Annotated in this window: 54 protein-coding genes and 1 tRNA gene (1 of these 55 cut by a window edge); 29 read left to right on the top strand and 26 right to left on the bottom strand. The window is 59.2% G+C overall.

Annotated elements, in window-relative coordinates; all coding sequences use genetic code 11:
• The 6 genes from LZG00_00005 to LZG00_00030 form a co-directional block, all read left to right on the top strand.
• A partial coding sequence (locus LZG00_00005; protein ID MCF3592381.1) for a UTP--glucose-1-phosphate uridylyltransferase occupies positions 1-112 on the top strand: 112 nt, incomplete at its 5' end.
• A gap of 60 nt (positions 113-172) precedes the next feature.
• Positions 173-1,153 carry a UDP-glucose 4-epimerase GalE gene (gene galE / locus LZG00_00010; GenBank protein ID MCF3592382.1) on the top strand — a complete coding sequence of 327 codons (981 nt, stop codon included), beginning with the start codon at positions 173-175 and terminating at the stop codon, positions 1,151-1,153.
• Positions 1,146-2,393 (top strand): glycosyltransferase family 4 protein, encoded by a 1,248-nt coding sequence (locus tag LZG00_00015; protein MCF3592383.1) that lies wholly within the window; start codon positions 1,146-1,148, stop codon positions 2,391-2,393. The genes galE and LZG00_00015 overlap by 8 nt, the downstream gene beginning before the upstream one ends.
• Positions 2,394-2,454: 61 nt before the next feature.
• Positions 2,455-3,441, top strand: a complete 987-nt coding sequence (locus tag LZG00_00020) for a glycosyltransferase family 2 protein (GenBank protein MCF3592384.1) — start codon at positions 2,455-2,457, stop codon at positions 3,439-3,441.
• The gene (locus tag LZG00_00025) at positions 3,438-5,174 is read left to right on the top strand and encodes a beta-1,6-N-acetylglucosaminyltransferase (protein ID MCF3592385.1); all 1,737 of its coding nucleotides are present in this window, start codon (positions 3,438-3,440) and stop codon (positions 5,172-5,174) included. The genes LZG00_00020 and LZG00_00025 overlap by 4 nt, the downstream gene beginning before the upstream one ends.
• Before the next feature lie 54 nt (positions 5,175-5,228).
• Entirely contained in the window at positions 5,229-6,650 is a 1,422-nt protein-coding gene (locus LZG00_00030) for a sulfotransferase domain-containing protein (GenBank protein ID MCF3592386.1), read from the top strand.
• Positions 6,651-6,669: 19 nt separating this feature from the next.
• On the opposite strand, the gene LZG00_00035 is transcribed toward LZG00_00030, so the two are convergent.
• The 6 genes from LZG00_00035 to LZG00_00060 all read right to left on the bottom strand — a co-directional run bounded on the left by LZG00_00035 (position 6,670) and on the right by LZG00_00060 (position 10,564).
• Positions 6,670-7,134, bottom strand: a complete 465-nt coding sequence (locus tag LZG00_00035) for a PTS sugar transporter subunit IIA (GenBank protein ID MCF3592387.1) — start codon at positions 7,132-7,134, stop codon at positions 6,670-6,672.
• Between the two features lie 47 nt (positions 7,135-7,181).
• Positions 7,182-7,751: a ribosome-associated translation inhibitor RaiA gene (gene raiA / locus LZG00_00040; GenBank protein MCF3592388.1), complete on the bottom strand. Its 570-nt coding sequence runs from the start codon at positions 7,749-7,751 to the stop codon at positions 7,182-7,184.
• 275 nt (positions 7,752-8,026) lie between these two features.
• On the bottom strand, positions 8,027-8,800 hold the full coding sequence (lptB, locus tag LZG00_00045) for an LPS export ABC transporter ATP-binding protein (GenBank protein MCF3592389.1): 774 nt from the start codon (positions 8,798-8,800) through the stop codon (positions 8,027-8,029).
• A complete protein-coding gene (gene lptA, locus LZG00_00050; protein ID MCF3592390.1) occupies positions 8,793-9,275 on the bottom strand; it encodes a lipopolysaccharide transport periplasmic protein LptA in 483 nt (160 codons plus the stop codon). Before lptA ends, lptB begins: the two co-directional genes overlap by 8 nt.
• A 10-nt stretch (positions 9,276-9,285) precedes the next feature.
• Positions 9,286-9,894 carry a hypothetical protein gene (locus LZG00_00055; GenBank protein ID MCF3592391.1) on the bottom strand — a complete coding sequence of 203 codons (609 nt, stop codon included), beginning with the start codon at positions 9,892-9,894 and terminating at the stop codon, positions 9,286-9,288.
• 55 nt (positions 9,895-9,949) lie between these two features.
• Positions 9,950-10,564, bottom strand: a complete 615-nt coding sequence (locus LZG00_00060; protein MCF3592392.1) for a ribonuclease D — start codon at positions 10,562-10,564, stop codon at positions 9,950-9,952.
• A gap of 171 nt (positions 10,565-10,735) precedes the next feature.
• Between LZG00_00060 and LZG00_00065 the strand changes: the two genes are divergently transcribed.
• The 3 genes from LZG00_00065 (at position 10,736) to LZG00_00075 (ending at position 15,106) form a co-directional block, all read left to right on the top strand.
• Entirely contained in the window at positions 10,736-12,424 is a 1,689-nt protein-coding gene (locus LZG00_00065) for a CHAT domain-containing protein (GenBank protein ID MCF3592393.1), read from the top strand.
• A complete protein-coding gene (locus LZG00_00070) occupies positions 12,421-13,929 on the top strand; it encodes a hypothetical protein (GenBank protein MCF3592394.1) in 1,509 nt (502 codons plus the stop codon). The genes LZG00_00065 and LZG00_00070 overlap by 4 nt, the downstream gene beginning before the upstream one ends.
• 283 nt (positions 13,930-14,212) lie before the next feature.
• Positions 14,213-15,106 carry a LysR family transcriptional regulator gene (locus tag LZG00_00075; GenBank protein MCF3592395.1) on the top strand — a complete coding sequence of 298 codons (894 nt, stop codon included), beginning with the start codon at positions 14,213-14,215 and terminating at the stop codon, positions 15,104-15,106.
• 129 nt (positions 15,107-15,235) lie between these two features.
• On the opposite strand, the gene LZG00_00080 is transcribed toward LZG00_00075, so the two are convergent.
• The 3 genes from LZG00_00080 to LZG00_00090 all read right to left on the bottom strand — a co-directional run bounded on the left by LZG00_00080 (position 15,236) and on the right by LZG00_00090 (position 18,006).
• Positions 15,236-15,889 (bottom strand): TetR/AcrR family transcriptional regulator, encoded by a 654-nt coding sequence (locus tag LZG00_00080; protein MCF3592396.1) that lies wholly within the window; start codon positions 15,887-15,889, stop codon positions 15,236-15,238.
• Positions 15,890-16,001: 112 nt separating this feature from the next.
• Positions 16,002-16,790, bottom strand: coding sequence for a hypothetical protein (locus LZG00_00085; GenBank protein MCF3592397.1), 789 nt, complete (start codon positions 16,788-16,790; stop codon positions 16,002-16,004).
• 136 nt (positions 16,791-16,926) lie between these two features.
• Positions 16,927-18,006, bottom strand: coding sequence for a C4-dicarboxylate TRAP transporter substrate-binding protein (locus tag LZG00_00090; protein MCF3592398.1), 1,080 nt, complete (start codon positions 18,004-18,006; stop codon positions 16,927-16,929).
• Between the two features lie 183 nt (positions 18,007-18,189).
• On the opposite strand from LZG00_00090, the gene LZG00_00095 reads away from it, so the two are divergent.
• Together LZG00_00095 and LZG00_00100 are read left to right on the top strand one after the other, a co-directional pair.
• Entirely contained in the window at positions 18,190-18,699 is a 510-nt protein-coding gene (locus tag LZG00_00095) for a TRAP transporter small permease (protein ID MCF3592399.1), read from the top strand.
• Between the two features lie 32 nt (positions 18,700-18,731).
• Complete coding sequence (locus tag LZG00_00100; GenBank protein MCF3592400.1) at positions 18,732-20,012, top strand: TRAP transporter large permease; 1,281 nt, start codon at positions 18,732-18,734, stop codon at positions 20,010-20,012.
• A 382-nt stretch (positions 20,013-20,394) separates the two neighbouring features.
• Here LZG00_00100 and LZG00_00105 read toward each other — a convergent pair whose 3' ends face one another.
• Both LZG00_00105 and LZG00_00110 read right to left on the bottom strand, forming a co-directional pair.
• On the bottom strand, positions 20,395-21,216 hold the full coding sequence (locus LZG00_00105; GenBank protein ID MCF3592401.1) for a hypothetical protein: 822 nt from the start codon (positions 21,214-21,216) through the stop codon (positions 20,395-20,397).
• Between the two features lie 85 nt (positions 21,217-21,301).
• Positions 21,302-22,645, bottom strand: a complete 1,344-nt coding sequence (locus LZG00_00110; GenBank protein MCF3592402.1) for a Xaa-Pro peptidase family protein — start codon at positions 22,643-22,645, stop codon at positions 21,302-21,304.
• Between the two features lie 410 nt (positions 22,646-23,055).
• On the opposite strand from LZG00_00110, the gene LZG00_00115 reads away from it, so the two are divergent.
• Positions 23,056-23,907 (top strand): fumarylacetoacetate hydrolase family protein, encoded by an 852-nt coding sequence (locus LZG00_00115; protein ID MCF3592403.1) that lies wholly within the window; start codon positions 23,056-23,058, stop codon positions 23,905-23,907.
• 125 nt (positions 23,908-24,032) lie between these two features.
• Here LZG00_00115 and LZG00_00120 read toward each other — a convergent pair whose 3' ends face one another.
• The 7 genes from LZG00_00120 to LZG00_00150 form a co-directional block, all read right to left on the bottom strand.
• Complete coding sequence (locus tag LZG00_00120; protein MCF3592404.1) at positions 24,033-25,013, bottom strand: LysR family transcriptional regulator; 981 nt, start codon at positions 25,011-25,013, stop codon at positions 24,033-24,035.
• A gap of 202 nt (positions 25,014-25,215) precedes the next feature.
• Positions 25,216-26,229 (bottom strand): Gfo/Idh/MocA family oxidoreductase, encoded by a 1,014-nt coding sequence (locus tag LZG00_00125; GenBank protein ID MCF3592405.1) that lies wholly within the window; start codon positions 26,227-26,229, stop codon positions 25,216-25,218.
• A 382-nt stretch (positions 26,230-26,611) separates the two neighbouring features.
• Positions 26,612-27,583 carry a C-terminal binding protein gene (locus LZG00_00130; protein ID MCF3592406.1) on the bottom strand — a complete coding sequence of 324 codons (972 nt, stop codon included), beginning with the start codon at positions 27,581-27,583 and terminating at the stop codon, positions 26,612-26,614.
• 259 nt (positions 27,584-27,842) lie between these two features.
• Positions 27,843-27,918, bottom strand: a tRNA-Thr gene (locus LZG00_00135).
• Between the two features lie 58 nt (positions 27,919-27,976).
• Complete coding sequence (locus LZG00_00140) at positions 27,977-29,485, bottom strand: tetratricopeptide repeat protein (protein MCF3592407.1); 1,509 nt, start codon at positions 29,483-29,485, stop codon at positions 27,977-27,979.
• A 16-nt stretch (positions 29,486-29,501) separates the two neighbouring features.
• Positions 29,502-30,767, bottom strand: coding sequence for a hypothetical protein (locus LZG00_00145; protein ID MCF3592408.1), 1,266 nt, complete (start codon positions 30,765-30,767; stop codon positions 29,502-29,504).
• A gap of 54 nt (positions 30,768-30,821) precedes the next feature.
• Positions 30,822-31,583, bottom strand: coding sequence for a uroporphyrinogen-III synthase (locus tag LZG00_00150; protein MCF3592409.1), 762 nt, complete (start codon positions 31,581-31,583; stop codon positions 30,822-30,824).
• A 58-nt stretch (positions 31,584-31,641) separates the two neighbouring features.
• Between LZG00_00150 and tsaD the strand changes: the two genes are divergently transcribed.
• From tsaD to LZG00_00170, 4 genes are read left to right on the top strand one after another with little or no spacing between them, the layout of a single operon-like run.
• A complete protein-coding gene (gene tsaD / locus LZG00_00155) occupies positions 31,642-32,736 on the top strand; it encodes a tRNA (adenosine(37)-N6)-threonylcarbamoyltransferase complex transferase subunit TsaD (GenBank protein ID MCF3592410.1) in 1,095 nt (364 codons plus the stop codon).
• Positions 32,733-33,695, top strand: coding sequence for an NAD(P)-dependent glycerol-3-phosphate dehydrogenase (locus LZG00_00160; protein MCF3592411.1), 963 nt, complete (start codon positions 32,733-32,735; stop codon positions 33,693-33,695). Before tsaD ends, LZG00_00160 begins: the two co-directional genes overlap by 4 nt.
• Positions 33,696-33,971, top strand: a complete 276-nt coding sequence (locus tag LZG00_00165; protein ID MCF3592412.1) for a YciI family protein — start codon at positions 33,696-33,698, stop codon at positions 33,969-33,971.
• Entirely contained in the window at positions 33,971-34,390 is a 420-nt protein-coding gene (locus LZG00_00170) for an EVE domain-containing protein (GenBank protein ID MCF3592413.1), read from the top strand. The genes LZG00_00165 and LZG00_00170 overlap by 1 nt, the downstream gene beginning before the upstream one ends.
• Positions 34,391-34,644: 254 nt before the next feature.
• Here the strand turns inward: LZG00_00170 and LZG00_00175 are convergent, their stop codons facing one another.
• The 3 genes from LZG00_00175 to LZG00_00185 all read right to left on the bottom strand — a co-directional run bounded on the left by LZG00_00175 (position 34,645) and on the right by LZG00_00185 (position 37,134).
• Positions 34,645-34,986, bottom strand: a complete 342-nt coding sequence (locus tag LZG00_00175) for a DUF2853 family protein (protein MCF3592414.1) — start codon at positions 34,984-34,986, stop codon at positions 34,645-34,647.
• A gap of 238 nt (positions 34,987-35,224) precedes the next feature.
• Complete coding sequence (ahcY, locus tag LZG00_00180; GenBank protein MCF3592415.1) at positions 35,225-36,619, bottom strand: adenosylhomocysteinase; 1,395 nt, start codon at positions 36,617-36,619, stop codon at positions 35,225-35,227.
• A gap of 197 nt (positions 36,620-36,816) precedes the next feature.
• The gene (locus tag LZG00_00185; protein MCF3592416.1) at positions 36,817-37,134 is read right to left on the bottom strand and encodes a hypothetical protein; all 318 of its coding nucleotides are present in this window, start codon (positions 37,132-37,134) and stop codon (positions 36,817-36,819) included.
• A gap of 357 nt (positions 37,135-37,491) precedes the next feature.
• On the opposite strand from LZG00_00185, the gene LZG00_00190 reads away from it, so the two are divergent.
• Both LZG00_00190 and LZG00_00195 read left to right on the top strand, forming a co-directional pair.
• Positions 37,492-38,088 (top strand): HD family hydrolase, encoded by a 597-nt coding sequence (locus LZG00_00190; GenBank protein ID MCF3592417.1) that lies wholly within the window; start codon positions 37,492-37,494, stop codon positions 38,086-38,088.
• Between the two features lies 1 nt (position 38,089).
• On the top strand, positions 38,090-38,578 hold the full coding sequence (locus LZG00_00195) for a GNAT family N-acetyltransferase (GenBank protein MCF3592418.1): 489 nt from the start codon (positions 38,090-38,092) through the stop codon (positions 38,576-38,578).
• A 119-nt stretch (positions 38,579-38,697) separates the two neighbouring features.
• Here the strand turns inward: LZG00_00195 and LZG00_00200 are convergent, their stop codons facing one another.
• Together LZG00_00200 and LZG00_00205 are read right to left on the bottom strand one after the other, a co-directional pair.
• Positions 38,698-39,249: an ActR/PrrA/RegA family redox response regulator transcription factor gene (locus tag LZG00_00200; GenBank protein ID MCF3592419.1), complete on the bottom strand. Its 552-nt coding sequence runs from the start codon at positions 39,247-39,249 to the stop codon at positions 38,698-38,700.
• Between the two features lie 92 nt (positions 39,250-39,341).
• Positions 39,342-39,971 (bottom strand): SCO family protein, encoded by a 630-nt coding sequence (locus tag LZG00_00205; GenBank protein ID MCF3592420.1) that lies wholly within the window; start codon positions 39,969-39,971, stop codon positions 39,342-39,344.
• Between the two features lie 97 nt (positions 39,972-40,068).
• On the opposite strand from LZG00_00205, the gene LZG00_00210 reads away from it, so the two are divergent.
• From LZG00_00210 to trxA, 8 genes are all read left to right on the top strand, one after another.
• Positions 40,069-41,466, top strand: a complete 1,398-nt coding sequence (locus LZG00_00210) for an ActS/PrrB/RegB family redox-sensitive histidine kinase (protein ID MCF3592421.1) — start codon at positions 40,069-40,071, stop codon at positions 41,464-41,466.
• Between the two features lie 105 nt (positions 41,467-41,571).
• Positions 41,572-43,116, top strand: coding sequence for a PAS-domain containing protein (locus tag LZG00_00215; protein MCF3592422.1), 1,545 nt, complete (start codon positions 41,572-41,574; stop codon positions 43,114-43,116).
• Positions 43,117-43,166: 50 nt separating this feature from the next.
• Positions 43,167-43,643: a tRNA (adenosine(37)-N6)-threonylcarbamoyltransferase complex ATPase subunit type 1 TsaE gene (gene tsaE / locus LZG00_00220; GenBank protein ID MCF3592423.1), complete on the top strand. Its 477-nt coding sequence runs from the start codon at positions 43,167-43,169 to the stop codon at positions 43,641-43,643.
• Positions 43,636-44,658, top strand: a complete 1,023-nt coding sequence (locus LZG00_00225; GenBank protein ID MCF3592424.1) for a phosphotransferase — start codon at positions 43,636-43,638, stop codon at positions 44,656-44,658. The genes tsaE and LZG00_00225 overlap by 8 nt, the downstream gene beginning before the upstream one ends.
• Positions 44,634-45,326 carry a nucleotidyltransferase family protein gene (locus LZG00_00230; protein MCF3592425.1) on the top strand — a complete coding sequence of 231 codons (693 nt, stop codon included), beginning with the start codon at positions 44,634-44,636 and terminating at the stop codon, positions 45,324-45,326. Before LZG00_00225 ends, LZG00_00230 begins: the two co-directional genes overlap by 25 nt.
• Positions 45,319-48,252, top strand: a complete 2,934-nt coding sequence (gene addB / locus LZG00_00235; GenBank protein MCF3592426.1) for a double-strand break repair protein AddB — start codon at positions 45,319-45,321, stop codon at positions 48,250-48,252. Before LZG00_00230 ends, addB begins: the two co-directional genes overlap by 8 nt.
• Positions 48,249-51,626, top strand: coding sequence for a double-strand break repair helicase AddA (addA, locus tag LZG00_00240; GenBank protein MCF3592427.1), 3,378 nt, complete (start codon positions 48,249-48,251; stop codon positions 51,624-51,626). Before addB ends, addA begins: the two co-directional genes overlap by 4 nt.
• Positions 51,627-51,690: 64 nt before the next feature.
• Positions 51,691-52,011, top strand: a complete 321-nt coding sequence (trxA, locus tag LZG00_00245) for a thioredoxin (protein MCF3592428.1) — start codon at positions 51,691-51,693, stop codon at positions 52,009-52,011.
• Between the two features lie 66 nt (positions 52,012-52,077).
• Here trxA and LZG00_00250 read toward each other — a convergent pair whose 3' ends face one another.
• Positions 52,078-52,989, bottom strand: coding sequence for a hypothetical protein (locus LZG00_00250; protein ID MCF3592429.1), 912 nt, complete (start codon positions 52,987-52,989; stop codon positions 52,078-52,080).
• A gap of 97 nt (positions 52,990-53,086) precedes the next feature.
• Between LZG00_00250 and hslV the strand changes: the two genes are divergently transcribed.
• The 3 genes from hslV to LZG00_00265 all read left to right on the top strand — a co-directional run bounded on the left by hslV (position 53,087) and on the right by LZG00_00265 (position 56,247).
• On the top strand, positions 53,087-53,644 hold the full coding sequence (gene hslV, locus LZG00_00255) for an ATP-dependent protease subunit HslV (GenBank protein ID MCF3592430.1): 558 nt from the start codon (positions 53,087-53,089) through the stop codon (positions 53,642-53,644).
• Positions 53,641-54,954 (top strand): ATP-dependent protease ATPase subunit HslU, encoded by a 1,314-nt coding sequence (gene hslU, locus LZG00_00260; GenBank protein ID MCF3592431.1) that lies wholly within the window; start codon positions 53,641-53,643, stop codon positions 54,952-54,954. The genes hslV and hslU overlap by 4 nt, the downstream gene beginning before the upstream one ends.
• A gap of 69 nt (positions 54,955-55,023) precedes the next feature.
• Positions 55,024-56,247: an MFS transporter gene (locus LZG00_00265; protein MCF3592432.1), complete on the top strand. Its 1,224-nt coding sequence runs from the start codon at positions 55,024-55,026 to the stop codon at positions 56,245-56,247.
• Here the strand turns inward: LZG00_00265 and LZG00_00270 are convergent.
• Together LZG00_00270 and LZG00_00275 are read right to left on the bottom strand one after the other, a co-directional pair.
• The gene (locus LZG00_00270; protein MCF3592433.1) at positions 56,230-56,820 is read right to left on the bottom strand and encodes a Smr/MutS family protein; all 591 of its coding nucleotides are present in this window, start codon (positions 56,818-56,820) and stop codon (positions 56,230-56,232) included. The genes LZG00_00265 and LZG00_00270 overlap by 18 nt on opposite strands.
• Positions 56,817-57,136: the end of a murein transglycosylase A gene (locus LZG00_00275; protein ID MCF3592434.1), read on the bottom strand. 718 nt of this gene lie beyond the right edge of the window; only the last 320 of its 1,038 coding nucleotides appear in the window; its start codon lies beyond the right edge, outside the window — the gene reads right to left on this strand; its stop codon occupies positions 56,817-56,819. The genes LZG00_00270 and LZG00_00275 overlap by 4 nt, the downstream gene beginning before the upstream one ends.

Raw genomic sequence — 57,136 nt, forward strand, 5'->3', positions numbered from 1 at the left:
AGTGGGGTTTTTGCAGGCCACCGTCTCGTTCGGGCTGGCGCGCGACGAGCTGCGCGACGGGCTGATGCAATACCTTCAGGATGTGGTGCATGCCGACAAGGCCGCGCAATAAGGCAGGGCTGAAACACCTCGCGCAGAGCGGCTGTGCGAGGCAAAGGCCGGGAGATTTCTTTTGGATAACGTGTTGGTAACAGGTGGCGCGGGCTATATCGGCTCGCATGCCTGCAAGGCCTTGAAGGCGGCCGGGTTTAACCCGGTTACCTATGACAATCTGAGCACCGGCTGGCGCGGTGCGGTGAAATTCGGGCCTCTTGAAGAAGGTGACCTTCTGGATCGTGCCCGGCTTGACGCTGTGTTCGAGACGTATCGCCCGGTTGCGGTGATGCATTTTGCTGCGTTGAGCCAGGTGGGCGAGAGCATTGAGAAGCCTGGCAAATACTGGCGCAACAACCTATCCGGCTCGCTCAATCTGGTCGAGGCAATGACGGCGGCGGGCTGTAAGCGGATTGTTTTCTCCTCGACCTGTGCCACCTATGGCGATCAGGATAATGTGGTGCTGGATGAAGCCAGCGCGCAGCATCCGATCAATTCCTATGGCCGCTCGAAACGCGCAATCGAAGACATGTTGGCGGACTTTGGCCTTTCCGACGGGCTGGAATCGGTGATCTTTCGATATTTCAACGTGGCGGGTGCCGACGAGGATGGTGAGGTGGGCGAATTCCATCAACCCGAGACACATCTCATTCCGCTGATCCTTGAGGCGATCGAGGGCAAGCGTGGCAAGCTGAAGGTGTTTGGCAGCGATTACGACACGCCCGATGGCACCTGCATTCGCGATTATGTGCATGTGATGGATCTGGTGGATGCGCATGTTCTGGGGCTGCGCTGGCTGGTGGATGGCCGGGGCAGCCGGGTGTTCAACCTGGGCACCGGCAGCGGGTTTTCGGTGCGCGAGGTGATGCAGGTCGCCGCCGAGGTCACCGGGCGGGCGGTGCCGCATGAAGATGCGCCGCGCCGGGCGGGCGATTGCACGCGGCTGGTCTCGGGGTCGGAACGTGCCGCGCAGGAATTGGGCTGGCGGCCTGACCGGTCAATCTTGCAAACCATGATTGCAGACGCGTGGCGATGGCACAAAGTGGGCGGCTATGAGTGACAGCGTGGTCAGCGCAAGACTGCTTGATCTCACGCGATTGTTCAGCCGCGCCGGACGGGTTTTGACCGGAGTGGACCGGGTTGAAATGGCTTATCTCAAGGCGTTGGTGGGACGCAGGACGCCGGCGTTCGGGCTGGTACGTACACCGCTGGGCTACCTGTTGCTGGATGAGACCGGGATGCGCGAGATCACCGCGCGGATCGAAGGGCGCACCGAATGGGGCAAGGCCTCGCGGCTGAGCCGTGTATTTGGCAAGCTTGACGAGGCGCAGCAACGCATGCTGAGCGATTTGCGCAGGCTTGCCATTGGGCGGAGCCATCGGCGCGGTCTTTCCCGGCTTTTGGCGCGTCATCTGCCGCCGGATTTTGCCTATTTGAACGTGGGACATTCCAACTTCAATGACCGGGTGATCAATGCCGTAAAGCACGGTGCGAAGGGGCGCGTTGTGGTGCTTGTGCATGACACCATTCCGCTGGATCATCCGCTGCTTCAGACGCCAAAATCGGTCGAACGGTTTCGCGATATGCTGCAAAAGGTGCGCACGCACGCCGATCTGGTGATCTATAATTCGCGCACGACGCGGCGTGACGCCGAACGCCACATGAGCGCATGGGGGGGCGTACCGCAGGGGGCTGTGGCGCCTCTTGGGGTGGAGTTGGCCCAGCCAGCGCCCGAGGAATTGCCGCCGGGGCTGCCGCCTGAGGGAACCTATTTCGTGACCGTAGGCACCATCGAGCCGCGCAAGAACCACGCGCTTTTGCTGGAAATCTGGGAGCGATTGGTGAAACAGACGCCGCCACAGCAGATGCCCCATCTGGTGATTTGTGGCGGCCGTGGCTGGATGAATGAGGAAGTGTTCTTTCGCATGGACCGTTCGGCTTTGATGGGCGAACACCTGCACGAAGCGTCCGATCTGAGCGATGGTGCCATTGCCGCGCTTCTGGAAGGGGCGGCGGGGGCGCTTTATCCGAGTGTGGCCGAAGGTTTTGGCCTTCCGGTGGTGGAAGCGGCGGCGATGGGCGTGCCTGTGATCTGTGCGGACCTGCCGGTTTATCGTGAAATTCTCAAGGACTTACCCGTTTACGCAAGCGTTAAGGACAGCTATCTTTGGCAGAGAAGAATAACAAGTTTGGCAAATAGCAGGCAGACACAGCAGGCCAAACCCGCGACACAAGGCGAAGCCGGTTTCGAGGTGCCAACATGGAAAGCGCATTTCAACCGAGTCTTAAAGTTGACATGATAGCCGCGTAGCAAAGCAGGCAGCAGAAGGAACGAGTTTGGGCGCGTTTCAATCATATCGGATGAGAATTCAGCGTAAGCGCTGGCGTATTCGCGCGTTTCGCAAGCGCCGCGAGTTGCGTGCCATGTCGGATCGCACCGACAAGATTCAGCGCGACGATATCCTGCTGTTTTCAACCCAGCGCAACGAGAAGATCCGCCTGCCCTATTTCTTGCAGTATTACCGCGAGCAAGGGGTGAACCACTTTCTGATCGTCGACAATGACAGTGATGATGGCAGCCTTGAATACCTGATGAAACAGCCCGATGTTTCGGTCTGGTATACGCGCAAAAGCTATAAGCGTAGCCGCTTTGGCGTGGATTGGCTGAACTGGTTGCAGATGAAATATGCCCACGGGCATTGGTCGCTTGTGGTCGATCCCGATGAGTTCCTGATCTATCCGTTTTGCGACACGCGCCCGCTGCGCGCGCTGACCGATTGGCTGGATGCGTCCTCGATCAAGAGCTTCAGCGCGATGCTTCTGGATATGTATCCCAAGGGGCGGATTGATGCGCAGCCCTATCGCGAGGGGCAAGACCCGCTTGAAATCACAAGCTGGTTTGATTCCGGCAACTACATGATCAACAAGAACGGCAAGTTCGGAAATCTGTGGATTCAAGGCGGTCCAAGGGCGCGCAAGTTCTTTGCCAAGAAGCCCGAGGCAGCACCTGCGCTCAACAAGATTCCGTTGGTCAAATGGGATCGCAAATACGCCTATGTCAGCTCGACCCATATGCTTTTGCCGCGCGGGCTTAACCTGGTTTATGACGAATGGGGCGGCGAGAAGGCCAGCGGGATTCTGCTGCACACCAAGTTTCTCGACACCTTCACCAGCAAGGCGCAAGAAGAGCTGGAGCGTAAACAGCATTATGCCGCCAGCATCGAATACAAAGCCTATGCCGAAACATTGGCGAAAGACCCCGATTTGTGGTGCAAGTGGAGCGAGAAATACATCAACTGGCGCCAGCTTGAGATTCTCGGGCTTATGTCCAAGGGGAACTGGGCATGACCGGGGCACCGATCATGTATGCCGATAGCGGGCGTGGGCCTGTGGGGATTGTGATGCTGGTGCATACCGCGCTGGACCGGGCCGAGCAGGTTGCGCGGCATTGGTATGGCGCCGGCTGTCCGGTGGTGATTCACTGCGACAAAAGCACACCGCGCGCCACCTATCAGGCCTTTCGCGATGCGCTTTCGGATCTGCCCGACATCCTGTTTGCCACGCGGCACCGTTGTGAATGGGGCAGCTGGGGGATTGTCGCCGCGACGCAGGAGGCCAGCGAGCTGATGCTGGCGCAGTTTCCGCAGGTGCGGCATGTCTATCTTGCCTCGGGGTCGTGTCTGCCGCTGCGCCCGGTGCAGGAGTTGATCAGCTATCTTGTCGATCGGCCGCGTACCGATTTTATCGAAAGCGCCACGACATCGGATGTGCCCTGGACGGTGGGCGGGCTGGACGAGGAGCGTTTTACCCTGCGCTTTCCGTTCTCGTGGAAACGCCAGCGGCATTTGTTTGACCGTTATGTTGCCATTCAGCGCGCGTTGCGCTTCAAGCGACGCATCCCCAATGGCATCATCCCGCATATGGGCAGCCAATGGTGGTGTCTGACCCGCCAGACGCTAAGTGCTATTCTGCAAGATCCTGAGCGGGCGACCTATGATCGCTATTTCCGGCGCGTCTGGATCCCCGACGAGAGCTATTTTCAGACGTTGGCGCGGCAATATTCGACCAATATCGAAAGCCGGTCGCTGACCCTTTCAAAGTTCGACTTTCAGGGCAAGCCGCATATTTTCTATGACGATCATCTGCAATTGCTGCGCCGCTCGGACTGTTTCGTGGCGCGCAAGATCTGGCCACACGCCAACCGGCTGTTTGAGACCTTTTTGGAAGGCAAACACGGCGCGCGCGATCAGACCGAACCGAACCCCGGCAAGATCGACCGTATTTTCGCCAAGGCAGTCGAGCGGCGCACCCGCGGGCGGCCCGGGCTCTATATGCAGTCGCGCTTTCCCAACGAAGGTTGGGAGAACGGCACGACCAGCGGAAAATATTCGATCTTTCAGGGGTTTTCCGACCTTTTCGAGGATTTCGAGCCCTGGCTGACCAAAGCCACGGGCGCGCAGGTGCATGGCCATCTGTTTGCCACGGATCGGGTGGAATATTCGGGCGGTCAGCAAGTGGTGGGAGGCGCGCTTTGTGACAGTGCGGAACTGCGCGACTATAATCCCCGGGCGTTTCTGACCTCGTTGATCTGGAACACGCGGGGGGCGTGGCAGTGTTTTCAATTTGGCCCGAATGACAATCAGGATCTGAACTGGGTGATTGCGCGCGACCCGAACGCGCAGATCAGCGTGATTTCAGGGGCGTGGGCAATTCCGCTATTCAAGTCGAACCGGAATTTCGCGGAAATCCGCGCCGAGGCGGCAGAGTTGCAAAAGATCGAGAACGAGCATCTGAACGTGCTGCGCTCGCCTTATTCCAAGGCGCGCATCCGGATATGGACGATGGCGGATTTCATCGAGAGCCCGATGGAACCATTGCAGACCATTATCGACGAAATCGGCCACAAGACCCTGCGCCGGTTGACCGAAGCGCCGAAGATGACCGATCTGACGGGGTTTGGCCAATTCTTGCAGAACCTCAAGAACCAGGGGATGCACCCGCATCTGATGGGCGATTTTCCGGTTGTGCATGATCCGATCGGGATTCAGGCCAAACCGCGCAAGCCGTATCTGGTGCAGTAGATGGCGTCTTGTTCTCAACGAAGAGCGGCGTTTGATTTTTGAGGCAGGCAATAGATGAGCAAACCGTTTGATTACTTTGTGGTGTTCGCGGAAATGCGCACCGGTTCAAACTTTCTTGAGGCGAACCTCAATGCTTTCCCGGGCATTTCTTGTGTGGGCGAGGCATTCAACCCGCATTTCATCGGATACCCCAACCGCGAAGACTGCCTTGGCGTCAGCGAGGAGGAGCGCAATCGCGACCCGAACACGTTGCTTCATGCGATCAAACATGCTTCCAACATCACCGGCTTTCGCTATTTCCATGACCATGATGCGCGGGTGCTCGACACGGTTCTGAATGATCCGCGCTGTGGCAAGATCATCCTGACGCGCAACCCCGCCGACAGCTATGTCAGTTGGAAGATCGCGCAGGCGACAGGGCAATGGAAGCTGACCAATGTGGCCAAACGCAAGGACGCCAAGGCGCCGTTTGATGCCGCAGAATTCAAGGCGCATTTGGCGGCGTTGCAGGAATTTCAAGTAAGGTTGATGCGGGCGTTGCAGACCACGGGGCAGACAGCGTTTTACGTCGCCTATGAAGATTTGCAGGATGTCGAGGTGATGAACGGGATCGCTGCCTGGCTGGGACAGCCCGACCGGCTGGACGGGCTCGACAAGAACCTCAAGCGGCAAAACCCCGCGCCGCTGTCCGAGAAGGTTGAAAACTTTGAGGAAATGGAAAAGGCGCTGGCCGGGCTGGACCGGTTCAACCTCAACCGCACGCCGAATTTCGAGCCGCGGCGCGGCGCGGTTGTGCCGTCTTACGTGGCATGCGGGCGCACGCCGCTGATGTATCTGCCGGTGCGTTCGGGGCCGGAGGCCGAGGTGATGGCCTGGATGGAGGCGCTGGACGGGGAGCCGCTGCAAGGGGATTTCAGCCAGAAGTCGCTGCGCCAATGGATGCGCAAGAACACCGGGCATCGCAGCTTTACGGTGCTGCGTCATCCGGTGGCGCGGGCACATCATGCGTTCGTGACGCGGATTCTGAGCACCGGCAAGGGCAGCTTTGCCGGGATACGGCGCACCCTGCGTCGGGTGCACAAGCTTCCAGTGCCCGAGGGCGAGATTGATGCAAGCTGGACCGTGGAGCAGCATCGCGCGGCGTTTCTAAGTTTCCTCGATTTCGTCAAAGCCAACCTTGCCGGGCAATCAAGCATTCGGCAGGACGCGCATTGGGCCAGTCAGGCCTCAATCCTGCACGGCATGGGCAGTTTCGCGCTGCCCGATATCGTCTTGCGCGAGGATGAGTTGACCGAGGCGTTGCCCGCGTTGGCGCGGAAAATGGGGCAGGACACGGCGCCGGAGGTGGGTCACGCCGTGGTGGAAGCGCCGTTTGCTCTGAGCGATATTTATGATGATGCTGTCGAAGCGGCGGCGCAGGACGCCTATCAACGCGATTATCTGGTGTTCGGCTTTGATCGCTGGAAGGCGGGGTAAACTCCGCCTCTCTCCAAGTTCAGGCCGGCTGCACCGAATTCTCATCGGTGAGGATGGTGTAAAGCGTGCTCGCATCGCCATTGGCGCGCAGCTTCTGGCATACCTCTTCGTTGCGCAGCATCCGCGAGACCCGCGCCAGTGCCTTGAGGTGTTCGACGCCGTCTTCCTTGGGGGCAAACAGCGCAAAGGCCAGATCAACCGGTTGATGATCGACGGATTCGAATTCGATAGGTCTTTCCAACATCACGAACACGCCGATCACATGATCGATCTCGGCCACCCGGGCATGCGGCAGGGCAACACCACGCCCAACGCCGGTCGGTCCGAGGTTTTCCCGCTCGATCAGAGCATCGACCGCCACCGAAGCATCCAGCCCATAGACCGAACTGGCAATGTCAGCCAATTCATTGAGCAGGCGTTTCTTGCTCGAGGCGGTCGAAAGCACTTTGACCGCCTCGGGTTTGAGGATACTTGAAAGTTCCATGTATTGCCTACCGCTCCATCAGGTGGGACGTTTGGCGTCCCTGACCTTCAGCTCTGCGGGTCGATCCAGCCGATATTGCCATCTTCGCGGCGATAAACGACGTTTAGACCGCCCTTTCCCTCATTGCGGAAAACAAGCACTGGGGCACCGGCAATTTCCATCTGCATGACTGCTTCACCGACCGAGAGAGATTGGATCTTGGCTTCCATCTCGGCGACAATCATGGGCTGAAGGTTTTCCGGCTCCGAATCCTCGTCTTCGTGATCTGAAGCGAGGATATACGAGGAGCCTCCATAAAGTTCAACCGGTTCGGAACGTTCATTATGATGGTCCTTGAGCCGCCGTTTGTAGCGTCGCAGCTGTTTCTCCATTTTCTCACAGCAGGAATCAAAGGCGGCATAGATTTCGTGTGCGCGGCCCCGCGCCGAGGCCGTGAGGCCGGTGGAAAGATGCACGGTTGCTTCGCAAATAAATTCGGCGGCGCTTTTGGAGAAAATCACCGTCGCATCTGTCGGACGTTCGGCATATTTGCCGATCGCCAGGCTCAGCTCCTGTTTGACGTGGCTTTGCAGGGCGTTGCCTATGTCGATTTGTTTGCCACTGATCTGATAGCGCATCTTGTCTCCTTTGCGTGACAATCCGGGCGGTGCGGGCGCGATGGCGCCAACTCGATTTGTTATCCCCGAATGCTGATGAATGACCTGCTGTGGGTTGGCCAAAACCCGCTGCCAGAAAGGCAGATCGCGAGGAAAAGCAAGGCAAAATCCACAACGGTCATGACCCCATTTGAGGCGAAGGGAGATGGGAAGTCAATGAGATGAATCAAATACCGTCGATCAACAAACAGGCATCAGCGGTCAAACTCTGAGCGCCTTTGGTACGACGCCTTCGGTCAGGAAATGCGAAAATTGTCGCCAAGATAGACGCGGCGCACGTTCTCGTTGCTCACCACATCGTCGGGCGAGCCAGACATCAGAACCTTGCCATCGTGCAGGATATAGGCGCGGTCGACGATCTCGAGCGTTTCGCGCACGTTATGATCGGTGATCAACACGCCGATACCACGTTTCTTGAGAGCCGCTACAAGATGGCGGATATCGCCCACCGAAATCGGATCAACCCCGGCAAAGGGTTCATCGAGCAGCAGATATTTCGGATCGGCGGCAAGGCAACGGGCGATCTCGACCCGGCGACGTTCGCCACCTGAAAGCGCCATGGCGGGGGCGCGGCGCAGGTGTTCGACCGAGAAATCCGACAGCAGTTCTTCGAGACGCTCGCGCCGTTTGTGTCTGTCGGGCACCGCGATTTCAAGAACCGCGAGGATATTGTCCTCGACGCTCATGCCCCGGAAGATCGACATTTCCTGTGGCAGATAACCGATGCCAAGCTTGGCACGGCGATACATCGGCAGGCCCGTCACCTCGCGACCGTCGACGACCACATGCCCCCCCTCGGGATAGATCAGACCGCAGATCATGTAAAACGTCGTGGTCTTGCCACAGCCGTTCGGGCCAAGAAGCGCGACGACCTCGCCGCGATCAAGCTGCATCGAGAAGTCGCGGATCACGACACGCTTCTTGTAGCTCTTGCGCAGGTTTTCGACGCGCAGGCCCAGCGAGCCTTCGGTAACCGTCAGATCAGGCGCGGCAGCCGACGCATCAGTCATTCGACTGTAAGACGGTCTTCACCCGCCCTTCCATCTGCGCCGTGCCGGATTTGGTATCAACGGTCATCCGATCGGCTGTGATGGCCGATTTCTTCTGCACCAACAAGACATCGCCCTGCATGTGGATCATGCCCGTGTCGATCGAGTAATCGGCATTCTGCGCTTCGGCGGCATCATCGCCACTGACCAGAGTGACACCGCCAGAGGCGACCATACGCTCGATCCGGTTGCCTTCCTGATCATAGTGAACCTGAACCCGAGGCGCCGAGAGACGCATCGCGCCTTGACCAATCAACACGTTGCCGGTGAAAACCGCCGTGCCGTCGTTCTGATCGACTGCCAGATTATCGGCAGTTACCTCGACGGGTTGCGACGTGTCCTGTGTCATATCTCCAAAGGCAATTTGAGCGCCCTGAGCCATCAGCACAGCGGGGCTGAGGGTCAGAACCAGACAAGCGGCAAAAGCACGGATCATTCGCAAGGGGCTATTCCTTTGGGTCTGGGGGGACATATAACAGCTTCACGCCACCCGTGAAAAGCATTTGCACACTATCATCGACTTCGCCCGAGGTGATCAGCATGCGGCCCGCGCTGAATTTGCCCGGCGGGCCGACGCCTTCAATGGCACCCGGAGTTTCCGCATGGATCGCGTGCATGCCGGAAATCAGCTTGTCGGTGGTCACCAGATAGCCCATCGAGCTTTCGATAATGACATCACCAGCAAGCTCGGCACGGTCCGCGGCTTCGTCAACCACGCCGCCCGCGGCGCGGAACACAATTACCGAGCCAGAGGCCAACTCGATACGCGCATCAAGCGTTTCGGCATAGAGCCGCGAGCCATGGTCCGGGTCGGGGCGGGCCGAGACGGCGCGAAAGGCGATCAGGTCGCCGTCCTCGGTGGCGCCCGCGAATTCGGGCGCTGTGATTTGTTGGCTGGCGGCGCGTTCGCGCAGATCAATCGTGGTGAACGGAATTGTCGTGGTTGGATCGATGTTCTTGGAGAGCAGGAACAGCGTCGACAATATACCCAGCGCAGCCAGCGGCAGAAGGATCTTCAGCCATGCCACCATCCGGGAATAAAAATTGTCGCTCACAGGGATGGTTCGCCGATTTGTTGTGCCACGTTAGGGGGACGTTATGCAAAACGTCTCAGGTATGGGCGAAGATATCGCTTTCTGGCCAGCCCGCCAGATCAAGCTGGGCGCGGGCCGGAAGAAAGCGGAAACACGCCTGCGCCAATTCGCTGCGTCCCTCGCGCGCAAGGCGGGTTTCAAGCTTGTCGTGCAGCGCGTGGAGGTAGAGCACATCAGAGGCGGCATATTCAATCTGAGCCGTGGTCAGCTCGCCCGCGCCCCAGTCTGAGCTTTGCTGTTGCTTGGAGATATCGACGCCCAGCATTTCCTGAAGCAGGAATTTCAGCCCGTGCCGGTCGGTATAGGTGCGCCCCAGTTTCGAGGCGATCTTGGTGCAATAGACCGGCGCGGTCAGCACGCCAAAGCGATGCAGCAAAACGGCAATATCGAAACGTCCGAAATGAAACAGCTTGAGCACATTCGGATCGGCCAACATGGCACAGAGATTGGGCGCCTCGGTCTGGTCCTGTTCGACCTGCACCAGATGGGAGTTGCCGTCGCCGCCCGACATCTGCACGAGGCAAAGCCGGTCGCGATGCGGGATCAGACCCATGGTTTCACAATCAATCGCCACGATCGAGCCGAGATCAAGCCCATCGGGGAGGTCGCGTTTGTAGAGATGGTTTGCCATGGGAAAGCCCTGTGCCAGAGGAATATGGCGCCCCTGTTACATCCCGCCGGGACAGATGGCAATCAAAGGGCGCAAGTGCTGCGCGCGCATAAAACACTTGAGCCGAACACCGAGAGCGGCGACGATCAAACGCGGGGCATGTTTATCTGGTCACGGGAGGGTTTGAGACCGATGCGCATATGGTGTGGAATCCTGGCGGTTTTCGCCGTGTTGGCCGCGCCAACGACCCTTTCGGCGCAGGAGAGCATCGCCGAGACGGCCCCGTCCCAAGCCGGTGGCGATATCGCCCCGCGCCTGATTGATGAGGCCTTTGCCGCCGCACAATGGGCGATGCTGTCATCGGCGGGCAATGCCATCGCGCAAACCAGCCAGCGCAAGGCGGCGGGCACCGGGCCTTTGGCCGATCTGATGCGTGAACGGCAGGTTCTGGCCGACAAGATCACGGCAACCGAGGCCGCCCTGGCCGTTACCGGAAGCGATGTGGCAGGCGGTGCGCGCGATGAAAAGCTGCGCCTCTCGGGCGAGATAGATGCGCTTGGTGCCGCGCTGGTCGCGCTCGACCGCAGGATTGCCGACGCGTTTCCCGATTTTCACCGGCTGACCCAGCCGACACCGATGAGCATCAGTGAAGTGCAGCAAACGCTGGCGGAGGATGAGGGGCTGCTGCTTGTCTTTACCGGCACACGCGACAGCTTTGTCTGGGCGATTACCCCACAGAAGGTAAGCTGGCAACGCGTCGGCCTGCCGTCAGTGAGCATCGCCGACAATGTTACCGCCATTCGCGCCTCGCTAATTCAGGCCAACCTGAGCCGCAGCGCGGCGGCGCTGAACGACGAGCCGCCCAGCGCGCGGATTGCACCGTTTGAACGGCTATGGGCCTATCTGCTTTATCGCGAATTGCTGTTGCCGCACGAGGCGACATTGCAGGGCGTGCGGCATCTCTATTCGGTGGTCGATGGGCCGCTGACCGGGCTTCCGCTATCGCTTTTGGTGACGGATGAGCAGTTGCGCGGCGATGACGCCGACCCCGAGGCGCTGCGCAAGACGGGGTGGCTGTTTCAGCGTCATGCGCTGACCACCTTGCCGACGGTTGAAAGCCTGCGGCTGGTGGCGGCGGCGCGTGCTGCGCAAAACGACACTGCTGAACTTGCCTTTCTGGGCTTTGGTGATCCCGATTTCGCCGGGGTGATGGCGCCGGGCGAGGCCAGCCTTTATCGCGCCGGGGGTGCCAATCTCGACAACATTCGCGCGCTGGCGCGGCTGCCGGGAACCCGGCGTGAGGTGCGCGCCTTGGCAGAGATCCTGGGGCCGGAGCAAAGCCGACTGTTTCTCGGAGCACAGGCGTCGGAACATAATCTGCGCCAGAACCTGCAACACCGCGCGCGGGTGATCGCCTTTGCCACGCATGGCCTGTTGTCGGGCGAATTGCGCGGGCTGGCAGAACCCGCTCTGGTTCTTAGCCCGCCGGAGGTGGCGGAACCGGACAATGACGGCTTACTCACGGCGTCGGAAATCGCCGAATTGCCAATGGAGGCCGATTGGATCCTGCTGTCGGCCTGCAACACGGCAGGAAGCGACGGAACACCTGACGGCGAGGGGCTTTCGGGGTTGGCGCGGGCGTTTCTCTTTGCCGGAGCACGCACGATCCTGGTGTCGCATTGGCCAGTGCGCGACGATGCGGCCGCGCGCCTGACCACCGAAACGTTCCGCTATCTTGCCGAGGGCGGCGGCACGCGGCGCAAGGCCGAAGCGCTTCAGAGCGCAATGCAGGATATGTTGAATGACACCGACGACGATAGCCTGTCGCACCCGGCGGCCTGGGCGCCGTTCGTAATCGTGGGCGACGGGGGGGCAGGATGAAACGGTTTCTGGCGGTATTGGCTGCGCTTGGCTGTCTGGCCGGGCCCGTGGCGGGCGAAACGGATGCAAATGATTTCGACGCGGCGATGGCCGGGTTGACCAAGGTCATGGAGGCAGGCGGCGATGGCGAGGCGATCTATATCTATCTCAACGAGACGCTTCAGAAGGCGCGTGCCACCGGGCGGATCAACCCGGATTTCGCGATTTTCTATGCCATGTTCACCGACCATGTGCGCAATTACAAACTGAACCCCGGCCTGGCGCTTTTGCTGGCCGAGGAGGGGATTGCCATGCTGGCCGGGGTACAGGGGCAGGACGATTTTCGCGCCATCCTGCAGGTAACGCTGAGCTATGCGCTGGCCGATCTTGGGCGGCTTGACGAGGCGTTCGAACTGGCACAGCTCAACATGATGACGCTCACTGCGACGCTCGGCGAGGACTATGCGAAAGATTACGCTGCCGATGCCGCACTCTGGGGCGAGGGGCAGCTTTCGGCGGCCAACACCAGCGCGAATGTTCTGGCGCGCGACGTGTTGGAGCGGGCTTTTGCACGGTTTGAATCTGGCGAATATGCCGGGGCGTTGAGCCTTGCCAGCGCTGCCTTGTTGCCGATGGACAGCGGCCTGCCCGAAGGTGACGTGCGCGGCATCAACGTTGATTTCGAATGGCTGAACGCGCGCGCGCTGGGCAAGCTTGGGCGACCCGCCGACAGCGCCAACGCCTATCTGCGCGCGCTGGGCTACATGACGCGCACGCCCTGGCAGCCCGGAGAGCCGCCCGATTGGTGGGGGCCGGTGCCGTTGCCCGAGCGGACCGCCGAAATTGCCTTTGAGCTGTTCCTGGGGCTGGCCGATGCCGCCTCGGCGGTTGGGCGCAACGACATTCAACAAGCCGCGATCCGGGCCGCGACCCCGCTTGCCGTCGGTGGTGACAAGACCGACCTCTTGATGCGACAGGCGGTTCTGGCAACGAGTGGCGGCGATGTCGAGGCGGCCATTGCCCTGCTGAAAGAAGCCAGTGCGCATGCCGATGCGACCGGGGATATCGCCAACGCCCATGCGTCAGAGTTCTATATTGCGTTGATCACCGCGCGCGCCGCGCGCGATGCGGGCAAGCCGATCGATCCCGCGCCAATCATTCATACACTCGACCCGCTGGTGGCGCTTTATCGCGAAAACCTAACGTCGGGCGAGGGCTTCTTCCTGCACACCGCGGCGCAGGTGATGCTGGGAAGCGACGCCTTTGATGTCACGCTTGACTATGCCCGTCAGGCGCTTTGGCTGAAACAGGCCGAGCTGAGCGCGCGCGGCGATACAACCTTCGGCGCCGAGGCCGCAAGGCGCAATGCGCGCAGCACGGTCGAAGTATTCCTGAGCGCCGCCCACAATGGCGCGGCTGCCGGGCTGGACCCGACGGCGCGGGTTGATGATTGCGATGATGTTCATCGCTATGTTGGCTGTCTCGTGACCTATGGGCGTGCCGCGGAAAATGCGCCCGATGAATAGGGCGATTTGCCTTTGATAGCGCCGAAGTGGCAGATGCAAGACGCCTGCACAAAGGGGGTGGAACGGGAGCATGAGCTAGGCCGAAAACACTGAAACCATCCAAGCCAATACATGACCACAGATGTGATGATTCCAGGTGATTTTTATGAGAGATGTCTCGGAAATCGACATATGGTATGCGATACTAGAATAGGTTAACTGTTGATGCGGTGCTAAGTGGCTCCTGACCTGGATAGTCCCGGTCTGGATGAGAGCGATCTGCGCAGGCCGAATCGGGTGGAAAATGAAATTAAGACAACTCGAAGCACTTCGGGCTGTTGTGGTCAGCGGCACCACGAAACAGGCGGCCGATCTGATGGGGCTTACGCAGTCGGCTGTCAGCCGTCTGATCAGTCAATTGGAAGACGAGTTGAGCCTCAACATATTCGATCGCCGGGGCGGTCGGCTGCGGATAACGCCCGAAGGCCAACAATTCTACGAACTGGTCGGAAAGCTTCTGACCAGTGTCGATCAGATCACCGCCACGGCCCGTGACATCCGAACCTTGCAGTCCGGGGCGCTCAGGATCATTGCAATGCCGGCGCTGGCTTATGGGCTGCTACCGGATACGATTTCGGAAATCAGCAAACGATACCGGAATATCAAGATCTCGATCGAGATGGGAACCCGGCTTGATATCGAAGAGGGCGTGGAAAGCGGCCAATTCGATTTCGGGGTGGCAACGCTTCCGATCAATCACCAGTCGATCGATGTCGAACCGCTCTTTGCGGCCGACGGCGTCTGTGTGCTGCCCTGCGATCATCCTCTGGCTGAACAGGATAAGATCCTAGCCGAGGATCTTGAGGGCGTTTCATTCGTTTCGGTGAACACCGAGTCTATCCTCAGGTATCGAACTGACGAATTGTTTGGGCGCCTGGGACACCGGCGGGCATTGCGTCTTGAGGCGCCATCCACCCTTCTTGCCGCGAATATGGTCGCCAATGGGTTGGGGGTGTCGATCATTCACCCCTTTATCGCCAATGACTATGGCAACAAACTGGTCTCCCGGCCATTCGAGCCTTCGATCCGCTTTGAATACGGCCTGCTGTTTCCTTCCGGTCAAACCCGATCGAGAATCTCGAATATATTCGTCGCAGCGCTGCGCGAATACGTGGCCAAACATTTCCCCGCCCAATAGCGGGCTCTGCCCAAATCTGATGAGCCTTGCCAGCAGATCGCTGACGGTATCTGAGAGGGCGGCGTCAGCGTGGAGCTATGGCTGTAATCTGAGCAAGATACGCGGGACCGGGCAGGCCGAATGCAGGCTTCAGTCGGGCGGGGTCATCGCGGATTGCTGCATGTAGAGGTCGAGAGCCTTGCGAATGATGGCCGCGCGATCATCGCTTGAGCTTTGGCTCGAAGACTGCCGCAATCCGTAATTCAGCAGCCCGCCATGCAACAGCCATGGCACGTCCAGCTCTTCGACCGTCACCGAGAATATGTCCCCGTGTCCCAGCTCGGCCCGGCGCTCGCGGACCAGCGGTTTCAGGATCTGCTCCTGAACAACTTCCCTGTACCACGCATGCACCTCTGCATCGCGCAAAAGCACATAATACCACAGCCTCAGCCAGACCGGCTGAAAGACGATATCGGTGTAGGCCTCGTAGAACGACTGAAACCGTTCGACAACCGGACGGCTCCGGTCTTGTAGCATCGGGTCCCAATCAGGATTCCATGTTTCGAGGAAAACGCGACGATATACCGCCTCTATCAGGCTCTTCTTGTCGGGGAAGTAGCGATAGAGCAGCGGTTGCTTGATCCCTGCCCGACGCGCTACGTCGCGCGTACTTCCATCAAAGCCCGTCTCGGAAAACAGTTCAACGGCGGCGCGAATGATCTCAGACCGCCGGGCCTCCGGCGACAACCGTCTTCGAACCGGTTCTGCGCTGTTCTCACGCGCTGTTTGCTGTCCTTTGGCCACATCACCTCCGGCGGTTTTCGTTTGGGAAAAACCTACCAGACTGCCAACCAACTAATCAATGCAATTGATTATCGTGTGATCAACAAAGAGAGCGGAGATACGCCGACCCCGGTCACTGCCAGCCCGACACCATTTGGCGGTCGGGATATGAAAAACAGGTCTCGACCACGTCGTGTAGCAATCTCATCGACCGGATGGCGCGCTCGGCATCCGCCCATGCGTGATCCGCGAGTGCCAGGGTGCCGAAGGCCGCAGTGGCGCGCGTCATCTTCAGCAGTTTCTCCGCCACCGCATCCTGATTTCCATACAAGACACAGGCGTCGATCTTCTCGTCGATGGATGCTTCGCTGGCATCCGCGCCCATAACGCTGCGAAAGTAGGCTCTGCACGGACTGTCGGCGGACATCACCATGTCTTTGGCAACCACGCCATCATCGGTGATCAGAACCGACCGCGCAACGCGCCAATTCCTGGGGTGGGCGCTGCGCCCGGCCCGCGTGCAGCCTATAACATGGGCGCTCCACTGCCGGGACAGTGTTTCTGTATCCGCCCAACTGACGGAAAACGGTGCGCGTCCGGCGCGAATGTCGACGTCGGCCTGCATGTCGGAAATCTGGGGTGACACGAGAACGCTCTCGTCGGGTTTGGCAATACAATGATCCACACCGCCGGTGCAGGCGAGGCGGGCAACCGAAGCCCAAGCGGTCGTGCTGCGCACCTGAAGCATTGCTTTGCCTTCCGGTCCACGCAGATTGCTGCCGCAACTCCTGCTCGTTTCTGCCGGGAGGTAGAACTCTGAAAACCCCAACGCACGGGACATATTTCCGCGTCCACGATCAAGATCTCCGAAACGCCCGGAGCGTTGGTTTTCAGGTGGAATGAAAAAGTATCCCAATTTCATGGCGGCATCCTCCCAAAGGCGAAGGCCGCGGCGCGGCCTATAGCCGCGATGCTAAAGCCAGAACGACGCAATTTTGAAATGAGATCTGCAGGCGGCGGGCATCAAGAATCTTGATACCCGCCGGGTCTCGCCTTGCTTAATTCAGATCGTAGTCGATCGGCCATTCGTGCCCGACCTCAACCGCCGCGTCGATAAAGTCTTGCAGCACCTTGGTTCCGGGCATGCCACGCGAGTCGGCTTCCGCGGCACTCTTGCGCGGGAAATCCGCAAGGCTTTCGGCCCATTCCACACGTACTTCGTGTGGGAGAGTGTTGATGATCGCGCCGTTTTCCGCGAGCGCGGCCAAGCCGGAGGCCTGGCTGTCATCCATTGCCTTGCCGTTTTGTGCTTCCCATGCGCGGCCAACCTCTTCAACGATCTTGCGCAGATCCTCGGGAAGGGATGCCAGCTTGCTCTCGTTCACGGTCATCACGACCACCGGCATCGCTCCGAACCCGATCAGCGTATAATACGGCGCGGGCTCATAGTATTTGAAACCGTTGTAACCTGCCGGTGTCATCAGCCAGCCGTCATAGACACCCGTCTTCATTGCCATATAGCCTTCTGGCAGGGTGGATTGCACCGGCACGGCGCCGGCATACTCAAGCCAAGGCAGGTTGGGGCCGGCACCACCGATTTTCACACCCTTCAGATCCGCGACCGTCTTCCATTCGTTGACAGTCCCAAGGTGGTAGTTGTCCCAGGCGCCAAGCCCCAGCATGACTTGGCCGAACTCCTTTTCGAAGACCTCAGCCAGCCACGGGTTCTTGTCATAGACAATGCGCACGGCCGCGATCGCGTCCGAGGACGCCTGTGGGCCGAAGGCTTCGAAATAGGGAAAGTTGTGGAGATAGAGGTTCGACGGTTCGAAGCAGACGCAGTAACCGCCGAAGTCGAGCAGACCCGCCTGCACCGCTTCCAGTGTTTCGGCCACACCCGCGATGCCGCCCCCGTAAGATTCAATGAAGTTGACCTTGTGCTCGGTCTCCTCGGCCGCGCGGCGTTTCACCTCGGTGACAAAATAGTCTGACATTGTAGTTACGTAGGGTGCCGGCCCTTTGGGATGCCCCGCGCCGATTCGAAATGTGAAGCTGTCTGCCAGCACCGGCGTCGCCGCGCTTGAAATCGCCAAGGTCGCGCCGGCGACAATCGTCGAAAGTCCGTGTTTGAAGTGCATGAATCGAGTCCTCCTCTAAGATCATTGGCGCCTGCCGCCGACTCACCCGACAGGTTCTCAACCTGTTGCCGACTACTGGCCCAGGGAAAGTGTTACACTAATTTATCGTGCGATAAACAAAAATCTTGTCGCAGCGCGTCATTGCCCTTACTCTCGGCCCGACATGGGATGTGAGGAGGAAAAATGCGATTCCAGATAGCCTTGGCGCGCCAGGCACATATTCTCTCAGCGGGCTGGGTCTTTTTCCTGGCGTTGCTGATCATCGCGGATGTGCTTGGACGAACGCTTTTTTTACATCCGATCGCCGGGACCAAGGAGATCTTGCAGAACTCAGTTATCGCTGTGACGTTCCTGCAATTGCCTTTGGCGATTTACACAGGGTCGATGCTGCGCACGACGGCCTTCGTAGACGCCGTCGGGCCGCGGGCGAGGATTGCTCTGCACCTTTTCTCATGGACCCTGGGCGCCTTGCTGTTCAGCGCTATAGCCTACGCGTCCCTGCCTGCCGCCTTCACTGCGATCCGGTTGGGCGAATATGAAGGGGAAGGCGCGATGCGAATCTACACGTGGCCGGTGCGCATTATGCTGATCGTCACCAGCGCCTTTGCAGCCCTCGCTTATGTGTCGGCAATGATCGCCGATCTGCGCGGCGGCTTGTCGAAAACCCCCTCTTCCGATCTGGACATGACATGACACTCACAATCTTTGGGATTCTCGCCCTCCTGATGCTGTTCATCCTGTTGGGTGTCCACTTGGCGGTCGCACTTGGTGTGGTCAGTTTCGTCGGCGTGTTCTGGATGCTCGGCAGCTTTGACATCGCTCTTTCCATCCTGAGCACCACCGCCTACGAGGCGCTGCGCAAGGATATCTTCATCATCATCCCGCTATTCGTCCTTATGGGCGACTTCGTCAGCCGGTCAGGATCGGCCAGCGATCTTTATGGCCTGTGCAATCGCGCCTTCCGTCGCCTGCCCGGCTGTCTTGGCGTTGCAACCGTGATGGGCAACGCGATATTTGCCGCGATTACAGGCGTTTCCGTCGCCGCTGCGGCGACTTTCTCGCGCATTGCCTACCCGGAAATGCGCGCGTTGGGGTATTCCAAGCGCTTCTCTCTCGGGACGGTCGCGGGCAGCGCCTCTCTCGGGATGCTGATCCCACCATCGATCCTGATGATCGTCTGGGCGGTGCTGACCGAACAATCCATTGGTGCGCTATTCATCGCGGGTCTGCTCCCCGGCTTGCTGCTGGCGCTCGGGTTCTGCGGATACTGCGTGATTTACGCAATTCGCAACCCCGACTGCGCCCCCATGCAGGCCGCCTGCCTGCCCGGCCAGAGCGACCAGAAGGAGCTGCGTCGGCAAATGCTGGGCGGGATGTCGATACTCGGCCTGATCGCCATCGTCATCGGCGGCATCTGGGGAGGCTTTCTGACCCCGACAGAGGCCGCTGGCTTCGGCACGATGGGCGCCTTTCTTCTCGGCCTTGCCAAAGGCATGACCCGCAAGGACGTTATCGAGGCGATCTACAACGCCGGGCGCACCACCGCGCCCATCATGATCCTGCTGGTAACAGCCTCCATGTATTCGCGCTTTCTCGCGATGGGCGGCGCGACTCAGGTAATCGGAGACCTGCTGTTCGCCATCAGCGAAAACCCAGCAGTCGTCATCGGAGTCATCTTCTGTGTCTGGATGCTGCTCGGCATGTTCATCGATTCCACGTCGATCATTCTGCTAACCGTGCCGATCTTTGCGCCGGTGGCCACGACGCTTGGAATCGATCCGCTGGCCTTCGCGATCTTCGGCATACTGGTGATCGAGGCAGGGCTGCTGTCGCCACCCTTTGGCATCCTGGTCTTCACGGTGAAGGCCGCGGCTCCGGGCACCGATATCACCCTCGGGGACATCTTCCGCGGAGCGGTGCCGTTCTTGCTGCTGATCCTCGTGGTCGCGGTTCTCGTGCTGGTGTTTCCTGCGCTAAGCACCTGGCTGCCGCAAAACCTAATGTAGGGCCAGCGCCACGTCGCAGACCCTCCGAGTCCCAAAAAGAGCGCCGGCGTCCCCTGTCAGGACACCGGCGCTCTTTCGTTCTTGACCAGCGACTGAGCTTTCATCCAGCCGGAACCGGAACCCTCCACCGTCCTTGGCGAGAGTTCTTCGGTTTCGATCACGGCGACGGCCTTATGGCGATTGCGATTGCCAACGGATCAATCCTGAGCGTCGAAAAGGGATCACGATTGGATGTCGGTTGCGTGAACCGCGTCACTCAAAACCCCGCATGGCTCTGCACTAACGCATTTCGAGACGAACCCGTGATACAGGTTCATCTCGAAACACTTTAGAGCGCGGTCAACCGTGGGAATAGGCGCAGGCCTTCACGGCTGCAAAACTGTCAGTGACCCATGTCGAGTGTTTCGCCGCGAAGCTCGGCCGGCGTCATGAGCACTTTCATGTCTTCAGTTACTTGCGCCACATCGATGCGAATGCCGGCTTCCATAGCGCGAACGAGATCGGTCCCTTCGGCAAACTCCCGCTCTGACGGCGGCGTCCGCACGACGCGGTCAAGGGCCGCACGACGCCAAGCGTGGATCGGGAGCAACTTGCTGCAATCTGCGTTGGGCAGTGCTGCGGCATCACGCCTGATATCGGTGAGCGTGCCGACGCGGCTGCCTTCCAGCGGATGGACGATGCGGTTCGGATTCCAGTTCACCGCCACCTTGGTGATATCGCTATTTTCCAATTCGCCCGTTGCAAGCGGCGTGACCAGTGTGGCAATGCCCACGTCGCTTGTCGCCAGTGCATACATCAAGGCCTGCAAATAATGCGGCAGCAACCCTTCCATATCATCAGCCACAGCGACGATAATGTCGTGTGTATAGAAGCGGTCGAAACGATTGACCGTTGCTGCAATTCGTTCGGCACCCGAGCTTGAACGATAATTGTGGGTACGGGCAAATGTGACCGGATCGGTCCTAACTGTGTAGGCGCCTGCGGCGGCGGCTGCCTCGGCTCCCGCTTCGTCGATGCTATCCACGACGACCGAGCCGAGCTCGGAGCTGGCTGCCAGTTTATAAGCTTTCACCAGTGATGACTGGCGGTCGGCCTCGCTACGAGGTTGGGCCGAGGCGTTGGCGCTGGCGATTCCAAGTTCGGAAGCGACCACAATTAGCGGATTGAAGATCATCGAACGATTCTGTTCTGTTTGGGGAAACATTTCGGAAATCCTAACCAATGCGCGTTGTGTCGGAGAGGGGGGCGCTCCCCCTTCTCCGACCGTTTCATATCAAGACAGCGGTCCGTCACTTCGTCGGATAGCCGAAAATGCCTTCGTGATGGAACTCACCAGGACGATAACCGGCAACGGCTTCTTCCATGTGCTCCATTTTGGTGAAGACCACCGGCCCGTCCTTGGTTACAAGCACGTTCTCCTCCAGACGACAGGTCTGCTGAAGCCCCGGGTGACCAGCAAAGGTCTCGATCGCAAAGTACATGTTCTCTTTGATTTCGGCGGGGTATTTCATCGAGTATGCCCGGCTCATCCACATACCTTCGTAGAGGGTCAAACCGATTGAGTGGGCAAATTGCTGAAGCGTGACCGTGCCGTATTTGTCATCGTCGTATTGCGGGAACTGGGACGCAACATCCGCCGAGGTCATGCCGGGACGCAAATTCGCCAGACCCGCATACATCGAGTCGTAGGTCTCGCGATAGAGATCGATCTCTAGCTGCGACATCTTCGCGGCGCATTTGAATGTGCGGACAAAGTCGATGAAATAGCCACCAGGGCCCACAGCGTTGATGTCGATGATGATCAGGTCGCCCTGTTGGACAATCTTGTCGGTGGCCCAGCGTCGGTAGGGGCTGGTGTTGCCACCGGATGCGACGATGATGTCATAGATGATTTCGCAGCCGCGCGAGAGCATGAACTCATGAACCTTGGCTTCGATCTGACGCTCGGTGATGCCGGGTTTCAGCCACTCGTGCTTGACGTGCCACATGGCGGCGTCGCCGATCGAGGCCGACATCTTCAACTGCTCGATCTCATCGACGGTCTTGATCACGCGGGCGCGCGACATGGCCGGCCATGCGCTGACGATCTTGAGGCCGGCTTTTTCCATGGCGTGCATCGACGGCATGTCCAGCGTATCAACACCGATCTTTTCTTTTTCGACACCGTGTTCCTTGAGAACATCCACCACCGTGGCGACCATCTTGTCAGACATTTCGCCGATCGCGCCTTCGGACCATTGCCAAGTCATCGCGGGGCGGACCCGGTCGCCCATCCAGGGCAAATCAAGGCTGGCATTGACCATGTCGGAACCGGCCGTTTCAAACAGCACCGGCTCGCCTCCGCGCGGCAGTACTGCGTAGCGGATGTTGATGTTGTATTTCCAGTTGCCCTGATAGGAACCGGTGATGTAGCGGATATTGGCGCCGGCAAACAATAGCATCGCGCCGAGATCATCGGCCTCCATTTCGGCACGCGCACGCGCCAAACGCTCTCCGCGAAGCCGTTCATGATCGACGCGATACTGCCAGTCGGTGTTGTTTTGGCTAAACAGGCGCCGCGGATTGTTGTGGTGCTGCTCTTGAATGAAACTCTCATCCAGCGAATAGCCGCCCCAAGGTTTTTGCGAATTCATGCTGCGCTCCTTTTGTTGCAGATTTGACTAACCCCAGACAGGTCCCGTTTCCAGAAATCGGTAATTTAAATACCGAATATAGAGAGTTCGTGTCCTGCGGAGATGTCCTTGATTTTGTTAACGTTTTCTGATGACCAACTGCCCTACTGATCCCTGGGTGGGAGCTTCGGTATCGTTCTCGAACTGTCGTTCAATCTATCAGGTGGGGAAAATTTGGCGCAAGATCATCAATGGCTTTTGGATATGCTAAATAGTCATTTCGGTAGGGGGAATTGGCATTTCCCCTCTATCCCCGACGGACATATCTTCTCCGGGCCGCGGATGCGTTCGACGGTAACCAAAGGGCTTGGCTGAACATGGCGCAGGCGCACTTTGGCTTGGATAGCTATGAATTGGATGGAGTCGATCAAATGAAACTATGTCGTTTTGGGTCAGTAGGAAAAGAGAAGCCCGGCCTCATTCTTCCGGGAGGTCACCGCATCGACGTATCCGAATTCGGGGCAGACTATGACGAGGCTTTTTTCGAAAGCGGCGGTCTTGAACGTCTGGCTGCCTGGGCCGAGAAAAACGCCGATAGCGCTCCGTTGGTGGGCGATGATGTTCGTGTCGGACCGGCCATTTGTCGGCCCAGCAAGATCGTCTGTATCGGCCTCAATTTCTCTGACCACGCGATCGAAGCGGGCATGGATATTCCCGAAGAGCCGGTCGTGTTCCTGAAATCCACCACGGCGTTTTGTGGCGTCAATGATAACGTTCTCATCCCACCCGGAAGTAAGAAGACGGACTGGGAAATCGAGCTGGCCGTGGTTATCGGAAAAAAGGCCACGCATATTGATGAAGACGTGGCGATGGATCACGTCGCCGGCTACGCCATGCTCAACGATTACTCAGAGCGTAACTACCAGATCGAACGCGGCGGCCAGTGGACCAAAGGAAAGAGCTATGACAGCTTTGCCCCGTTCGGACCGTTCATGGCGACGCCGGACGAGATTGAGGATATCAACAACCTTGCCATGCATCTTTCGGTAAACGACGAAACCAAGCAAACCGGGTCGACTGCGAATTATATTTTTCGCATCCCGACAGTGATCAGCTATCTCAGCCAAATGATGACGCTGCTGCCGGGTGATATTATCTCAACAGGTACGCCTCCGGGTGTCGGGCTTGGCATGAACCCCCCCCAATTCCTCAATCCGGGCGACACCATCGAATGGACAATCGACCGCTTGGGCACAGCAAGACAGGTTGCCGTCGCAAACTGATACCAACGACAATCAGAGACCCGTCACCTTGGTGTGACGGGTTTTTCTGGTTGATAGCCCATCTTCAGATAGTCGAAACGCGTTAGGTCGGCAAACGAACATCCCCGCACAACGGAGCACGCAGGTCAGGCCATGGTCATGTCGTCGTAATTGACGGGGGCTTCGAGCCCGCTCATCGGCTGGATCGAAAGCGCGCGCGTCAGTTCCACCTGCAGGATATCCGCAAACCCCTCGGCGCCCTGGCTCAGTGGCCGGGACGCGTGTTGGATTCGCATATATTCGACCGTTAGAGGCGGGTCTGCCAAGGGCATCACGCGCCGCCGCGCCCCGTCAAGATCCGGAAGGCACAAGATTCCCGGCAAGATCGACACCCAGTCCGACTCTGCCACAAGGCCAAGTGTACCATGCATGGTGTTCAGCTGCAGACGGTTGCTTACCTCAATGTTGTTCTGGCTCAGATAGCGCTCGATCCGGTTGCGGCGGGCGTTACCCATCCCAGGAAGCACCAGCTTCAGCGCTGGCAGATCCGCCATCCGAACACCCTGAGGCCCGATGGGCAATTCCTGCTCTCCAGAACACATAGTGCAATCGCGGGCGCACACGAGGCATTCGCGGTCATTGCCCATGTGCGAAACAACCAGCATATCGCCCATATCGAAAGAGGCCGGAACGACGGCAAAGTCCAGCCGCCCTTCCCTGACATCATTTGCAAGCGCACCGGAATAGCCCTCTGAGATGGACAACCGCACCTCGGGAAAAGTCTCGGAGAAGCGCAACAAGGCCGGCGTCAGAACGGCGCGCGTAAAGGTTGGCATCAGGCCGATGCAGATATGTCCCGTCACTGATTTCGAAAGCGATCGGATCCGGTCTTCGGCGCGGTACGCTGCCGCGAGCACTTTCACTGCTTCCTTGTAAAACGACCTCCCCGTTTCGGTCGGAGTAACACCAGACGAGCTGCGGGTGAAAAGGGTAACACCATAGCGTTTCTCGAACTGGCCCACGTGCATTGACAGGCCGGATTGCGTGGCGTTCACCTTCTCCGCCGCGGCCGAGAATGAACCCTGTTCATAAACGGCCACGAAGTAACGCAGCTGCTGAAGCTTCATGTCAAGCCATCCAGTTTTCTTCTATCCATCACAGCTTAGGATTAATTTTCTTGATGAATCAACCAAGCATTCTCTTTGCAAAGCAGTGAACAGCGAAGGATGAAAGGTTTCGATTCAATCGACCCGATAGCGATCAGACAAGCTCCCGGTTCCCGCAAATCATAGGTCAGGCGTGCCGCATTTAGATGCAAAACCCGACCTCTCAGATATCCGCCAAACGGACCGCTTGCCCCGTCTCCGCCGAGCGTTCGATGGCTTCGAGCACCTCAATGTTGTGCACCATCTCGCGGGGGGTGAAGGGATAGGGCGCCTCGCCCATCGCGGCGCGGGCAAAGGCTTCGATGTTGGCGGTTACGCTGTCTTCCCAATCAAAGCTCTGCTGTTGCAGGTCCTTTCCCGTCTCTGCCGTCATCACGCGCACATTGCCGCCCGGAGTGTCGGGGTGGCTGTCGTTGAGTACCTCGATCCACTGATCAGTGCCAAAGACATGCATGCGAATGAAATGCGGTGTGTGCAGTACCGCGCTGAAGGTGGCGGTCATGCCCGCCTCGAACTTCATCTGGACCGTAACAACATCGCCGGTTTCCCAGCCAAGCGAGCGGTCGGAGGTGAAGGCATGCAGGCTTTCGACCGGGCCGAAGAACGAAATCATCAGGTCCGACAGATGGATGCCCGTGGCAGTCATACTGGCTGCCGGGCAGACGTCCTTGCGGGTACGCCAATCGTTGGCAGGCACATTGATCAGCTTGTCATGGCTGAAGGCGGCCTCGGCGTGCATGATTGTTCCCAACGCGCCCTTTTTGATCTGCTCGCGCAGCAGAACCATTGCCGGCTCAAACCGGCGCTCCTGACCGATGCCAAGCTGTACTCCGGCGTCTTCACAGGCTTTCATGGCGTTGCGTGCGCTCTGCGCCGTCAGCGTAAGCGGCTTCTCGCAAAAGACATGCTTGCCCGCAGCGGCAACCATGCGGATCTGTTCTTCGTGCACGGTGTTGGGTGTCGTGAGGATCACCGCGTCAATATCATCACGCGCAAGCGCCACATCAAAATCAGGCCATACCTCCAAACCACGGCTCTTGATTTCCGCATGGGCGGTGGTCGAGCGCTTGATGATCCCGGCAATCTTCAACCAGGGGTGGTCCTGCAGGCGCGTCACGATGTGTTTGCCCCACCATCCATAGCCTGCCACAGCAACCGTAAAACCCCTGGTTGTCATATTGTCGTCCCCTTCAGATCGCCCGACGCGATCCTCGTTCGTATCGCCTCTTTGTTTGGCCCGATCCTACCGGGCGATCTGCCACAACAGCAATTGATCTAAATGTATGTCGTCTATTAGAAAATTTGATAGTCTAGGCCGCAAAGCGACGCGTAACCGCTTGGCAGGCTATGGCGTCTTGAAGTCGCCGCTTGGTGGCGCGTAAATCCTGTCGGTCCTAAATCTGCAAGCGTCGAGGCGCGCACCCTCTGCGACCCTCAAAGGCGCGTTCGTCCTGTCGACGGATACAGCCGTGGTACACACCATCTCTTTGTCGCCGATGTTCCGGCAGGTTCCGCGCGCAACACTTCTTTGGCAATCAACAACCCGTCGGGTCTGGGCCTTAGCCCAGAACCTCAGGGTTAATCGGGTAGATCGGGCGCTTGCCTTGCAGCACCGCTGCGACATCCTGGGCGCATTTTGTCTGTAGATCCAAAAGCGCATCTTCCGAATAGAAGCCGGTATGCGGGGTCAGAATGACGTTATCCCGCCCCAATAGTGCCGAGTTTTCAGGCAACGGTTCGACAGCAACCACGTCCAGACCTGCGCCACCGATCCGGCCTGAATCAAGGGCCTTAACAAGGTCATCGGTGTCAACCAACGGACCGCGGGCGGTGTTGATCAGCAATGCACCCGGCTTCAGCTTTCCGAATGCCGCAGCATTCAAAAGGCCGGTGGTTGCCGGCGTCAACGGCGCGTGCAGGGAAACATAGTCAGAGCGGCCAAGGAGATCGTCAAATTCGACGCGTTCGACACCTGCCGCCGTAACCACTTCGTCGGAAATGTAAGGGTCAGAGACAATGACGTTTAGCCCGAACGCTTTTGCTTTCTGTGCCACCAGACGCGGGATATTGCCAAACCCGACAAGCCCCATCGTTCGCCCGCGCAAACGGTGCAACGGCACCACCGCCGGCATCTCCCATCGGCCGGATTGAACCAATGCATTGGACTGGCTGGTCTTGCGCGCCAGATCGAGAAGCAGGGCCATCGTGTGGTCTGAAACCTCGTCAAAGCAGTAGTCGGGGACATAGGTGACAACGATGCCCGCCGCAGTCGCGGCGGCAATGTCGATATTGTCCACTCCAATTCCGAAACGGCCGATAACCTTGCATTTTTTCATGCCCTGGATGACTTCGGCAGTGATCTTTCCATAGGTGACAAACAGCCCATCAGCCTCGGCTGCAACCGCCAGGATCGCCTCTGGCGTCGGCTTTTCAGCGGTATGCATTTCAGCGCCAACACTGGCCATTGCCTGTCGGGCCGGTTCCAAATCAGGAAAGACCGTGTCAGCAATTGCAACGATTTTTTTGGCCATTTATACGCCCCTTTTGAAAATTGTGCGTTCGTGATCCGGCGCCCGCTTGGCTGACATCGGCTTTCATCGCGGACGATACGTGCTTCGCTCGGCGATAATAAATTCAAAAGAAAAATGGCCGCATGACCATTCGTCATACCCACCGGAGTCATGCGGATTGATTGTCAGCAGGATGACAACTGCTGTGACAAACCCAAGGCTGTGCCAAGCTACGCTCACACGCAACTTAGGTAAGTGTCTAATTTTACTGGGTTTGTAGTGGTGCCGCTGAGAGGACTCGAACCTCCGACCCCATCATTACGAATGACGTGCTCTACCAGCTGAGCTACAGCGGCACAGGAATCCTGTCCTGTGGGACGGGGCTATAGCACCGCGCTCTACGCTCGAAAAGTGCTATTTTTCGACCCGTTCAGGCGCCGGTTCGATCAGGACATCTTCGGCGTCCACTATCACTGCGTCCTCTGGCTCTTCGACGGCCTCTTTGGCTTCCAAATCATCATCCACGGGCTTGTCCGAACGGTCTTCGATGGCGCCCACGATCAGAGGCAGCATTTCGGTGCCCGACGGCATCGCCACATCCTGTTGCGGCGGGGTGGTCCAGCTGAGGGTATCGAACGCGCCGCAATTAACACAGACCGGCACCCATTCGCCATGGATGTGATGACAATTGTCGCACACCCATTGCGGGCCACGCGGCGCAGTCAGGGCGCGCGCCAGCCAACCTTTTACCACGGCGTCGGATTTGCCTTCGCCGCGTTCGATCGCGGCCATGATGGTAAACACCCGCGCATCCGGATCGGTCTCGATCAGATCGCCCAGCTCGCGCTTGGCCTGCGGGAAATCCTCGGCGGCAATGTTGAGTTCCGCCAGAAGCAGGCGGGTCTCGCGGTGGTTGGGTTGCAGCTTGGTCAGCGCACGAAAGCGTTTGAGCCGCGCAGCGGGGGTTTCATCCGGTTCGATTTCGGCAAAAACGGCGGCAAGATCAGGATGCGGGCGCGCATCCCAGGCTTTTTTCAGAAGGCGGGCCGCCGGGCGCGGTTTACCCTCTGCGATATAGCTGCGCGCGGCCATCGCTGCGGCCGGGATCAGATCAGGCGACAGCTTGTTGGCCTCGATCGCGGCTTCGCGGGCCTCAACAGACGCGCCCTCGGCAATCACCTCTTTCGCCTCGGAAAGCGCCAGAACAGCCGTGCGGCGCTTATGCACATCGCGCGGCAAAGTGCCGTTACGCAGCTTGGCCTGAAGCGTTTCGCGCGCGCCTTTCCAATCGGCCTTGCCCGCTTGCAGTTTCAGTAAGACATCTTGGGTTTCTGCATGAGACGGTTTCAGCGCAAAAGCGGTCTTGGCCAATTTCAGCGCGGTATCGGTATCACCCGCATCAAGCTTTTGCTTCATGATGCCGCGCACGCCGACAAAACGCGTGCTGTCATGCCCCAACAAGCGCTTGTAAACCTCTTCGGCCTTGCTCTTGTCGCCCGCCATTTCGGCGGCCTGCGCGGTCAGCAGGCTGGTGAGTTCGGGCTTTTTGAGGAGTTTCTCGGCCTTTGCGGCCTTGGCCAGGGCCACGCGGCCCTCGCCCGACGCCAGCGCAAGCATGCCTTCGGAAAATGCCTCCAATCCCTTCTTTTCGCGATTGCGGTCGAAATAGCGCGAAATCGCCGTTTCGTCGCCGTTGAGAAAATGAAACGCTGCTATCGAGAACTGCAACAGCTTGAGAAACAGCCACACCGCCAACACCAGAAGCACCAGCGCCACAACAGTCATCAGCGGCGTAAGGTTATATTCCTGACCGGCAAAGGCGATGCGCACACCGCCGTCGGTTTCCAAAAGATAGCCCGCGCCCAGCGTCGCAGCAGCAACGAGAACAACAAACAGGATAATCTTGATAAGCGACCAGAGCATTTTGTTATCCTCGGCTTCAGTTCAATTCAGATGCCAAAGCATCGGCGGCCTTGAGCGCGGCTGCGCGCGTTGCGGCAAGCGACAGCCACTCGGACATTTCGGCACGGGCGTCTTCCGGCAGGGCATCAAGTTCGGTGATGGCGGCATCGAGACGGCCTTCGTTCATCGCCGCTTCGGCGCGGCTGAGCACGGCATCGGGGTCATCGCCTTCGCGCGGTTCAAGCGAACGCGCGCCAAGTTGGGTCTTGAGGAAGGCACCCAAACCGCCGCCGTCCTCGCTTTTTCGCGCCACCGCCAAAGCGGCGCGGGCGGCTTCGGGGAAAGCTTGTGCCAATTGGCTGCGCGAGGCGACACCCTCAGCGGCCACGCGCGACAATCCGGGCGGCAGGTCAATCCCGGCGTCCTGCAAAGTCGCGGCGGCATCTGCAAAACCCTCGCCGGAATCAAGCGCGCTCAGGATCCGGCCAAGTGCGGCGCGCTGCAATGCCTGTTGCGCCACCTTCTCGGCGTTGGCCTCTTTCTCGGCGGCAATGGCTGCGATCTCTTCAACCTCGGCGCGTTGGGCGGCCATGGCCTCCTGCAGGGCCTTCAATTCACGCTCATAGGCGGCGACGGCGGCGGGCGATGCGCCCTCGGTAATCGGGCGTTTTTCCAGATCGGTCAGGCGGGTTTCAAACGCGTCGAGCCGCGCATTGGCGCCGTTGATCTGTTCACTCAGCTCATCAATACGTGACTGCGCCCCCGCGATATCGGCTTGCAGCGGCGAAAAATCGGGGGCCTTGCCCGCCTCGGCCTGTAGATCGGCCAGCGCCTTGGATTGCGCCTCAAGCTGGGCGGTAACATCGGCCTCGAACGTGCCATCGTCGGCACCGGGCCACGGCCAACCTTCGGGCAGAACATAGCGCGCAGCACCAAAGCCGATGGCGGCAGCAGCAACTCCGCCGAGAAGCATTGGAAAGAAGCCGCCCTTGCGGATCACCACCGGTTCGGGCGTCACAACCGGAAGCGGCGTTGGCGTCTCTTCTGCGTCACTAACGGTGTCGGTTTCCTCAGCCGGATCCTCGTCAGAGGAGGCTTCGGGCGTGTCCTCGGACGGTTCAGGGTTCGCATGCGGTTGATCATCCGTCGCTTGCGCGTCGGCCTCTGCCTCGTCCGGTATGCTCAAATCCTCTTGGGGCGCGGGCGCGTCGTCCTGCGTGTCGGCCCCATCTTCCTTATTGATTTCAGCTATGTCTTCGGCCTCTGTTTCGGGGGTCTCGTTCTTCTTGCGCTTATCTGCCACTTGATATGCCTTTCCCGAATCCTTTTTTGCCGCCAATACGCAGCAAGCCCGATCTTACTTGGCCCCCGGGCCACCCTCAAGGCGTAGCGCTGCGTTAAACAGTCTCGTCGTTGCCGCAAGCATTGCGTCAGCATCGGGGCGAGATGCAATTTCAACCTGCGCCAGCTTCAAATGCGCCAACTCGTCGCCAACCGCAATACTCATCACCGCGGCAAAAACCGGGGCGGAACCGGCGCCGTCGCCCGTGTATGCACTGGCAAACTGCGCCGCCGTGCGCGGCGAGAAAAGGGGAACGATCACAACAGTTTCACCCCTAAACAGCGCTTTGGCCTCGTCCGACAGATCGCAACTGTCTTGCGAATAGACCACTTCGGCGCCGGTCGGACGGCCCGCCGCGCTCAGCCTTCCGGCCACATCGCCGCGCGCATGTGCGCCGCGATAGTGCTGAAACGGGCCTTGATCACCGCTTGCCAACATCATCGCAATCAGCGATTCCGCGTCGCCCTCGGCGGCGCGCGGCGTGAAACCCGCCGCCTCGGCCGCCTGGGCCGTCGCCTCGCCCACGCACCAGCAAGGGCCGTTGGCATTTCCACCAGACCTGAGAAACCCCTCAACCCCGTTGCGCGACGTGAAAATCGGCGTAGCGTCGGGGTTGGCGAAAGTTGCCTGCTGAAAGCCGATCCTTAGCAGCGGGGAATAGACGATTCTCACCTCGCCCAAACGCGCGCGCAACGCATCGGCGGTCTCTGCGGCGCCGGGGGCAGGCCGGGTTAGAAGGATCGTGGGCATGATGCCTGCCATATTGTTATCGGGCATGCTCCAGTGTTACCTGCGACCCAGTGGCCTTGCAACGGGGCCTTGAAACGGAAAGACCATGGGCGACGATCTGACCATTCTCGGACTTGAAAGCAGCTGTGACGATACTGCCGCAGCGGTGGTGCGCGGGCGACCGGGTGCGGCCAAGGTGCTGTCTTCGGTCGTGATGGGGCAAGGCACGCTGCACGAAGCCTTTGGTGGCGTGGTGCCGGAAATCGCCGCGCGCGCCCATGCCGAGCGGATCGATATTTGCGTAATTGAGGCTCTAACAAAGGCCAATTTGGCTCTGAGTAACATCGACGCAGTCGCCGTGACCGCCGGGCCGGGGCTGATTGGCGGGGTGCTGTCGGGGGTGATGTGCGCCAAGGGAATCGCCGCCGGAGCGGGGCTTCCTCTGATTGGCGTCAATCATCTGGCGGGCCATGCGCTGACCCCGCGCCTGACGGATCAAATCGAGTTTCCCTATCTCATGTTGCTGGTCTCGGGCGGGCATTGCCAGTTCCTGCAGGTCAATTCCTATCGCGAGTTCTCGCGACTGGGCGGCACGATTGACGACGCGCCCGGTGAGGCGTTTGACAAGACAGCGCGGCTTCTCGGTCTGCCGCAACCCGGCGGGCCATCGGTTCAGGCCGAAGCGGCGGGCGGCGATGCCAAACGCTTCCGCTTTCCGCGACCCTTGCTTGATCGTCCCGGATGCGATCTGTCGTTTTCCGGGCTAAAAACTGCTTTGCTCAGAACCCGCGATGCTCTGGTCGATGAACAGGCCGGGCTGACCACGCAAGACCGCGCCGACCTCTGCGCCTCGTTTCAGGCGGCGGTTGTCGATGTTCTGGCGGAAAAGACATCGCGCGCGCTGGCGATTTATCTTGAAGCAGAGCCGCAACACCCGGTTCTGGCGGTGGCTGGTGGGGTGGCGGCGAATACCGCCATTCGGGCAAGGTTAGAGACTGTTGCGCGCGAATTCGGGGTGACGTTTACCGCGCCACCGCTGGCGCTTTGCACGGATAACGCGGCGATGATCGCCTATGCGGGCCTTGAACGGTTTGCGCATGGCGAACAAGACGACATGAGCCTCGCGGCGCGGCCACGCTGGCCACTGGACGAAACCCGCCCGGCGCTTCTGGGGTCGGGACGCAAGGGAGCCAAGGCATGATTACTGTGATGGGCGCAGGGGCGTTTGGCACCGCATTGGCCGTATCATTGGCCCGCAATGGCAAGCCGGTGCGGCTTTGGGCGCATGACCCGTGCCATGTGGCCGAGATGCGCGAGACACGGGAAAATGCCCGGCGTCTTCCGGGAATCACGCTCGATCCTGCCATTGATGTGGTGGCAACGCTGGACGATCTGCCGCCCGGCGGCGTGATCCTCGTCGCGGTTCCGATGCAAACGCTGCGCAGTGTTCTGACAGCGCAGGCCGCTGCGTTACAGGGTCACACGCTGGTGGCGTGCTGCAAGGGTATGGATCTGACCACGCATCTTGGCCCGGTGCAAACCATCCGCGACCATGTTCCGGGGGCGACGGCGGCCATCCTGACCGGGCCCAGCTTTGCCGCCGACATTGCGCGCGGCTTGCCGACCGCTTTGACCCTGGCCTGCGCGGATGACGCCACCGGGTTAACGCTACAACAGGCTCTAACAACGCCTAACTTGCGGATTTATCGCACCAGCGACACCACCGGGGCCGAGCTTGGTGGGGCGCTGAAAAACGTGATCGCGATTGCATGTGGCGTGGTGATGGGGGCCAAATTGGGCGAGAGCGCGCGCGCCGCCCTGATGACGCGCGGGTATGCCGAGATGCAGCGCATGGCGCTGGCTCTGGGTGCGCAGGCCGAAACATTGGCCGGGCTGTCAGGGTTTGGTGATCTGGCGCTGACCTGCACCTCGGAAGGGTCGCGCAATTTCCGCTATGGCCTAAGCCTCGGGCGCAGTGAAAGTTTTGACAAGACCGTGACCGTCGAAGGCGCCGCGACCGCCCATGCCGCCAAGGATCGCGCCCGCACGCTTGGCCTTGAAATGCCAATTACCGCCGCCGTGACCGATTTGATCGACGCAAAGCTTGACGTGCGCCAAGCGATGGAGATGCTCTTGGCGCGACCATTAAAGGAAGAATAGATGTTGATTGCCCTGATTGCGCGCGACAAACCCGGCGCGCTTGAAATTCGTAAGGAAAACCGCGCCGCCCATCTGGCCTATCTCAACGCCTCTGGTGTGGCGGTGTTTCAGGCCGGACCTCTGCTCGACGATGCCGGCGGAATGGCCGGATCGCTGATCGTGCTCGATATGCCCGACATGGCAACGGCAGAAAGCTGGGCGGCCAATGATCCTTATGCCAAGGCCGGGCTGTTTGCGTCGGTCGAGCTGATCCAGTGGAACAAGGTGATCGGGTAATGCGCTATTGGCTGTTCAAATCCGAACCCAACACATGGGGTTGGGATGATCAGGTGAACAAAGGCGACGCGGGCGAAGAATGGGACGGCGTGCGCAACTATCAGGCGCGCAATTTCATGCGCGAGATGAAGATCGGCGATCTCGGCTTTTTCTATCACTCGATGAAGGAAAAATCGGTGGTCGGGATTGTCGAAGTGATTGCCGAGGCCCACCCCGACAGCACCACCGACGATCCGCGTTGGGAGTGTGTGGACATCAAGGCGGTTCGCCCGGTGAAACGCCCGGTAACGCTGGATCAGATCAAAGCCGATCCGCGGCTTGCCGATATGGTTCTTGTGAAAAACTCGCGCCTGTCGGTGCAGCCGGTAAGCAGTGAAGAATGGCGCATCGTCTGCGATCTGGCCGGGATTTCGCCATGAACGCGCCGAGCCGTTCAATGGATTCGGAAAAATAAACGGAGGGCCGGGCAGCCAGCCTGAACCCTCCGTTTCCCCACGTGCTCCCTACTCACCACACGCGATCGTAAAACTGGGTCCGGCCATCCTGGCGCGGTGATCAGAAGCTAGCGCAAAGCCCGCCATCGGGCAAATCCCAAGTGTTTCGAATATGCTTCAAATGAAAAACGCCCGGGGCAATACCACCGGGCGCCTAATTTTTTGACCTGCCGGTTCGATCAGCTATAAACCGATTCTTTGCCGAAATGCTTGACCAGCATGTAATAGACAACGGCGCGATACTTGTTGCGCTCCGAGCGGCCATAGGTTTCAAGCACCGAATTGATCGCTTCCATCAGATTGGGACCGTCGGCGAGACCCAACTTCTTGATCAGGAAATTGTTCTTGACCGTTTCCAGCTCGCTTTCCTGCCCCGCCGCCACGGTCGAAGCGTCACTGTTATAAATCGCCGGACCACAACCGATGGTCACTTTCGTCAGAAGCGCCATGTCCGGCGTCATGCCGCATTTGCTCTCCAGATCTTCTGCATATCTTGCGATCAACTCGTCGCGCTTACCCATGAATATTCTCCCACCTGTCTGGCGTTTCCGCCTGTTAAAATAGCTCCCGTTGGCGCTTAGCGAAGACTAACGCCAGTTTTAGCGGTCACAAAGGGAAAACTTGGGCGTCTTTCCCCGCAGCGTCAATAGGCCCTGCGGGACGAAATATCGCCCCTTTAATTTGCAGAAATCGCCACGCCCGAACAGCAAAACGCCGCCCAGAAGGGACGGCGTTTCGTATTCGCGGAATTTCCACGTCTCAGTAGCGGTAATGCTCGGGCTTGAACGGGCCGTCCGGGCTGACGCCGATATAGTCGGCCTGCTCCTGGCTCAGCTTGCTCAGCTTCACCCCGATCCGATCAAGATGCAGCCGGGCGACCTTCTCATCGAGATGCTTGGGCAGAACGAAAACCTCGTTCTTATAGGCGTCGCCCTTGGTCCAGAGTTCGATCTGGGCCAGCACCTGGTTGGTAAAGCTGGCCGACATCACGAAACTGGGGTGACCCGTGGCATTGCCGAGGTTCAACAGGCGGCCTTCGGACAGAAGAATGATGCGATTGCCCGAGGGCATTTCGATCATGTCCACCTGGTCCTTGATGTTGGTCCATTTGTGGTTCTTCAGGGCGGCAACCTGAATTTCGTTGTCGAAATGGCCGATATTACCGACAATCGCCATATCCTTCATCTCGCGCATATGCTCGATGCGGATGATGTCCTTGTTGCCAGTGGTGGTGATAAAGATATCCGCCGAAGAGACCGCATCTTCCAGCGGCAAGACCTCGAACCCGTCCATCGCCGCCTGCAGCGCACAGATCGGGTCGACCTCGGTCACTTTCACCCGGGCACCAGCACCCAGCAGCGAAGCAGCGCAGCCCTTGCCCACGTCACCATAACCGCAGACAACGGCAACCTTACCGGCCATCATCGTATCGGTGGCGCGGCGGATGCCATCAACCAGAGACTCCTTGCAGCCGTATTTATTATCGAACTTCGATTTAGTCACACTGTCGTTCACGTTGATCGCCGGGAAGGGCAGATGGCCCTTTTCCATCAACTGATAGAGACGATGCACGCCGGTGGTGGTTTCTTCCGAAACACCCTTGATCAAGTGGCGCTGTTTGGTGAACCAACCGGGAGTTTCGGCCATACGTTTCTTGATCTGCTTGAAGAAGAAGATCTCTTCTTCGCTCTGCGGATTTTCGATCAGGTCGGTTTCGCCCTCTTCGACGCGCGCGCCGATCAGGATATACATCGTCGCGTCGCCGCCATCGTCAAGGATCAGGTTACAGCCGCCCTCTTTGAACATGAAGATACGGTCGGCATAGTCCCAGTATTCTTCCAGGGTTTCGCCCTTGATGGCAAATACCGGCGTGCCGCCAGCAGCAATCGCGGCGGCTGCGTGATCCTGGGTCGAAAAGATGTTGCAGCTGGCCCAGCGAACATCAGCGCCCAGCGCGACAAGCGTTTCGATCAAAACGGCGGTCTGGATCGTCATGTGCAGCGATCCGGCAATCCGGGCACCCTTGAGCGGTTGGCTTGTGCCGTATTCCTCGCGCAGGGCCATCAGACCCGGCATTTCGGTCTCGGCGATGGCGATTTCCTTGCGGCCAAATTCGGCGAGGGAAATATCTCTTACAATAAAGTCTGCGGACATGTTGCGGCTTCCATGGGTTTTCTTGTTTCACGGAGGCCGTAACATCTTAGCTGCGGGTCCACAATATTTCTGAACCCGATTGCCCAAGAGCGTTTCGAGATAAACTTGAATCACGAGTTTGTTTTGAGACGCCCACAAGATGGATGTGTTGCACGGCGTTTCCAGTTAACCCCGTCTCAGGTTTAAGTGGAAACGCTTTAGCTTGCGGTATCCTTGCGCAGGGCGTCGTTGGTCTGGGCATACCAATCGGTGCCGGTCGCCACGATACAGCTCATGCCCTGGGCATTGGTCAACATGACGGTAAACGTGCCGGTCTCGGGCGATGCCCAGACCTCGACAAGCGTCGTCTTGTTGGCGCTGCTGTTAAACCCGCCCGCGGTCAGTTGCTCGGAATAGTTTTCTTGCAGGCGCGTCACCACCTGGTCACGCGACGCGCAGTTTTCGGCGGCATGCGCCGGAATGGCCGTTGCCACGGCCCCGATAGCCAACCCAAGGGCGATTAAACGTTTTAACATTGCCTTCCCCTTCCTTCTTCTCGTTAGAGGTGGAAGGGACGCCGCTGGAGGAACAAAAGACCGGCGCCCCCTCGAATATAAAGGATCGGGATTGATGCGTCGGCCTCTCATTTCGGGTCGATCACATCACCCTTGGCAGCTGGTGATCCGAACTCGATCATCTTGAACCGCCAATGTGGTGATGGCGTGCCTTAATTGTGTCGGAAATGCGGCACGACAGGGGCGGGGCCAAAAAGCAACACATTTTCGCCCGCCATGTGACGTCCCGAGGCATGTGGGAAGCATCGGCAAATTTTGCGAATTCAAAACCACAGCGAAACGCTATAGGCAGAAGGTGAATCGATTGGGAGAGGTTTGATGAAACAACCCCGCGCCTGGCAACGCATGCTCTCGGGGCGCCGCCTTGATTTGCTCGATCCCACCCCGATGGATATCGAGATAGAAGACATCGCTCATGGGCTGGCCTTTGTGGCGCGCTGGAACGGGCAGACGCATGGCGATTGGCCCTATTCCGTGGCCGAGCATTCACTGCTGGTTGAGACGATTTTCGCAAGGTTAGAGCCGAATTCACCCGCGAAATGGCGGCTGGCGGCGCTGCTTCATGATGCGCCCGAATATGTGATCGGTGACATGATCTCGCCGGTCAAGGCAGCGGTCGGGCCGGCCTATGGCGCGCTTGATGATCGCCTGACTGCGGCGGTCCATATCCGTTTTGGCCTACCCGCCGCCGTGCCGATCAAGATCAAACGCCAGATCAAGCGAGCCGACCGCGTTTCGGCCTGGATGGAGGCGGTGCAGATCGCAGGCTTTACCGTGGCCGAAGCCGACAGGTTCTTTGGCGCGCCCGATCCGGCGCTGACCGAAGGGCTGGATATCCACCTGCGCCCGCCGGTGGAGGTGCGCAGTGATTTCACCGCGCGTCACGATGCGCTTCTGGCCGGGATGACCCCCTGAGATGATCCACATTCGACGCGCCGGGCCACTTGATGCGCGCGCCATGGCGGATCTTCTCAATAGCATCATCGCGCAAGGCGGCACGACCGCGATAACAGAGCCTGCTACGGCCCAGAAGCTTCAAGCTTGGATGCAATCACAGGCCGACAAGAGCGCCTGGCACCTTGCGGAAGGCGAGGACGGAGTGCTGCTCGGGTTTCAGTTTTTCGCGCCGCGCGACGGCCTGCCGCCCGAGGCCTGCAATATCGCCACATTCGTGCAGGTTGGCCAAACCGGGCTCGGCATCGGATCGCGCCTGTTTGAGGCATCGCGCACCGCCGCGCGTGCGCTGGGATATGCGTGGATCAACGCCACGATCCGCGCCGATAATTCCGGCGGGCTGGCCTATTATCAAAGTCGGGGATTCGAAGACTGGGCGCGCGACGATCACGTGCGTCTCGCCAATGGTCTGATCGTGTCAAAAATCTCAAAACGCTACGATCTGCGCTGACTCTGCGCGCGGTGCGTTAGGATTCGCGGGCCACGTGCATTTGCAATCCGACGGCAGCCGAGAGTCAGACAGGATGGCAGCCGGAAGTCATACGGCTAAAAACTTGGGTGATTCGAGTGTTAACGCGGGCTGCGCTTGGCCAGAATGCGCTGCAAGGTTCGCCGGTGCATGTTCAGCCGCCGCGCAGTTTCGCTGACATTGCGATCACACAATTCATAGACCCGCTGGATATGTTCCCAGCGCACCCGATCCGCGCTCATTGGGTTGTCGGGTGGGGGTGGTAACTCACCCTCAACCGCCAAAAGCGCGTTGGTGATGTCACGCGCGTCTGCCGGTTTTGACAGATAATCCGTGGCGCCGATCTTGACCGCCGCAACCGCTGTGGCAATGGCGCCATAGCCCGTAAGCACAACGATCCGGCTGTCGGGTCGTTTTTCTCGCAGAATTTCAACCACATCCAGCCCATTGCCGTCTTCGAGCCTGAGATCGCAGACCGCATAAGCGGGCGGGGTTGCTGTGACAATCGCCTTGCCAGCCGTCACGGAAGACGCTGGAAGTACATCGAAACCGCGCTTTTCCATGGCCTTGGTCAAGCGCCGCAGAAACGGCTCATCGTCATCCATGATGAGAAGCGTTTTATCCTCACCGATATCGGTGCTTTCATCGGCCAAGCTCGGGCCCTCCCCATGCGCGCGAATGTCATCATGCGCTTTTAGCCCGGAGGTAGGCCAGCGTCAAACAAAGCTGTCATTGTGCCGGTAAGTCAGCGAGCGTCGAGAAAACATCCGATCTGATCAGCCATGGCGTCCGGGGTGACATCACGGCGGAAAAATTCGATCAAACCTTCGCCGGGGAACATCAGATAGGACATGGTTGTATGGTCGACGAGATAGAATTCCTCGTTACCTTCCTCGGGCTCATGGCGTTTGAAATAAGTGCGATATGCCTTGCTGGCCGCGCTAACCTGTTCTTCGCTGCCGGTAAGGCCCAGCATGCGGGGATGCAGATTGTCGGTAAAATCGCGCATCACTTCGGGCGTGTCGCGGGCGGGATCAATCGAGATGAATACCGGCTTCACCATCTTACCGCGCTCTTCCAGAATCTCGATCGCTTCGGCGTTGCGTGCATTATCGAGCGGGCAAACATCGGGACAGAAGGTATAGCCAAAGTAGATCAGGGCCGGTTCGTCAATCACCTGTTCGTCTGTCACCGTCTCGCCGTTTTCATCGACCAACGTGAAGGGGCCACCGATCGTGGGACCGCCGGCGACCTGACTCGTACGGCATTGCGCATATTTTTCGCCGCTGTCGACACCAAAGACCGTGTAGCCGACCAACCCGAGAGTCGCCATCACGAGCACCACGATAGCACCCCACGCATAAAACTTGGTCATCACCTACTCCTTCAATCGAATCCAACCCGCCATTGATCGACGCCTGCGTCACATCTAACAATCAACACCAGCGATGCAACCAGAGACAGGCGCGTATATGACTGATACCTATCTTGGCCTGATCGGCCGACGTCAACGCGGCAATTGGATCCGGCTTCGCACGCTGATCTGGTTACGCTGGACGGCCATCGCCGGGCAAATCACCGCGCTTTTGATTGCGCAAACCTATTATCGGCTCAATCTTGAAATCGGATATTGCTATGTGGTGATTGGCCTTGCGGTCATTGCCAACCTTGTGGCGATGTTCATCTTTCCCAAGAACAGGCGCCTGACCGAGCGGGAAAACCTGCTGATGGTTCTGTTTGACCTCATTCAGCTTTGCGCCTTGCTGTTTCTCACCGGGGGGCTGCACAATCCGTTTTCGCTGCTGATCGTGGGGCCGGTCACGGTGTCAGCGTCGGCCCTCACGCTACGCAGCACGGTGTTTCTGGGGGCAAGCGCAATCTTGTTCGTGTCGCTGTTGGCGGTGTTTCACCTGCCGTTGCGAACGCAAGAAGGCTTTATTCTTCGGATTGCGGATTTGTTCGTGTTCGGCAATTGGATTGCCATTGTTATCGCAGTTGTGTTTCTGGCTGTTTATGCCCGCTGGATCGCATCGGAAGTGCATTCGATGTCGGACGCGCTGCAAGCCACGCAGATGGCGTTGGCGCGTGAACAGAAGTTGACGGATCTTGGCGGCGTGGTCGCGGCGGCCGCACACGAATTGGGCACACCACTGGCAACGATCAAGCTGGCCTCGTCCGAATTGATCGATGATTTGGCCGACAGGCCCGAATTGCTCGAAGATGTGACGCTGATCAATCAGGAGGTGGATCGTTGCCGCGATATCCTGCGCTCGATGGGCCGAGCGGGAAAGGAAGACCTCTATATGCGGCAGGCGCCGCTGACAACGGTGGTCGAGGAAGCGGCAAGCCCGCATCTTGATCGCGGCAAAGCCCTGCATTTTGAAACCATGTCGGATCTAGGTGGCGAACTCGCTCAACCTTTGATCCTGCGCCGTCCCGAGATCGTACATGGGCTGCGCAACCTGATCCAGAATGCCGTGGATTTTGCCTGTGCCAATGTCTGGATCGAATCCAGTTGGACCGCAGAGCGTATTACCGTGCGGGTGCAGGACGACGGACCGGGATTTCCGCCGCATGTGATCGGACGTATAGGCGACCCCTTCATGCGTGATCGGCGCAGCGCTTCAGAGCGCGCAGTGCGGCCGGCCTATGAAGGTATGGGGCTGGGTTTGTTTATTGCCAAGACGCTGTTGGAACGCAGCGGTGCAGAGTTGAGTTTTGTTAATACAACGATCTCACTGCGTGCTGATGTCCCCCACCCCGAGCGTTGCGGCGCGCTTGTCGTGGTGAGCTGGCCGATGAACAAGATCGACGCACGCTTTGGCGAGAACAGAATTCCGCACGGTAAGAACCCGACAATTCAGGCCTAGGCCGGTTTATCTCACCAACCCAACCTTTTGTTTACCTTCTGTTAAGAGTTTCACGGCAGATTAAAACCGGGGGTTGAGCGGCTCTTCGCTTGCGGGATGGTTGGGTTGGATCTGATTTATTACTTCGCACTAGTCGGGGTTTGCCTTGGGCTTGCGGTTCTGGCGCTCTGGCTGGTTGGCAGACCTAACCGGCGCGACAACGTCAGGTCTGCACCTGTTGACAGCGTGCATTTCCTGCTCGTGGGCAATGACATCGTGCAGATGACCGAACTGGCGCAGCGCGTTCTGATCGAGGCCGGATCGCTCCATGGTCGGAACTGGCGCCATCTCTATCGCGCATTCAACACGCGGTTTCGTGGTCTGCCAAAGACCGCAGAAGCGGCCTGTGCCCTGGCCCCGGCCAGAATTCCGGCGCACGCGGAAAATGACGAGGCTTATCTGACGCTTGAGTTGGTTCGTGGCCATCTGCGCCTGGGTCTAGAGGATAGTGTCCGCGCCACGCTGGCCGACCGGCATCTGCGCATTCATCATGGCTTTTCTCTCGACAGATTTGGTTCAGCAGCACATCTCTATCCCTACCCTGTCTGGCTGACCTCGAATAGCGGCACGCTCGACTGGGCCAATGCCGCCTATCATGCCTTGCGCCCCGCCGGCCCGGCCGAACCGGGCGAAACACCCCTGCCGGAATTGGAATTGCAAATGCAGGACGGTGCGATGTCGCGCACCGAGCGGTTGATGATTGCCGATGGGGGCGAAGGCAAGCCACGCTGGTTCAATGTCACCAAAACGATTTCGTCTGATGGCGGCAGCCTCAACTATGCCAGCGATATCGACAAGGTAATCGAGGCCGAGATCGCCCAGCGCAAATTCGTTCAGACACTGACGAAGACCTTTGCCCAACTCTCTACCGGGCTGGCGATTTTCGACCGCGAACGGCAACTGGCGCTGTTCAACCCGGCATTGATCGATCTTCTGGCGCTGCCGGCAGATTTTCTATCGTCGCGCCCCACGTTGGTCTCGTTTTTCGATCGTTTGCGCGAAACCAGGATGATGCCTGAGCCCAAGAATTACTCCAACTGGCGTCAGCAAATTGCTGAATTGGTCATCGCCTCGGTTGACGGGCGGTTCCAGGAAACATGGACCCTGCCATCGGGGCTGACCTATCGCGTGACCGGGCGGCCACACCCCGATGGCGCCATTGCACTTCTGTTCGAGGATATCAGCGCCGAGATATCACTGACCCGTCGGTTCCGCGCACAGCTCAACCTCGGGCAGGCTGTAATTGACACGCTGGACGAAGCGATCGCCGTGTTTTCGACCACGGGCATTCTGACCAACTCGAACAGAGCTTACCGTCACCTCTGGAAGTCCGACCCCGACACCAGTTTTGCCGAGGTTTCGATGCGCGATGCGCTACGCCAATGGCAAAGCATGGCATGCTCTAGCCCTTTTTGGGTACGACTGCGCGACTATATGACCGATCACGGCGACCGAACGGAATGGTTCGGCGATGTCCCCATGAAGGACGGCACCACATTGGAATGCCGGGTCTCGCCTTTGACTGGCGGGGCGACACTGGTGGGTTTTCGGCCATACCGGGCGCCAGAAACGAACAGGCCGCTTGTCAGCGAAGGCAGCGAAACCGGCTGAAGCCTACGAATGCCGCTTGCAGGGCGTGTCAGGGCAGGTAATCTCGCGCTATGCCGGTTCACCAATCTCAGATTTCCCTGTCGTCGCCCGAAATGACTGCCGCTCTTGCGCGGCGGATGGGCGCTATCTTGCGCCCCGGCGACGTTGTGCTGCTGTCTGGCGGAATCGGCGTCGGCAAGACCCACTTCGCCCGCGCGTTGATCCAATCGCTTCAAATCAAGCCCGAGGATGTGCCCTCACCTACCTTCACGCTGGTGCAGATCTATGACACAAGCGCAGGTGAGCTTTGGCACAGCGATCTGTATCGGCTGGGTCATCCCGACGAGGTGGTTGAACTCGGCCTGACCGAAGCGTTTGATAATGCCATCTGCCTTGTGGAATGGCCCGACCGGCTGGGTGATCTGACGCCGAGTGATGCGCTTTGTCTGGATTTTTCTATGACAAAAGGCGCCGACATGCGTCTGCTTGATCTGCGATGGGAAGCGGGCCCATGGGAAACCCGGCTGAAAGGGCTTGTCGATGTCTGAGCGCGCCACTCTCATCACTGCGTTTCTGGTGCAAAATGGCTGGGGCGACGCCGCGCGCGCCCCGCTGGCGGGTGACGCCTCGAACCGTCGGTATGAACGGTTGCGGCACCCCACGCTGGGCGACGCCGTTCTGATGGATGCACCGCCCGCACGCGGCGAGGATGTGCGCCCTTTCGTTGCCATAGCCAAACATCTTTCGGGGCTGGGCCTATCGGCACCGCAGCTTTTCGCGCAAGACGCCGAAAATGGGTTCCTTTTGCTCGAAGACCTTGGCGATGCGCTTTTTAAAAGGGTGGTTCAGACCAACCCCGAACTCGAACGTCCACTCTACGAAGCCGCCACCGATGTTCTTTTGACGCTCCATCGTGCCCCGCTCCCCAAAGAGCTTTTGCCGTATGATGCCCAGGTCATGGCCGAACTGGCGGCTTTGGCATTTGATTGGTATCTCACCTATGGCGCCGCCCCCGATCCTCAATCGCGATCCCACTTCAAGGCATCATTTCAATCCTTGCTAGCACAACACCTTGAAGACTCCCCTGTTCTGATCCAACGCGATTATCACGCCGAGAATCTGCTCTGGCTACCCGAGCGTCAGGGCATTGCGCGCGTTGGCCTGCTGGATTTTCAAGACGCGATGGCGGGCCACGCGGCCTATGATCTTGTGTCGTTGCTTCAGGATGCGCGCCGCGATGTCCCGCCCGCAATCGAGACCGCGATGATTACACGCTACCTTGACGGTTCGGACAAGGATAGAGCCGCATTCGATACCGCCTATCATCTTCTCGGAGCCCAGCGAAACCTGCGCATTCTCGGCGTGTTTGCCCGGCTCTGCCTGCGTGGCGGCAAGGCGCATTACGTTGATCTTATCCCACGCGTCTGGGGGTTGTTGCAACGCGACCTCGACCATCACGCTCTGGCGCCGCTGGCTCGGATGTTGCGCGATACCTTGCCCACGCCAAATGCGGCCCTTCTCAACAGATTGAAAGACAAATGCGGTCAAATCCCGATGCCATAATGCTTTTTGCTGCCGGCTTTGGCACGCGGATGGGTGCGATGACAGCGACCCAGCCCAAGCCGATGATCGCCGTGGCGGGGCGGCCTCTGATAGATCATGCGCTGGCGTTGGTCACTCCGTTGGCATTGCCGCGCGTGGTGGTCAATCTGCACTACAAACCTGCGCCGCTGATCGCCCACCTCGATGGTCGCGGCATAGCGTTTTCGCATGAAGCCCCCGATATTCTCGATACTGGCGGGGGGTTGCGCCAGGCATTGCCGATGCTGGGCAGCGGCCCCGTTTTCACCATGAACACCGATGCTGTCTGGCGCGGGCCGAACCCGCTCGTATTGCTGTCCGAGGCCTGGGATCCTGAACGCATGGATGCGCTGTTGATTTGTGTCCCGCCCGGCAATGCCGTGGGTCACAAGGGCAAGGGCGACTTTCTGATCGCCCCCGACGGTCAGATCAGACGTGGTCCGGGGCATGTTTATGGCGGGGTGCAAATCATAAAACCGGACGGACTGGCCGCGTTCGAGGAAAGGTCGTTTTCCCTGAACCTGCTGTGGAATAAAATGGCGCAAGACAAGCGTCTCTTTGGCCTGGAATACCCCGGAACATGGTGCGATGTCGGCCATCCCGAGGGCATCACCTTGGCCGAAACGATGCTTGAGGGCGGCCATGTTTGAGCCGCACAACAAGCCGCGCGTCTTTGCCATTGCGCCCGGCGTGGACTTTCCCCGCGCGCTGGTCTCTGGCCTTTTGGCGCGCCACACAGGCAAGCCGCCCGAAGCGCTTGCGCGGGTCGAGCTGATCGTCAACACCCGACGGATGGCGCGCCGCATTCATGCGCTTTTTGACGACGGCCCGGCGCTGCTTTTGCCGCGTATCCGTTTGATAACCGATCTGGGTGACAACGCTTCGCTCGATGATATTCCGCCCGCTGTCGCACCTCTGCGTCGCCGCTTGGAATTGGTCCAACTGGTCTCTGGCTTTCTTGAGGCCGCACCCGATTTCGCACCGCGATCCGCGCTTTTTGATCTGGCTGACAGCCTGGCAGGTCTGATGGCTGAAATGCAGGGCGAAGGCGTCAGCCCGGAAGATATTGCCGCGCTCGATATTGAGGATCAATCAGGACATTGGGGCCGCACGCAAACGTTCCTCGGCATCGTGCAGAGCTATTTTGACCAGGCCCATGCCGCCCCAGACGGCGAGACGCGCCAGCGTTTGATCATCGAGCAGCTTGCCGCACGCTGGGCCGAAACACCCCCCGAACACCCGATCATCATCGCCGGATCGACCGGATCGCGCGGCGCAACCCAGCTCTTGATGCGGGCCGTTGCGCGGCTCCCGCAGGGGGCGCTTGTGCTGCCCGGGTTTGATTTTGACATGCCCGAGGCGCTCTGGCCCACGTTGAACGATCCGCTCATCGCCGAGGATCACCCGCAGTTTCGCTTTCATGCCCTGATGAAGGCTCTGGATTTGAAGCGCCGCGATATTGCGCGCTGGGCCGACACCGCGCCACCCAACCCGGCACGCAACGCATTGGTTTCGCTGGCGCTCAGGCCCGCGCCGATCACTGATCAGTGGATGGAAGACGGCCCGAAGCTTGTCGCGCTCGACACCGCCACCGCCGACATGACCCTTCTCGAAGCGCCGACCCAAAGGGAAGAGGCGCTGGCCATTGCGCTCTGTATGCGCCAAGCCGCCGAAGCGGGCGAAGTGGCCGCGCTGATCACACCTGACCGGACTTTGACACGGCAGGTTTCGGCGGCGCTCGACCGATGGGATATCCTGCCTGACGATAGCGCCGGGCAACCGCTTCCGCTCTCGGCCATCGGGCGGCTGATGCGCCATATTGCCGGACTGTTCGAAGCGCCACTGACGGCTGAAAGCCTGCTGACCCTGCTGAAACATCCGCTCACCCATAGTGCCGCCAACCGGGGTGAGCATCTGCGCTTTACGCACGAACTTGAACTGTATCTGCGCGCCAAGGGTCCGCCCTATCCCGATGCAGAAGCGCTTCGCTTCTGGGCCGCAACGCGCAAGGCTGGCGACGCCAATCATTGGATAGAATGGGTGATCGACGCGTTTTGCGGCCACGAACAGCCCGGCGAGGCACCGTTCGAGGCGCGGCTGGAGGCCCATCTCGAACTCATTCATTTGGTGATTCGTGGCAGCGATGCCGACGCCACGCCGCAACCCTGGGACCATGCCGCAGGGCAAGAGGCGCACAAGATCGTATTGGCGCTCTCCGAGGCCGCGGATGCGGGCGGCGAGATGACGGCGTTTGACTATAGCAATCTTTTTGGTTCCGTTCTGGCCGGTGGAGAAGTGCGGCAAGTGGAAACACCGCACCCCGAAATCCTGATCTGGGGCACCTTGGAGGCGAGGGTGCAGGGTGCAGATCTGCTTATCCTCGGCGGCCTGAACGAAGGCTCCTGGCCCGAACCCCCCTCGCCCGATCCCTGGCTCAACCGGAAAATGCGTCACGATGCCGGGCTTCTGTTGCCCGAGCGCCGGATCGGTCTTTCGGCACATGATTTTCAACAGGCAATCGCCGCACCAAAGGTGGTGCTGAGCCGTTCGGTAAAATCCGACGAGGCCGAGAACGTGCCGTCGCGCTGGCTCAACCGGATGGTAAACCTGCTGGGCGGCCTGCCGGATCAGGGCGGCGACAAGGCGCTTGCCCAAATGAAAACACGCGGCGCGCATTGGTTGAACCTGGCCCGTGCGTTGGAAGAGCCAATACCGGTCCCCCCTGCGCCGCGCCCGGCTCCGCGCCCACCGGTCGCCGCACGGCCACGCAAACTCTCCGTAACCCAGATCAAGCGGTTGATTCGCGATCCTTACGCGATTTATGCCCGCCATGTCTTGCGATTGCGCCCACTCGATCCGCTGATGCGCGCGCCCGATGCGCTAACCCGCGGGATTGTCTTGCACGAGGTGATGGAGCAGTTCGTGCGCGCGGTGTCTGAACGGCCCGAAACGTTGGCCCGTGATTACCTGCTCGACATCGCCCGTACCGTCTTGGCAAACGAAGTGCCATGGCCTGCGGCACGCCTGATGTGGTTGGCGCGGATCGAACGTGTGGCCGATAGCTTTCTTGCGGACGAAGCGCAGCGCCAGAAAACCGGCACACCGCTGGCCTATGAAACGCACGGCAAAGCCGAGATTGAACGCCTGGGCTTTACGCTCACCTGCATGGCCGACCGGATTGATCAAGGTGAGCAGGGGTTGTTGCTTTATGATTACAAGACCGGCTCACCACCGACACCAAAGGAACAGACGCATTTTGACAAACAGCTCTTGTTAGAGACTGTTATTGCCGAAAAGGGCGGGTTTCGCGAGATCACCGCCGCACCCGTTGCCGGGGCGTATTACATCGGGCTCGGTGCGGGCGCCGGACAGGTCGCAGCCCCGATTGAGAGCGAAACACCCGAAAAGGTCTGGGCGGAATTCGAGACCTTGATCGCGCGCTATCTTTCGCATGATCAGGGCTACCTCTCGCGTCGGGCAATGTTTCGCAGTGATGAGCTAGGCGACTACGATCAACTCGCAAGGTTCGGGGAATGGGACATCACCGATGATCCGGAAGTCGAGGTATTGAAATGAACGCGCCGGATGATGCCACCCGCGCCCAGATCGAGGCAGCCCGCCCAGATCAATCAACCTGGCTGTCGGCAAATGCTGGGTCTGGCAAGACGCGGGTTTTGACCGATCGCGTGGCGCGGTTGTTGCTCGAAGGAGTCGACCCGCAGCATATCCTCTGTCTGACCTACACCAAGGCAGCAGCATCAGAGATGCAAAACCGGCTGTTCCGACGGCTGGGCAACTGGGCCATGCTACCCGACGGCGCGCTTCGCAAGGAGTTGGCAGAGCTTGGGCACTCGAGCACCGTTTCGGCAGATAAGCTCGCCCAAGCGCGGCGGCTTTTTGCGGGCGCTATCGAAACGCCGGGCGGTTTGAAGATCCAGACGATCCATGCGTTTTGTTCGTCCATCCTGCGGCGGTTCCCGCTGGAAGCCGGGATTTCACCGCGCTTTGCCGAGATGGACGAGCGCACTGCCTTCTTGCTTCGTCAAGACGTTATCGAACACATGGCCGAGGGCGCCGAGCCCTCACTTGTTCAGGACATTGTCCGCTACATCGGTGGCGATGATGGGCTAGACAAGCTTGCCAATGAGATCTGCGGGCACGCGGAAAGTTTGAGCCCGGGCTTGTCAGACGCGGAAATCCTTGCGCAGTTTGATTTGCCAAATGGGTTTGATGAAAGCACGCTCTTGGCGACGGTATTTTCAGGGTCCGAGGCTGACTTGATAGCTGCGCTGCTTCCCATCTTGCGCGCCGGATCGACCAATGATGTGAAAGCAGCGGATAAGCTGGCAAAAGTGACTGCGTTTGACCTTGGCGCAATGCCGTTGCTTGAATCGATCTTCCTGACCGGGGCCAAGGCGAAAGAGCCATTTTCTGCCAAGTTAGGGTCGTTCCCTACCAAGGCTACCCAGGCCAAAGCGCCCGACCTTATGGACGATCTGCACGACCTGATGTGCCGGGTGGAGGGCGCGCGCGAGCGGCGATTAACCCTGGCATCTGCGCGCCAGACCCAAGCGTTACACCGCTTTGCACGAGCTTTCCTGCGCCGCTACGAAGCCGAGAAACAACTGCGCGGCTGGCTTGATTTCGACGATTTGATCAACCGGGCGCGCGCGCTGCTGAATGATCCCCGTGTTGCCGCTTGGGTGCTGTTCCGGCTCGATGGTGGAATCGACCATATCCTTGTCGACGAAGCGCAGGACACGTCGCCTGCACAATGGAATGTGATTGAGCGGCTGGCGCAAGAGTTTACCAGCGGCGAAGGCGCGCGCGCCGACACTCTGCGCACAATTTTTGTGGTCGGCGACAAGAAACAATCAATCTATTCTTTCCAGGGGGCCGACCCGCGTGAGTTTGACCGGATGCGCACCGAGTTCGAGGCGCGGCTGGGCACCACCAATCGGCCCCTGCAATCGCAGATGCTGGAATATTCTTTCCGCTCATCGCACGCCATTCTGTCGCTGGTCGATCAGACGTTTGAGGGCCGTGAGAGCGCCGGTTTCGTAGCTGAACAGCACCATCGTGCGTTTTTCGAGGCGATGCCCGGGCGCGTCGATCTTTGGCCCGTGGTGGAAAAGGCCGACACGCCCGAAAGCAAGGATTGGAACGATCCGATCGACCTTGTCGGGCCGGATGACCCTGTGTCGATCCTCGCCGGGCGGATTGCCGGTGAAATTGAAGAGATGATCGCCTCGGCGCGAATTCCGGCGGAAAAGAGCGTGAATGGCGCGTTTCCGATGCGCCCGGTTCACGCCGGGGATTTCCTTATTCTGGTGCAACGCCGCTCGCCTCTGTTTCATGCCATCATCCGCGAATGCAAGGCGCGCGGCCTGCCTATTGCCGGCGCAGACCGGCTTAGGATCGGTGGCGAACTGGCAGTGCGCGATATTGCAGCGCTGCTGCGTTTTCTGGCAACGCCCGAGGACGATCTGTCGCTTGCAACTGCGCTAAAATCGCCGCTCTTCGGCTGGTCCGAACAACAGCTTTTCACGCTTGCGCATGGGCGCAACGGCTATCTCTGGGAGGCGTTGCGCGCGGCAGCAGCAGAGCACCCGCAAACCCTCGCCGTTCTCGATGACCTGCGCCGCCAAACCGATTTTCTTCGGCCATATGACCTGATCGAGCGAATCCTGACGCGCCATGACGGGCGGCGCAAACTGCTGGCGCGGCTAGGCCAGGAGGCGGAAGACGGAATTGACGCACTCTTGGCTCAGGCGCTTGGCTATGAGCGCGGCACGGTGCCGTCGTTGACCGGGTTTCTGGTCTGGCTCGATACCGACGATATCGAAATCAAGCGCCAGATGGAGGGGGCGGGACGACAAATTCGCGTGATGACCGTCCACGCGGCCAAGGGGCTGGAAGCACCCATTGTTATTCTTCCCGATACCGGCCAGCGTCGCCTTGAGGTCCGTGATCAACTGGTGACCGGGCAAACTGTCTTTTGGAAGCCGCGGGCAGACGAAATGCCGCCGCTTGTTCAGGAGATTCTGGCCCAGCGTCTTGAGCGCGAACGCGAAGAGCGCAACCGGCTGCTTTACGTTGCGATGACACGGGCCGAAAAGTGGTTGATCGTCGCGGCGGTGGGTGATCCGGACAAGGACGAAGAGAGCTGGTATGTCAAAATCCGCACCGCGATGGAGGCCAAACATGCTCAAGTTCATGGGCATCCGGGCGGCGAGGGGCTGCGCCTTGAACATGGTGATTGGGCCGGATTAGAGACTGATCTGGATGTTCTTCCTGAAAATACAGGCATGACACTGCCCCCTTGGGCCGCATCGCGCGCGCCGATCCCCGAGCCGCGGCCAAAAGCTCTGTCGCCGTCCGATCTGGGTGGAGCCAAAGCGCTGGCAGGTGACGCCGGCCTTGACGAGGAGGCCGCATTGCGACGCGGACGACAAATCCATCGTCTGCTCGAATTCCTGCCCGAACATGACCTGACGGAATGGCCAAGCGTCGCCACCCTCCTGCTTGGAAGCGGCGAGGATGCAGCGACGCAAGCGGAAACGGCGGCGTTGCTTGCCGAAGCTGATGAGGTGTTGCGCGACCCAGACCTGGCCAAGCTATTTAGAGGCAACGCGCTCAGCGAAGTGCCGGTTTCCGCCGCATTGCCCGAACTGGGCGGGCGGCGCATTCATGGGATAATCGACCGATTGATCATTTCCGACAACAGCATCCTGGCTGTGGATTTCAAGACAAATGCCGTGGTGCCGCAGACCCCGGAAACCTGCCCCGACGGATTACTGCGGCAGATGGGGGCGTATCAATCGGCGCTTTCACAGGTGTTTCCAGACACAACCATTCAAACCGCGCTTCTTTGGACGAGCACTGCCACGCTTATGCACCTGCCACACGATCTGGTGATGGCCGCCCTCTGCGACACGTCAGTAGCTTGACGCTCCCCAGCCCGACACCTAGGTTCGCCCCAATGCTCGCAAACCCCTTTCTCAGGAGAATGACATGGCCACTGTTGCTGTCACCGACGATACCTTCGACGCCGAAGTGAAGAATTCCGATATCCCCGTAGTGGTCGATTTCTGGGCCGAATGGTGCGGTCCTTGCAAGATGATCGGCCCGGTTCTGGAAGAACTGTCCGAAGAAATGAACGGCAAGGTGAAGATCGTCAAAATCAATGTCGACGAAAACCCCAATTCACCCTCGCAACTGGGTGTTCGCGGTATCCCGGCCCTGTTCATCTTCAAAAACGGTGAAGTGGTTGCCAACACCGCTGGCGCACGGCCCAAGGCACAGATGCAAAGCTGGATCGAAGAGTCGATCTGATCGCGGCTAAAGTTCGATGTCAAAGCCCTGCCCAAAACGGCGGGGCTTTTTCACGTTCTGCATCAATCAAACCGGCCAGCCAAAACCCCGCAGTCGGGTGGCGATTTTCTCTTCTGCCTCCGGGCGTCCGGCGTTTACCGCCATGATTTGCAGGAACCAATAGAGATAGGCATCATAGTCCGGGCGTAGCTGTGGCGCGATGCGAATGGCGGCCAAGGGTTCGCTTTCCCACACTTTCGCCGCGATATGATGAAAATCGGCGCTTCCAAATAGCACCAAGGGCTTACCCCAGAAATATCCGGCAAACCCGGCTGCTGAATTCTGTGTAACGACATAATCACAGCCCGGTAAAAGCCCTTCAATCCCGCCAGTTATCACAGAAAGCCGTCGGTTCTTTTGCTCAAGAGCGTCAAGCTCCGCTCGCTCCTCGTCAGAGTAGCTCTCCTTGGGGTGCAAAGTGGCGACCACCTTGCGGTCGCAATCATGGCGCAGAACATCCTCAACCATCTCCAACGGCGTGCAGTGTTGAAAAGACCGCCGCCGCAACAATTGCCCCTGAAGCGGGATATAGACATGGCCCTTGGTCACCGCCTCCCAGCCGTCAAACCATTTGCGCCGCCAGCGCGCAACAAAGCGTGAGGCCTCTTTTTCCGGCACGTCCCCGGCTGCAAATTCCGCTCGCGCCACATCGAAATTCCAACGTTTATCGGTCTGTTCAATCGACCAGAACGGATAGTAATAGGCGCGCCGAACCGTCACCGCGCGCGCATGCGGCGGCGGGTCCATATGCATCACTGCCCACTCATCCTGCGGATTCGAACCCGCACATTCGGCCGCGCTATTGCCGGAATAGCGGATCTGCATACCGGCGGCGCGGCCAACATTGGCGAGCTTGCCAAGAAAATTATGCTTGCCCGCTTCGGTGCTCTCTTTCAGGCCGGGTTCGAGATAGAAGTGCATTACATGGGGTTTGCTCATGGTCCGCACGCTAGGGCGTGGCGCGGCGGCGGACAAGCCCGCCCTTGCCCCTCGCCAGCTGCAACGCCATATAGGCCCGACAGAGATGGAGGCCACGATGGCAAAGCAAGAGTTCCCCGGTTGGCACGGCACCACGATCATCGGGGTGAAAAAGGATGGCAAAGTTGTGATCGCAGGCGATGGTCAGGTTTCGCTTGGTCAGACCGTGATCAAGGGCACCGCCCGCAAGGTGCGCAGGCTTTCCCCGGGTGGCTATGATGTTGTTGCCGGGTTTGCCGGATCAACCGCTGATGCCTTCACTCTGCTCGAACGGCTTGAAGCCAAGCTTGAAGCGACACCCGGTCAATTGGCGCGTGCCTCGGTCGAATTGGCCAAGGATTGGCGCACCGACAAATACCTGCAAAAGCTCGAAGCGATGCTGATCGTCACCGACGGCAGCGAGCTTCTGGTGATCACCGGTGCGGGCGACGTGCTTGAGCCCGAACATGATGTAACCGCAATCGGATCGGGCGGGAACTATGCGCTCGCCGCCGCGCGCGCAATGATGGACAGCGATCAAGACGCCGAGACAATTGCCCGCAAGGCCATGGCGATTGCATCAGATATCTGCGTTTACACAAATGGCAATCTTACGGTGGAGACGATCTCGAAATGACTGACCTGACACCTCGCGAAATCGTTTCGGAACTCGACCGGTTCATTATCGGCCAAAAGGACGCCAAGCGCGCCGTGGCTGTAGCCCTGCGCAATCGCTGGCGGCGCAAACAGTTGTCGGATGATCTGCGGGATGAGGTTTATCCCAAGAATATCCTGATGATCGGCCCGACCGGCGTTGGCAAAACCGAAATCTCACGCCGGTTGGCCAAGCTGGCGCGCGCGCCCTTCATCAAGGTCGAAGCGACAAAATTTACCGAGGTCGGCTATGTCGGGCGCGATGTGGAACAGATCATCCGCGACTTGATGGATGCCGCGATTGCCATGACGCGTGAACACATGCGCGAGGATGTGAAGGCCAAAGCCCATCGCGCCGCCGAGGACCGCGTTTTGCGGGCAATCGCCGGGGAAGATGCCCGTGATGGCACGCTTGAGATGTTTCGCAAAAAGCTGAAATCAGGCGAGCTTGACGATACCGAAATCGAAGTGGAAGTCGCCGAAACGGCCAACCCACTTGGCGGTATGTTCGAAATTCCGGGTCAACCCGGCGGTGGCCAGATGGGGATGATGAACCTCGGCGATATGTTTGGCAAAGCCTTTGGCGGGCGCACCGCGCGGCGCAAAATGAAGGTATCAGACAGCTATGAGGTTTTGATCGGGGAGGAAGCCGACAAGCTTCTCGATGATGAAACGGTGAACAAGGCTGCTCTGGAAGCTGTCGAACAGAACGGTATCGTTTTCCTTGATGAGATCGACAAAGTCGCCGCGCGCCAGGAAGCCCGTGGCGGCGATGTGTCTCGCGAAGGCGTGCAGCGCGATCTTCTGCCTCTGATCGAAGGCACAACGGTCAGCACCAAATATGGCGCGGTCAAAACCGATCATATCCTCTTTATCGCGTCAGGCGCGTTCCACATCGCCAAACCCTCCGACTTGCTGCCGGAATTGCAGGGGCGTCTACCCATTCGGGTCGAACTTCGCGCGCTGACCGAGGAAGATTTCGTGCGCATTCTGACCGAGACCGACAACGCACTCACACGGCAATACACGGCATTGATGGCGACCGAAGAGGTCGAGGTTGAATTCACCGATGCGGGCATCGCGGCATTGGCCAAGATCGCGGCGGATGTGAACCAATCCATCGAAAACATCGGTGCGCGTCGCCTTTATACCGTGCTTGAGCGCGTGTTCGAAGAACTATCGTTCACCGCACCGGATCGTCCCGGTGACAAGGTCGTTGTCGATGCAGAATTTGTCGATACCAACCTCGGAGAGTTGACCAAATCCACCGATCTCAGCCGTTACGTGCTCTGAACCACCCCGCGCGGATTCTATTGCGGAATGCACCTTTCCTTTCGGGTTAATCTCGGATTGAGATAGGGCATGGGAACCCTCCGCTTCATTCGCGAAAATCTGCGCTGGCTTGCGGCCGGGGTGTTGCTGACCTTCATGTCCAGCTTTGGGCAGACGTTTTTCATCTCGATCTTTGCCGGGGAAATCCGCGGAGAATTCGGCCTTAGCCATGGCCAATGGGGCGGGATCTATACGCTCGGCACTTCCGCCTCGGCCATCGTGATGGTCTGGGCCGGGGGGCTGACCGACCGGTTTCGCGTGCGCGTTCTGGGTGGTGCGATCCTCACCATGCTGGCGTTGGCGTGCCTGTTCATGTCACTTAACGCCGCCGTCTGGCTGTTGCCGCTGGTGATTTTCACGCTGCGCTTTACCGGACAGGGCATGACCAGCCACATCGCCGTTGTCGCCATGTCGCGCTGGTTCATTGCGACACGCGGGCGCGCGCTTTCGATTGCGACACTGGGGTTTTCCAACGGCGAGGCGATACTGCCGATCACATTCGTAGCGCTGATGGTGATCTATGACTGGAGGCTCTTGTGGATCGTGGCGGCGATCATCGCCATTCTGGGTATCCCTGTGCTGTCATTGCTGTTGCGCCATGAACGCACTCCGCAATCCTTCATGAAGTCCGAAAGCACGCTTGGAATGGAGGCGCGGCACTGGACCCGCAACCAGGCGTTCAAGCATTTTCTCTTCTGGTTCATGGTGCCTGCCATTCTCGGCCCCGGCGCGTTCAACACGGCCTTCTTTTTTCATCAGGTCCATTTTGCCGAAGTTAAGGGGATTTCGCATGTCGCCCTGGTGGCGATGTTTCCGTTCTATACCATGCTGAGCACCGGCTTCATGATGGTGGCGGGCTTCCTGATTGATCGGTTCGGGCCTGTGCGCCTTATCGCTTTCATCCAACTGCCGATGGTGGTGGGCTTTATGGTATTTTCCTTTGCGGACGGCACGCTTGGCCTGTTGATTGGGTTGTTTTTTCTGGCGCTCACCACTGGCGGCATGGCGACCATCCCGAATGCGTTCTGGGCCGAAGTCTATGGCACCGGCCATATCGGATCAGTCAAAGCGATGGTGGCAGCGGTGATGGTGCTTGGCTCTGCGATCGGGCCGGGCATCACTGGCCTCGGCATTGATCTGGGGCTGGGGATTGAGACTCAGTATATCCTTGTCGCGGGCTATTTCGTCATGGCCACCGCTTGTATGTGGATCGGTGTGCGCCGGGCGCGCGCCCTGTTACCGGTGGCGGCGTAGATAGACGTAATAGGCGCCACCGCCGCCATGTTTCAAATGTGCCTCGCTGACCTGCAAAACCGCCTGCGCCAAAGGAGGAACCGAAAGCCAATGCGGCACCTGATGGCGCAAGACCCCGTGGCGTACCGGAATCGGTAGCCCCTCGTCACGGTTCTTGCCCTTGCCGGTAATCACCAGAACCAATCGTTTGCCATCGGCCTGTGCGCGCAAAATAAAGGCGAGCAAGCGCGGATGCGCCTGCGCGATCGTCAGCCCATGCAGATCAAGCCGCCCTTCCGGCGACATCTTGCCGCGTTTGAGCCGCGTGTGGGTCTTGCGATCCATGTTGAGTGGCGCGCGCGCAATGCGTTCGGAAATCGGCGGGCTCAGATCATGTGCTGGTTGCGCGGCCGCCCCGGCGCCCATTTCAAGGCCGGCCATCGGCACAATCTGACGGCGTTTGGGTGTAGTCTTGGGCTTGGGCTTGGGGAGCGGCGCCTCGTGCGACTTGCGTTCGGGATGCATGCGCTGAGCAGTTTCTGTCACCTTGCGCCAAAGCGCCACCTCATCTTCGCTCAGCTTGCGCCGGGTCATTCGATACCCCCGGGCAGCATCGCATAGGCACGTTGAATGGGCATCAAAACCACCATCCGACCAGGGTCGCGCAACTTGCCCGCCGCGCGGCCTGCGGCGTCACCGGTGCCAAAAAAGATATCGGCGCGTTGCGCGCCCTTGATGGCCGAGCCGGTATCTTGCGCGATCATCAGCCGGTGCATCGGCTCTTCCCCGGCCTTTTCGATCCAGACCGGCGCACCCAGAGGAGTGTAGCGTCGATCAACCGCGATCGAACGCAGCGTTGTGATTGAGCGGTTCATTGCCCCCAACGGCCCCTTGTGCGGCGGCACCTTGT

This window comes from Rhodobacteraceae bacterium LMO-JJ12 (assembly GCA_021555075.1).
Lineage (GTDB): Bacteria > Pseudomonadota > Alphaproteobacteria > Rhodobacterales > Rhodobacteraceae > JAKGBX01.

Excerpts from the sequence above, each read along its gene's own strand:
- LZG00_00210 (MCF3592421.1), top strand. The coding sequence starts at position 40,069 with ATGACTGATACCTATCTTGGCCTGATCGGCCGACGTCAACGCGGCAAT.
- LZG00_00075 (MCF3592395.1), top strand. The coding sequence starts at position 14,213 with ATGAAATTAAGACAACTCGAAGCACTTCGGGCTGTTGTGGTCAGCGGC.
- LZG00_00185 (MCF3592416.1), bottom strand. The coding sequence starts at position 37,134 with ATGTTAAAACGTTTAATCGCCCTTGGGTTGGCTATCGGGGCCGTGGCA.
- LZG00_00265 (MCF3592432.1), top strand. The coding sequence starts at position 55,024 with ATGGGAACCCTCCGCTTCATTCGCGAAAATCTGCGCTGGCTTGCGGCC.
- LZG00_00225 (MCF3592424.1), top strand. The coding sequence starts at position 43,636 with ATGTCTGAGCGCGCCACTCTCATCACTGCGTTTCTGGTGCAAAATGGC.
- ahcY (MCF3592415.1), bottom strand. The coding sequence starts at position 36,619 with ATGTCCGCAGACTTTATTGTAAGAGATATTTCCCTCGCCGAATTTGGC.
- tsaD (MCF3592410.1), top strand. The coding sequence starts at position 31,642 with ATGGGCGACGATCTGACCATTCTCGGACTTGAAAGCAGCTGTGACGAT.
- tsaE (MCF3592423.1), top strand. The coding sequence starts at position 43,167 with ATGCCGGTTCACCAATCTCAGATTTCCCTGTCGTCGCCCGAAATGACT.
- LZG00_00195 (MCF3592418.1), top strand. The coding sequence starts at position 38,090 with ATGATCCACATTCGACGCGCCGGGCCACTTGATGCGCGCGCCATGGCG.
- LZG00_00035 (MCF3592387.1), bottom strand. The coding sequence starts at position 7,134 with ATGGAACTTTCAAGTATCCTCAAACCCGAGGCGGTCAAAGTGCTTTCG.
- LZG00_00160 (MCF3592411.1), top strand. The coding sequence starts at position 32,733 with ATGATTACTGTGATGGGCGCAGGGGCGTTTGGCACCGCATTGGCCGTA.
- LZG00_00015 (MCF3592383.1), top strand. The coding sequence starts at position 1,146 with ATGAGTGACAGCGTGGTCAGCGCAAGACTGCTTGATCTCACGCGATTG.
- LZG00_00090 (MCF3592398.1), bottom strand. The coding sequence starts at position 18,006 with ATGCACTTCAAACACGGACTTTCGACGATTGTCGCCGGCGCGACCTTG.
- hslV (MCF3592430.1), top strand. The coding sequence starts at position 53,087 with ATGGCAAAGCAAGAGTTCCCCGGTTGGCACGGCACCACGATCATCGGG.
- LZG00_00270 (MCF3592433.1), bottom strand. The coding sequence starts at position 56,820 with ATGACCCGGCGCAAGCTGAGCGAAGATGAGGTGGCGCTTTGGCGCAAG.
- LZG00_00150 (MCF3592409.1), bottom strand. The coding sequence starts at position 31,583 with ATGCCCGATAACAATATGGCAGGCATCATGCCCACGATCCTTCTAACC.
- LZG00_00125 (MCF3592405.1), bottom strand. The coding sequence starts at position 26,229 with ATGACAACCAGGGGTTTTACGGTTGCTGTGGCAGGCTATGGATGGTGG.
- lptB (MCF3592389.1), bottom strand. The coding sequence starts at position 8,800 with ATGACTGATGCGTCGGCTGCCGCGCCTGATCTGACGGTTACCGAAGGC.
- LZG00_00230 (MCF3592425.1), top strand. The coding sequence starts at position 44,634 with ATGCGGTCAAATCCCGATGCCATAATGCTTTTTGCTGCCGGCTTTGGC.
- LZG00_00190 (MCF3592417.1), top strand. The coding sequence starts at position 37,492 with ATGAAACAACCCCGCGCCTGGCAACGCATGCTCTCGGGGCGCCGCCTT.
- LZG00_00175 (MCF3592414.1), bottom strand. The coding sequence starts at position 34,986 with ATGGGTAAGCGCGACGAGTTGATCGCAAGATATGCAGAAGATCTGGAG.
- LZG00_00070 (MCF3592394.1), top strand. The coding sequence starts at position 12,421 with ATGAAACGGTTTCTGGCGGTATTGGCTGCGCTTGGCTGTCTGGCCGGG.
- LZG00_00170 (MCF3592413.1), top strand. The coding sequence starts at position 33,971 with ATGCGCTATTGGCTGTTCAAATCCGAACCCAACACATGGGGTTGGGAT.
- lptA (MCF3592390.1), bottom strand. The coding sequence starts at position 9,275 with ATGATCCGTGCTTTTGCCGCTTGTCTGGTTCTGACCCTCAGCCCCGCT.
- addA (MCF3592427.1), top strand. The coding sequence starts at position 48,249 with ATGAACGCGCCGGATGATGCCACCCGCGCCCAGATCGAGGCAGCCCGC.
- trxA (MCF3592428.1), top strand. The coding sequence starts at position 51,691 with ATGGCCACTGTTGCTGTCACCGACGATACCTTCGACGCCGAAGTGAAG.
- LZG00_00100 (MCF3592400.1), top strand. The coding sequence starts at position 18,732 with ATGCTGTTCATCCTGTTGGGTGTCCACTTGGCGGTCGCACTTGGTGTG.
- raiA (MCF3592388.1), bottom strand. The coding sequence starts at position 7,751 with ATGCGCTATCAGATCAGTGGCAAACAAATCGACATAGGCAACGCCCTG.
- LZG00_00130 (MCF3592406.1), bottom strand. The coding sequence starts at position 27,583 with ATGGCCAAAAAAATCGTTGCAATTGCTGACACGGTCTTTCCTGATTTG.
- LZG00_00020 (MCF3592384.1), top strand. The coding sequence starts at position 2,455 with ATGAGAATTCAGCGTAAGCGCTGGCGTATTCGCGCGTTTCGCAAGCGC.
- LZG00_00105 (MCF3592401.1), bottom strand. The coding sequence starts at position 21,216 with ATGTTTCCCCAAACAGAACAGAATCGTTCGATGATCTTCAATCCGCTA.
- LZG00_00250 (MCF3592429.1), bottom strand. The coding sequence starts at position 52,989 with ATGAGCAAACCCCATGTAATGCACTTCTATCTCGAACCCGGCCTGAAA.
- LZG00_00165 (MCF3592412.1), top strand. The coding sequence starts at position 33,696 with ATGTTGATTGCCCTGATTGCGCGCGACAAACCCGGCGCGCTTGAAATT.
- LZG00_00110 (MCF3592402.1), bottom strand. The coding sequence starts at position 22,645 with ATGAATTCGCAAAAACCTTGGGGCGGCTATTCGCTGGATGAGAGTTTC.
- LZG00_00205 (MCF3592420.1), bottom strand. The coding sequence starts at position 39,971 with ATGACCAAGTTTTATGCGTGGGGTGCTATCGTGGTGCTCGTGATGGCG.
- addB (MCF3592426.1), top strand. The coding sequence starts at position 45,319 with ATGTTTGAGCCGCACAACAAGCCGCGCGTCTTTGCCATTGCGCCCGGC.
- LZG00_00140 (MCF3592407.1), bottom strand. The coding sequence starts at position 29,485 with ATGCTCTGGTCGCTTATCAAGATTATCCTGTTTGTTGTTCTCGTTGCT.
- LZG00_00115 (MCF3592403.1), top strand. The coding sequence starts at position 23,056 with ATGAAACTATGTCGTTTTGGGTCAGTAGGAAAAGAGAAGCCCGGCCTC.
- LZG00_00025 (MCF3592385.1), top strand. The coding sequence starts at position 3,438 with ATGACCGGGGCACCGATCATGTATGCCGATAGCGGGCGTGGGCCTGTG.
- LZG00_00060 (MCF3592392.1), bottom strand. The coding sequence starts at position 10,564 with ATGGCAAACCATCTCTACAAACGCGACCTCCCCGATGGGCTTGATCTC.
- LZG00_00030 (MCF3592386.1), top strand. The coding sequence starts at position 5,229 with ATGAGCAAACCGTTTGATTACTTTGTGGTGTTCGCGGAAATGCGCACC.
- LZG00_00095 (MCF3592399.1), top strand. The coding sequence starts at position 18,190 with ATGCGATTCCAGATAGCCTTGGCGCGCCAGGCACATATTCTCTCAGCG.
- hslU (MCF3592431.1), top strand. The coding sequence starts at position 53,641 with ATGACTGACCTGACACCTCGCGAAATCGTTTCGGAACTCGACCGGTTC.
- LZG00_00085 (MCF3592397.1), bottom strand. The coding sequence starts at position 16,790 with ATGAAATTGGGATACTTTTTCATTCCACCTGAAAACCAACGCTCCGGG.
- LZG00_00120 (MCF3592404.1), bottom strand. The coding sequence starts at position 25,013 with ATGAAGCTTCAGCAGCTGCGTTACTTCGTGGCCGTTTATGAACAGGGT.
- LZG00_00065 (MCF3592393.1), top strand. The coding sequence starts at position 10,736 with ATGCGCATATGGTGTGGAATCCTGGCGGTTTTCGCCGTGTTGGCCGCG.